33 protein-coding genes and 2 pseudogenes are annotated in these 44,431 nt (G+C 45.0%); 21 read left to right on the top strand and 14 right to left on the bottom strand.

The window, feature by feature from the left end; all coding sequences use genetic code 11:
- The first annotated feature begins 47 nt into the window (after nt 1-47).
- From QUA04_RS15225 to QUA04_RS15215, 3 genes are all read left to right on the top strand, one after another.
- Nucleotides 48-203 carry a hypothetical protein gene (locus QUA04_RS15225; protein WP_333258170.1) on the top strand — a complete coding sequence of 52 codons (156 nt, stop codon included), beginning with the start codon at nt 48-50 and terminating at the stop codon, nt 201-203.
- A 244-nt stretch (nt 204-447) separates the two neighbouring features.
- A complete protein-coding gene (locus QUA04_RS15220) occupies nt 448-573 on the top strand; it encodes a hypothetical protein (RefSeq protein ID WP_333258169.1) in 126 nt (41 codons plus the stop codon).
- Nucleotides 574-923: 350 nt separating this feature from the next.
- Nucleotides 924-1,313 carry a hypothetical protein gene (locus QUA04_RS15215; protein ID WP_333258168.1) on the top strand — a complete coding sequence of 130 codons (390 nt, stop codon included), beginning with the start codon at nt 924-926 and terminating at the stop codon, nt 1,311-1,313.
- A 123-nt stretch (nt 1,314-1,436) separates the two neighbouring features.
- Here QUA04_RS15215 and QUA04_RS15210 read toward each other — a convergent pair.
- From QUA04_RS15210 to QUA04_RS15200, 3 genes are all read right to left on the bottom strand, one after another.
- Nucleotides 1,437-2,503, bottom strand: a protein-coding gene (locus tag QUA04_RS15210) for an ISKra4 family transposase (protein WP_333258171.1) whose coding sequence is annotated in 2 segments (ribosomal slippage) — nt 1,437-2,335 and nt 2,335-2,503 — 1,068 coding nt in all. Because the reading frame shifts where the segments join, the coding sequence is not laid out codon by codon here.
- 98 nt (nt 2,504-2,601) lie between these two features.
- Nucleotides 2,602-3,888, bottom strand: a complete 1,287-nt coding sequence (locus QUA04_RS15205) for a glycoside hydrolase family protein (RefSeq protein WP_333258167.1) — start codon at nt 3,886-3,888, stop codon at nt 2,602-2,604.
- Between the two features lie 312 nt (nt 3,889-4,200).
- Complete coding sequence (locus QUA04_RS15200; RefSeq protein ID WP_333258166.1) at nt 4,201-4,860, bottom strand: NAD(P)H-binding protein; 660 nt, start codon at nt 4,858-4,860, stop codon at nt 4,201-4,203.
- A gap of 121 nt (nt 4,861-4,981) precedes the next feature.
- Here QUA04_RS15200 and QUA04_RS15195 point away from each other — a divergent pair, with 121 nt between their 5' ends.
- The 7 genes and pseudogenes from QUA04_RS15195 to QUA04_RS15165 all read left to right on the top strand — a co-directional run bounded on the left by QUA04_RS15195 (nt 4,982) and on the right by QUA04_RS15165 (nt 16,545).
- Entirely contained in the window at nt 4,982-5,695 is a 714-nt protein-coding gene (locus QUA04_RS15195; protein WP_333258165.1) for a DUF1997 domain-containing protein, read from the top strand.
- 868 nt (nt 5,696-6,563) lie between these two features.
- Nucleotides 6,564-8,777, top strand: coding sequence for an ATP-binding protein (locus tag QUA04_RS15190; protein ID WP_333258164.1), 2,214 nt, complete (start codon nt 6,564-6,566; stop codon nt 8,775-8,777).
- Between the two features lie 226 nt (nt 8,778-9,003).
- Complete coding sequence (locus QUA04_RS15185) at nt 9,004-10,461, top strand: response regulator (protein WP_333258163.1); 1,458 nt, start codon at nt 9,004-9,006, stop codon at nt 10,459-10,461.
- Nucleotides 10,462-10,682: 221 nt separating this feature from the next.
- A pseudogene (locus QUA04_RS15180) lies at nt 10,683-10,811 on the top strand (IS701 family transposase); the annotation flags it as partial.
- Nucleotides 10,812-10,994: 183 nt separating this feature from the next.
- Complete coding sequence (locus QUA04_RS15175; RefSeq protein WP_333258162.1) at nt 10,995-12,038, top strand: CHAT domain-containing protein; 1,044 nt, start codon at nt 10,995-10,997, stop codon at nt 12,036-12,038.
- Between the two features lie 31 nt (nt 12,039-12,069).
- Nucleotides 12,070-15,813 carry an nSTAND1 domain-containing NTPase gene (locus tag QUA04_RS15170; RefSeq protein ID WP_333258161.1) on the top strand — a complete coding sequence of 1,248 codons (3,744 nt, stop codon included), beginning with the start codon at nt 12,070-12,072 and terminating at the stop codon, nt 15,811-15,813.
- An 81-nt stretch (nt 15,814-15,894) separates the two neighbouring features.
- Nucleotides 15,895-16,545: a hypothetical protein gene (locus tag QUA04_RS15165; RefSeq protein ID WP_333258160.1), complete on the top strand. Its 651-nt coding sequence runs from the start codon at nt 15,895-15,897 to the stop codon at nt 16,543-16,545.
- Between the two features lie 80 nt (nt 16,546-16,625).
- On the opposite strand, the gene QUA04_RS15160 is transcribed toward QUA04_RS15165, so the two are convergent.
- Complete coding sequence (locus QUA04_RS15160; protein WP_333258159.1) at nt 16,626-19,796, bottom strand: type 2 lanthipeptide synthetase LanM family protein; 3,171 nt, start codon at nt 19,794-19,796, stop codon at nt 16,626-16,628.
- 339 nt (nt 19,797-20,135) lie between these two features.
- Complete coding sequence (gene hisG, locus QUA04_RS15155) at nt 20,136-20,780, bottom strand: ATP phosphoribosyltransferase (RefSeq protein WP_015174599.1); 645 nt, start codon at nt 20,778-20,780, stop codon at nt 20,136-20,138.
- A gap of 198 nt (nt 20,781-20,978) precedes the next feature.
- On the opposite strand from hisG, the gene QUA04_RS15150 reads away from it, so the two are divergent.
- The 3 genes from QUA04_RS15150 to rppA all read left to right on the top strand — a co-directional run bounded on the left by QUA04_RS15150 (nt 20,979) and on the right by rppA (nt 22,767).
- Nucleotides 20,979-21,155 carry a hypothetical protein gene (locus QUA04_RS15150; RefSeq protein ID WP_333258158.1) on the top strand — a complete coding sequence of 59 codons (177 nt, stop codon included), beginning with the start codon at nt 20,979-20,981 and terminating at the stop codon, nt 21,153-21,155.
- Nucleotides 21,156-21,377: 222 nt separating this feature from the next.
- Complete coding sequence (locus tag QUA04_RS15145) at nt 21,378-22,028, top strand: glutathione S-transferase family protein (protein ID WP_333258157.1); 651 nt, start codon at nt 21,378-21,380, stop codon at nt 22,026-22,028.
- A 52-nt stretch (nt 22,029-22,080) separates the two neighbouring features.
- Nucleotides 22,081-22,767, top strand: coding sequence for a two-component system response regulator RppA (gene rppA / locus QUA04_RS15140; RefSeq protein WP_333258156.1), 687 nt, complete (start codon nt 22,081-22,083; stop codon nt 22,765-22,767).
- A gap of 322 nt (nt 22,768-23,089) precedes the next feature.
- On the opposite strand, the gene QUA04_RS15135 is transcribed toward rppA, so the two are convergent.
- The 4 genes from QUA04_RS15135 to tmk form a co-directional block, all read right to left on the bottom strand.
- On the bottom strand, nt 23,090-23,917 hold the full coding sequence (locus tag QUA04_RS15135; protein ID WP_333258155.1) for a metallophosphoesterase: 828 nt from the start codon (nt 23,915-23,917) through the stop codon (nt 23,090-23,092).
- A 553-nt stretch (nt 23,918-24,470) separates the two neighbouring features.
- A complete protein-coding gene (gene msrA / locus QUA04_RS15130) occupies nt 24,471-24,944 on the bottom strand; it encodes a peptide-methionine (S)-S-oxide reductase MsrA (RefSeq protein ID WP_333258154.1) in 474 nt (157 codons plus the stop codon).
- A gap of 39 nt (nt 24,945-24,983) precedes the next feature.
- Nucleotides 24,984-25,946, bottom strand: coding sequence for a DNA polymerase III subunit delta' (locus QUA04_RS15125; RefSeq protein ID WP_333179779.1), 963 nt, complete (start codon nt 25,944-25,946; stop codon nt 24,984-24,986).
- Between the two features lie 228 nt (nt 25,947-26,174).
- Complete coding sequence (gene tmk, locus QUA04_RS15120; protein ID WP_333258153.1) at nt 26,175-26,843, bottom strand: dTMP kinase; 669 nt, start codon at nt 26,841-26,843, stop codon at nt 26,175-26,177.
- 105 nt (nt 26,844-26,948) lie between these two features.
- On the opposite strand from tmk, the gene QUA04_RS15115 reads away from it, so the two are divergent.
- A complete protein-coding gene (locus tag QUA04_RS15115; RefSeq protein WP_190659999.1) occupies nt 26,949-27,296 on the top strand; it encodes a hypothetical protein in 348 nt (115 codons plus the stop codon).
- 197 nt (nt 27,297-27,493) lie between these two features.
- Here QUA04_RS15115 and QUA04_RS15110 read toward each other — a convergent pair whose 3' ends face one another.
- Nucleotides 27,494-30,064: a heavy metal translocating P-type ATPase gene (locus QUA04_RS15110; RefSeq protein ID WP_333258152.1), complete on the bottom strand. Its 2,571-nt coding sequence runs from the start codon at nt 30,062-30,064 to the stop codon at nt 27,494-27,496.
- Nucleotides 30,065-30,364: 300 nt separating this feature from the next.
- On the opposite strand from QUA04_RS15110, the gene QUA04_RS15105 reads away from it, so the two are divergent.
- Entirely contained in the window at nt 30,365-30,550 is a 186-nt protein-coding gene (locus QUA04_RS15105) for a DDE transposase family protein (protein ID WP_333258151.1), read from the top strand.
- A gap of 382 nt (nt 30,551-30,932) precedes the next feature.
- Here the strand turns inward: QUA04_RS15105 and ctpC are convergent, their stop codons facing one another.
- Nucleotides 30,933-32,288, bottom strand: coding sequence for a carboxyl-terminal processing protease CtpC (ctpC, locus tag QUA04_RS15100; RefSeq protein WP_333258150.1), 1,356 nt, complete (start codon nt 32,286-32,288; stop codon nt 30,933-30,935).
- A gap of 256 nt (nt 32,289-32,544) precedes the next feature.
- Nucleotides 32,545-33,765 (bottom strand): (E)-4-hydroxy-3-methylbut-2-enyl-diphosphate synthase, encoded by a 1,221-nt coding sequence (ispG, locus tag QUA04_RS15095; RefSeq protein ID WP_333258149.1) that lies wholly within the window; start codon nt 33,763-33,765, stop codon nt 32,545-32,547.
- Between the two features lie 79 nt (nt 33,766-33,844).
- Between ispG and QUA04_RS15090 the strand changes: the two genes are divergently transcribed.
- From QUA04_RS15090 to QUA04_RS15075, 4 genes and pseudogenes are all read left to right on the top strand, one after another.
- The gene (locus QUA04_RS15090; RefSeq protein WP_333258148.1) at nt 33,845-33,985 is read left to right on the top strand and encodes a hypothetical protein; all 141 of its coding nucleotides are present in this window, start codon (nt 33,845-33,847) and stop codon (nt 33,983-33,985) included.
- A gap of 74 nt (nt 33,986-34,059) precedes the next feature.
- The gene (locus QUA04_RS15085; RefSeq protein ID WP_333258147.1) at nt 34,060-35,403 is read left to right on the top strand and encodes a serine/threonine-protein kinase; all 1,344 of its coding nucleotides are present in this window, start codon (nt 34,060-34,062) and stop codon (nt 35,401-35,403) included.
- 496 nt (nt 35,404-35,899) lie between these two features.
- Nucleotides 35,900-36,668: pseudogene (locus QUA04_RS15080) on the top strand (IS5 family transposase).
- A gap of 239 nt (nt 36,669-36,907) precedes the next feature.
- Nucleotides 36,908-39,079 carry a P-loop NTPase fold protein gene (locus QUA04_RS15075; RefSeq protein ID WP_333258146.1) on the top strand — a complete coding sequence of 724 codons (2,172 nt, stop codon included), beginning with the start codon at nt 36,908-36,910 and terminating at the stop codon, nt 39,077-39,079.
- A 147-nt stretch (nt 39,080-39,226) separates the two neighbouring features.
- On the opposite strand, the gene QUA04_RS15070 is transcribed toward QUA04_RS15075, so the two are convergent.
- A complete protein-coding gene (locus QUA04_RS15070; protein WP_333258145.1) occupies nt 39,227-40,705 on the bottom strand; it encodes an MFS transporter in 1,479 nt (492 codons plus the stop codon).
- A gap of 255 nt (nt 40,706-40,960) precedes the next feature.
- Nucleotides 40,961-42,493, bottom strand: a complete 1,533-nt coding sequence (locus QUA04_RS15065; RefSeq protein WP_333258144.1) for an MFS transporter — start codon at nt 42,491-42,493, stop codon at nt 40,961-40,963.
- 825 nt (nt 42,494-43,318) lie between these two features.
- Here QUA04_RS15065 and QUA04_RS15060 point away from each other — a divergent pair.
- Together QUA04_RS15060 and QUA04_RS15055 are read left to right on the top strand one after the other, a co-directional pair.
- A complete protein-coding gene (locus tag QUA04_RS15060; RefSeq protein ID WP_333258143.1) occupies nt 43,319-43,855 on the top strand; it encodes an HAD hydrolase-like protein in 537 nt (178 codons plus the stop codon).
- A gap of 13 nt (nt 43,856-43,868) precedes the next feature.
- Nucleotides 43,869-44,114 (top strand): hypothetical protein, encoded by a 246-nt coding sequence (locus QUA04_RS15055; protein ID WP_333258142.1) that lies wholly within the window; start codon nt 43,869-43,871, stop codon nt 44,112-44,114.
- Nucleotides 44,115-44,431: the final 317 nt, after the last annotated feature.

The raw sequence follows: 44,431 nt of genomic DNA, 5'->3' as shown, positions 1-44,431 counted from the left end.
TGCCGCGACGGTGACCATTTTTACAGACTTTGTTGGATTGACAGTTAATGCAGATCATCTCTCTATTATGCAACGCCGAAGAAAAAGCCAGAGAATTAATGGCTCAAGAAAGGCAGCACAACGAACATCTGCACGACTCTATGTTAAGCCGTTCCTCCCAAGAGGTAGAGGCATCGATCGCACCCGATGACACTCACAAATAAATTTTGTTAACACAAGACTTACGGACACACACAAAGAAACCGGGTTCTTATACCATTTTTCATACCATAACAAAGGGCTGTAAAAATGTTTTTGTGTAAACAACCAGGTTTCTCCGCCCCGGAAGAGTTCACTACAGCAAAACTCTACTTAAATCGAGGAAGTTTGTAAGTGCAGTCACAACAGCCGCTGCTTGGTTGGCAGCCGCTCTCACAAACCTCAACGCGCCCTATATAGCAATAGAAAATGCCAATTTCTACTGCTCGCGAAAGCTTTCGAGGGATGCCAAAAGAGCTGGCAGTCCCGCTAGCGCGGCCGACACCAGAGCCTCATCTTTGTAAACTCGCGATCGCAGAATACGGTTACTTTTAGACGCAGAGGTGAAAGAGCCTCGCCGTGGAGAATTTCCGGTTTCAACCCGCCCTAAATTTTTTGTTTCTCGCGTCACGCACAACATAGCAGTATCCTCGCAGTATAGTCAATTAATCCCTAAATATGCGGCCGTAAAATTTCTCACGGCTTCCTGTATATTTCTATTATTACTCAGATAGGTAACAGAGCTGAAACCATGAAATAATTATTCACGATAGCCAGGGATCAACTTAAACTGTATAACAACTTTTATTAATTTGTTACACTGCGGGTTTGTTTAAGCCGATCGCCCGCGACTCAGGCACCAGGCAGCAAAATCACCGATTTCACAAGAGGAACGCCGATCAATAATGCTAACTCTTAGTCCAGCCACAGTTATAAGTCAAATCCGACCGACTGTCGAAAGCTTGCGCGACGGAGACTACCGCTACCGAGACTCCTTTGCGATCGATCGACCTTTCAGAGAAATCCAATTTCGCAAACAAGACAGATACATCACCGGTAGCGATTCAGACAAACGCACGGGCAAAAGTTACTGCTTCCGGGGCATCCCCCAGCACAACAACATTATTAACATCACGGTAGCGATCGAAATTTCCTCAAAAACAGCACAGAAAACCGAGTGGAAATTAGCACCGGGAAACCCCATTAATTTCGACAGGCTTTATCCCCTGCAAGCAGGGCCAGGATTAGAATTGTACAAATGTTTGACAGCATTTTTACCCAAATATAAGGATTAGTTATTCGTTACTTATTAGTAGTTATTTCTTAATTGCTTTGGCTTGTTAATAACAATAACATTCGTTAACAGTCAACAGTCAACGGCCAACATTTAACGGGTGCATCTCACTTTGGCAGATATATCAAATTGAAAGTTGACCGTTGAGATAAGCACAGCGAAGAGCAAGGATAGAGGAAACGTTCTCAATATTCCATTGCGCTCCCGATATTTTCACCCTTAGTCCAATGCGTTTTATTGTTGATTCCACTGTTCCCGAACCAATCGAACTTATGGATTCTTCTTTGTAGTATTGGTAATTTACTATTCGGCAGCGATGGGTCTCTAAATAATTGCAAAACGTTTTAAATGCTTTACCTTTAAAGTCTTTAAATAAATCTATAACTTCATCCAGTTGGCCTTGCCATAACATATTTTCTGCTAATTTTAATCGTTTTATTGAACCCCCTACCTTGTAGAGATTTTCTTTGATATGATACCAATCTAAGATTTCTTGTCTTTGTTCATTATCTCCAATTTCTTTAAATATGTTCCAAATCCCGGCATGGCCATCTCCTATGCAATACATAGGGTGTAGTAATTTTTGGCTATTAGTCCAATCAATTAAATCTTGATTATTTTGAAAAAATGCTCCCGAATAAACATTATCTAAACACACGGCTTTATAGTCTTTCCAGTAACAGCTCTCGCCCTTGGTTTCGTTGCGTAGTCTGACTTTACCGCCATCCAATGTAATTTCTTTAACTCCTTGTTGAGATGTAGGCAATTCAAATTCTTGTCGATTGACTAATCTTTGTAATGTACTGTGAGAAATTTTGATACCCGTAAATTTTTCCAAATCTTTTTCTGCCATTTGATAAGATTCGTTAGCAGTGATTAAAAGACAGCAGTTTTCCATCAGTGGACTAAATTGACTGTAAGCTTTTAATCCAAAATATTTTGCCTGATTATCTGTAATGTCGAGCGAGCCGATTATTGATTTTATTTTTCGGGGTTTTCCTGTTTTAATTCCTGATACTGCTGAAAAAAAAAGTTACCTATTTCTGGACCAACTTCTGATAACATTTTCTGACGGACTGATTTTTCTATACTTTCAAAACTTTTTAACTCGGTTGGCTCTGTATTTCTGTAAAGAATTTTTGCTACCGCTTTTAAGTGGGCTTTTAGCTGTTGTTGGTCTGAGGGTATCATTTTATTTACCTCATCTTTATTTGACGATTTTACTAGCTTTTTCATTTTAACTCTTTTTTGACACCTTCGCAAAAGTGAGATGCACCCCATTTAACTCCCTAAGAACCAGCATTTTCCAATTCTTCCCGCAGCATTTCCCGGTATACTTTCGGCAAACGAGAACTCATAGAATTGTTCTCAATTCCATATCCCAAACTCGTCCAAGTTCCCGAAAGCATCCGCAATACCTCAGTTAATCTTTCCTGCCGCAACATCTCAGGAATATCAGCTTTCCAAAACTTGCGATCGCTCAACCAAGCATAAACCACAGCATCCTGATCTTCTGGTTCAAAACTGTAATCTTCCCAGAATAAAAAATTAGCACGACGGGCGTTATAGCGCTTAGCCTTATCCTTCCAAGTTGTAGTCAGAAATTGATACCTGCCTGCTGCCGTAGTACACTTGCCCCGATTCGGGCCATTAACAATCTTCACACACCAGTCAGGATGGCGGCTCAAATCTAATATATATTTGCCACCGTAAACAACGTGATAAGGGCGAGCAACATTCGACTCGCTAGCAGAAATAGTTCGCATCAGAGCTCGAAGGTAAGGATCGCCGGTTTTCATAGCCAGCGGTGGCACATTTCTCCCCTCACTCGCCGACGGCGACAACTGCTGATTTCCCCGCAAACTGTCAACCACAAAAACACCGCCGCCAATCACAGCGCCTATTAAAAGTAGAAATCCGAGGATTTGAATCTCTGATCGCCTCAGCAAACCTCTTTTTCGACGGCTCAATTTCTCAGCTTCTAGCCAACTCATTTCCATTTCCGAAATTTCGGCTAATTTTCGAGCCACCCGCATCCGGCGCACCCGAAAATCGTATTGATATAGGGGAGCCGCTAACAGCGTTAAACTCGATAAAATCCCCGCCAATTTAATCAGCCAGAAATCTAATTCACCGGCTATGGCAACATTTGTCAGAGTAGATATTCCTGTTAGTAACTGAGCCGGATCGATCGATCGCGCTGGCCAATAAAAAATCGCAAGTTGCACCAACAGAGACAGATTAAATGCAAAAAAAATCACTACAACAGCATTCAAGCCTTCTCGCAAGTGCGATCGAATACCCGTATGCCTGCGCTTGAACTTGCGCGCAACGCGAAAGCGCCCCGGCAGCATAATTAGTAAGGGATTTAAGATTTTGACTGCTAAAAAGTGACAAACAAAAAACACAGGCAACTGAATCAGCCAAGCCACCAGCAGTAGAGTCAGAAAGCCGATATCGTCGCTGACAAAAGGAATGCCTCTGCGAAGAACAAAACTAAAACTCTGAGCGAGAGCAAATGCCCTTAACCACGAAATCGGATAGGGGAACCAAGCTGGCCACTTGAGAGTTTTCATGCTGCGAGAACGAAATTTTAAGGGCGAATCGTAAAACTATTAAGATTTTGCCAGATTTGGCGATCGGAAAATTGGTGTAGGGTGCGTCAGCCCCAATCTTTGACCGAACTCACATCTTGCACCATTCTCGATAAGCCTTTTTTGGGCGGGCAGGATAAGCCTTTTTTGGGCGGGCAGGATGCCCACCCCACAAGAAAATGCACTTTTTGTGGAACAGGCCGGAAAGCCTGTTCTTGACAATGGTGCAACATCTCAGATCCAAATCAAAGTGTTTTTTGTCTGACGCACCGAACCCAAGCGAGGCTAATTCAATCAAATCACACTGGCAAACAACTCCTCAAAACTCTTTTGCGGAGCCTCGGACTTAGCCACAATTTCCACAACCTTGTTGCGAGAAGTCGGCTGAAACAGCGCCTCCAGGCACACTTGGGCTACCTTGGTGCGGGGAATGCTGCTCTCAAACATTTTGTCGGCACCAGTCATGACGATCGCATCTGAATTATCCTCATTTTTGAGACCGCCCGGACGGACGATCGTATAAGTCAAGCCGCTTTTTTGCAAATACTCCTCGGCTTGCTTCTTCCAAACCAGAATCAGCCAGAACAAATTCAGCGGGTGAAAAAACTGAGAGACGCACAAAGAAGTCACAAGCACAAAATGCTCAATGCCCTTAGCCTTAGCTGCATCCACCAAATTTTTAGTACCTTCAAAATCCACCTTGTAAGGCGCTGTCGGGTCAAAACCAGGGGCCGCCCCTGTCGCGCACAGCAATACCGTACTATCGCCGATGGCATCGCCCAGGGAAGTCGCATTTAATACATCCCCAGTCACTAACTCAGCCTCCGGTGGTAAAATTTGTCTAGCTGTGTCTAGATTTCGGACTAAGGCGCGCACGGGAATACCTCGCTTGACCAATTCTGCGACGATGCGGCGGCCAGTCTGACCTGTGGCTCCTGCTACAAATGCTTTCATAAGTCGAGTTATGCTGAACTAGGGTAAGTTTTGTTACTATCAATTTCTCAATTGTAGGGAGGAAACTTCCTTAACACATCCCCAACCGGATCGATTGGCGTGTATAACAGGAGAGCATACAATGAAGCAGGATTCCGCTGAATATCAAACTGTTGAAGCTTCTGACGAAAATTACTACCCAGATGCGAGTTTCCAACAGCCCGAAAGTGGCAGCGCGGATGCAGGAGAGGAAGTTGAGCCGATTTGGTTTCACACGCATTTTGAAGACAGCATGGAGATGTACGCCGATGCGGAGACGGTGGCGAAGCATTTGAACAACCACAAGACTTGGTTTTGCCACTGCGCTTCGCCCATGAAGGCCGAGCCGCTCGGCGAAAACGGCTATGATTTATTAATCGGGCGTTTTGGGGCTTTCGGCTACCGTGTTGAAGCGAGAATTGGTTTAGAGTTGCTGCCGCCTGACGCTGAAGGCTGCTATTTGATTAAGACTATTCCGGTTCCGGATTATACCTCGCCTGGGTATGAAGTGGATTTTCGATCGGCAATGAAGCTAGTGGAGATACCGTCTCAGGAGTTTGCCGCCGATTGGCCGAGCTCGGAACGTGCTAAGCTGCCGCCTGCGATTACCAGCGCTACGTGGAAGCTGGATTTGGCTGTGGGAGTTTGCTTTCCCAAGTTTATTCGATCGATGTCTCAACCTTTAATAGAAAAAACCGGCGATGCGCTTTTGGAAAAAATCATCAAACAAGTTAACCGGCGCTTGACTTATAAAACTCAGGTTGTTTTTCACGAAAGTTTGGGCATTCCTTTTCCGAAAAATCCTAAGAAACATTAAGAATACTTACGCTCTAACCTGTACTGTATTTAAATTGTATGTTAAGTGCGCGAGCTCCTCCCCACCCCACAAGAGTAAAGATTTATTTTACTTGGCAATTTAAATGCGGATTAGCTTAACTCGCATTTGTAGGGTGTGCACTGCACACCTTACTCATAAGTGCGATCGTAATAACTCATACCATTTTAGATTTTAGACTTCGGCGTGAGCGCTCAGTCGCACAATTTTAGATTAAATTATTGGGAATAACTGATTGTGTATGGGTTGGGAACACGAGCCTACAATTGCTTTTTTGAAACTGATATCACTGTCTCCTGGTGCTTAGGGCGTGCCTTATGCCTATGTTTTTGAATCCAACAGTTGCTTGAGCAGTTAATCCAAATAACCAAGTTATTGCTAATAAAATTTAAGGGTAAGGTCATGATTGCATTTTGACATATAGCAATCCTTGCAGGAGTCGTAATTTTTTTACCCCACCCCAACCCTCCCCGAACCCGCTGGGAGTCCGTAAGAAATTCACAAATGATGCCAGAATTGCTATATGCTGATTTCTTATCGCCGGAATTAGTTTTTATTATGAGTCAATTTAGCACAGGGTTGGACACAATAGTCTCAAGTCAGATGTCATCAACTTCGACAGCATTGTTATTAAAAAATTCTGCTTCTGTCATAATGCTTTCCCTCCTTATTGCCTGATGATTAAGCAATGTACCCGACGCAGTTCAAAGCAGGTTCCGATCGCCCTCAGAAACCAGCAAGTGTCTCGGATCACAAGGCCGATCGATCGCGCTCACTGCCCAAAAACCTAAAATTATGTCACATTAAGTAAGGGGTTATAAAATAACTCTTGCCATATCCCTAGAAAGTTATGACAACGAAACTAAGAGCTACACACACAGAGAAAATGGAGAGAGACTTGCACCAGTTGAGGGCAGACCAAGAACTGATTCTCAACCAAGTAGACAATGCGATCGCTCTGTTCGACTCGTCTGACTGCTTAGTTTTGTTTAACAAAAAATTGGCCGGAATCTGGCAACTGTCCCCAGAATGGCTGGAAACAAAGCCGAAGTGTCACTTGCTGTTTGCGGAAATTGTCGATCGGGGTTACTTGTCCCTTCAGCAGTGGCAAGAGTTTCAGCAAGCACTCGAAAAATCTAAGGATGAAAGTTTATCATTTTATTTCGAGCAATCCAATGCGGTTTGTTTGGAGGTGTGCGCCACGATTACCAACAGCGGCGGACGGCTGTTTACCTTTCGAGACGTTACGGTATACCAAAACTCCCAAGCTAGCTTGAACGCAGAAGTCAGGCGGCTGAGCTTTCTTTTAGGTTTAACCGAACGCCTGCAAAAGTCTGACAGTTTGCAAGAAATAGGTCAGTTTGCCCTCACCTATTTAGTAGAGGCAATGAATGCAGCTTTCGGAGATGTCAAGGTGATTAACGGCAAGGGAAACGACCGGCAAGCGTCGGGGATTTGCAACCAAGTTTCTAGTCAATTTTTGGCTACTTACGGGGAACCCGTAGTGGCAGGAATGCAAGAATTGCTCGACCAAGGCATTCCCTACGGCATCGGTTTGCTGTGGGAAGTGGTGAAAACTGGTAAACCTGTGTTTGTCGAGGATTATGCCCAACATCCCAATGCCGTGCCGGAATTTCGGCATCCGGGAATCGGACAACTGGGTATTTTTCCGATCGCAGCTACTAACGGCACAATCATCGGAGTGCTGACGCTGGAGTCCCGCAACATCAAAAAACTGCAAGCCGCCGTCCATCAACACGTACTCGAAGCTGCTTGCCGGACTCTGGGGGCGGCGATCGAGCGGGCTCAGACACAAGAGAACCTGCGCCAAGTTAATGAAGAATTAGAGTATTCTTCTCAGTTGAAATCTGAGTTTTTAGCCTCAATGTCCCACGAATTGCGGACGCCTCTCAACAGCATTCTCGGCTTTTCTGACTTGCTGCTGCGGCAAACGGCCGGACAGTTGAGCGATCGACAAATCAACTATGTAGAACTGATCGAAAAAAGCGGCCAGCACTTGTTGCAGCTAATCAACGATATTCTCGATCTTTCTAAAATTGAAGCGGGGAAAGTAGAGCTAAGTTTACAGCCGGTTCGCGTTCACGAACTCGCGACAGACTGTCTGAAAATGATTCAGCCGCGGGCAGACAAAAAGCGGATTGGTTTGTCTTTAGAACTCGACTACCGAATTACTAAAGTTTTGCTCGACGAACGGCGAGTGCGACAAATTGTGATTAATTTACTTTCCAATGCCATCAAATTTACCCCCGAACAGGGACAAGTTAAACTCAGCGGGCGTCTGGCCTACGGCAGCGAAATAGACGGCGACTACCGACCGGATTGTTCTCCTGTAAATGCCAGCACTCCTTATTTTTGTTTAGAGGTAAAAGACTCCGGTATCGGCATTCCTAAAGACCGCTGGCACTTGCTATTCCGACCTTTTCAACAGGTGGATTCTTCCCTGACTAGGCGCCACGAAGGTACAGGTTTGGGTTTGGCTTTGACTAAGCGATTGGCAGAATTGCACGGGGGAACTGTTTCTTTTCAATCTGTTTGCGATCGGGGAAGTCTTTTCCGCGTTTGGCTGCCGTTGACGGAGATGCGTCAACAGTTGGGAAACTTTGCTTCTTGTGCTTTGGATACCAAGTTAGTTCCTGCTTCTGCGATTGCTTTACCAATTGCCAGGAAGCGGATTTTGGTTGTCGAAGACCAGCCTTTTAACCAAATGTTAATTTCTGAGGTGATGGAATTAGAGGGGTACGGGGTAGAGATACTCGCGGATGGCAAGGTGATGGCCGATCGTATTCTCGCCGCCTCTGCTGCCCCGGAGTTGCTGCCGGATTTGATTTTGATGGACATTCAGTTGCCGGATGTTGACGGCTTTGAGTTGATGCGCCGAGTTAAAGCAGATCCTGTCTGGGACTCGGTACCGATGATTGCGGTGACGGCGATGGCGATGCCCGGTGACAGTGAGCGATGTTTGGAAGCTGGCGCTTCTGCTTATTTGAGCAAGCCACTGGATTTGAATTTGATGATCGCTACTGTCCGTTCTTTTCTCGGCTAACAATAATTATTTGCAGTTCCAGCACTGCCATTTATGATAATTGATAACAACAAAGGTTAAACTCAAGAGTAGATAAATATCTATATGACTTGCCCGCACTTGCATCCGAAAGCCGGTTCCTACGAAAAGTATCGAGTTTAGTAAGGAGAAATATACGAATCAACCCGTTTTCGAGCTTCCCCACGCGCAACTTCCGAGCTAAATTCAATATATTATATCATATTCCATGTCAAACAAGTCGCCCTGCATCATGTTGGTTGATGACGAGCCAGCTAATCTGACTTTACTGGAAGAGTTATTGCACCTGAAAGGATATGCTACAGTATCAGCGCTATCGGGCCATGAAGCGCTCTCGCTTGCCCGCGCATCTCGACCCGATTTAATTTTACTAGATATTATGATGCCGGAGATGAACGGTTTTGATGTGTGCGAGATCCTGCGGAAGGATACGGCATTGCAAACTGTACCGGTGATTTTTTTAACTGCCCTCGATGACGATATGTCTCGCATCAAAGGGTTAGAAATGATGGCAGATGATTATTTGACAAAGCCTTTTAACAGTCGTTTGTTGCTGGCAAAAGTGGAAAATATTTTGCAGTTGAGCCAAATGCGATCGCAAGCTGTATCTTCCCAATTCCACCAGCAGGTAAAAGAGCAAAGCAAACGCCAAATCGCCGCAGCTTGGGAAGCCAACGAATATCTTTCCGAAAAATTTCAGCTATTTGTGCCAGAGCAACTTCTCGAACGAATTGCGCCGCAAGGAATAGAATCAATTCAGTTGGGCAATGTTACAGAAGAAGAGCTGACTGTTTTATTTTGTGACATTCGCGGGTTTACTACGATCGCCGAATCTCAACAAGCTCGCGAGACTTTTGAATGGTTGAACGCTTTTTTTACTAAAATGAACGAGTGCATAACGTCTCACGGCGGGTTTATTGACAAATACCTAGGCGATGCAATCATGGCAGTATTTGACAAGCCCAATTCTCACGCTATGGATGCGATCGAAGCCGCAGTAGCAATGCAAGAAACTTTGCAAGAATTTAATGCCAGTCGCCACCAATACAATTTAGAATCTCCCGTCAATATAGGTACCGGAATTAACACCGGTATCGGCATGATCGGCACTTTAGGTTCCGATCGTCGCATGGACTCTACAGTCATCGGCGATGTGGTAAATACAGCTTCTCGGTTAGAAAATTTAACTAAAATATACGGCTGCCAAATTATTGTTAGCGAAAATGCCATTGTTCATGCGAGAGAATTTCTCAATGGCATAAGTTCCAACTGCCACTCAAAAGAAAGTTTATTATTAAAGTGCGACTTAGAAGTGGAAACACAGGAGAGTATGATTTCTACTTCTGGGGCGACTGCTGCTGACAGCCATTTGCCCAGCAACAATTATTACTATCGCTGGATCGATCGAGTAACCCCGCGCGGCAAGCAGGAAGCTATTGAAATCTACGAAATCTGGAGCGCCTCCTGTCCCGACTCTGAGGCAAAGCAGCTTACCCAGAGTTTATTTGACAAAGGAATTCAAGGATGGCAATCCGAAAGATTTGTCGCCGCCTTGGGATATTTTCAGCAACTAATCGAACAAAACCCTGCTGATACAGTCGTCCGTTTTTATATAAGTCGCTGCCAGGAAAAACTAGGTTTTCTACCTGTAAATAGCAGTTCATAAAGATTTAACTTTTAGGGCGGGCTAGAAGCCCACCCCACAATACCTTAGACCTATTGCAAAAGTAGCTAACTATCCTGCGTTGCATCTGTGCTTTCCGTATCAATGAAAGATTTATCCAATAAGTCTACTCTAATTGGAGTTAGCGGGACTTAAACAAAAAATAGGAGATAAATGAGTTAGAATGCTTACAGAGCAAGGATATAACGTTCAAAGAATGAGCGATGGAAGAGACCACCCGTGCTGCCATGCCCCCCTGCTTTGATTTATGATGTCAAAGATTTGACGAGATCTTTGGTCAGATTGCCCAAAAACGGGAGTTTAGGAACTATTTAGGCGGATTATTGGGCGAAAGGGTAGGTATTGTGTTGATTAATTTATTGCTGGGAAGTCCCTTACCCAGCAGTGGCCTGTCACCATGGCATGAACTCAGAAAAATTTTCCATAATTATTAAATTTAACTTTGAAGTAGGATTTATCCCTTGTCAATCTGGTGCAAATCTGGTAGGGTTTAATATATTCATCAAAGGTGGGAGATGGTTAAGGTACAAACTACTCAGCCACAAAAAATCTTGATTCTGGCAGCAATTCCCCACGGTTTGCGCTTGGATAAAGAAATTAGGGAAGTTGAAGAAGGTATCCGACGTGCTGTAAGGCGGGATATGTTTGAGGTTGATATTAGGACTGCTGTTAGACCCCAGGATATTCGCAGGGCGATCGCCGAAATACAACCCCAAATTGTCCATTTCTGTGGACACGGTTTAGAAGATGGAAGTTTGGTGTTAGAAGATGATGGCGGACAGAACAAAATTGTGCCACCAGAAGGGCTGGCATCGCTGTTTGAGTTACACGCAGATTATGTAAACTGTGTGATCTTAAATGCTTGTCACTCTGTCAAATCTGCTGAAGCCATTAGTGAATATATTAATTATGCCATTGGCATGAACCAGCAGATTCAGGATAAATCCGCAATCCAGTTCGCTCAAGGTTTTTATGATGGATTGGGTTACGCGACTTCAAAAATTCAAGATGTATTTCAAAGAGCCTTTCAGGAAGGTTTAGTGGCGATTAAGCTAGAAAACCTTTCCCAAGCCAAGATTCCAGTTATTAAAACAAGAATAAACATAGATAAATCACAAAAACCCAAGGAGGATTCTTTAGTGGACGCTATTTCTCTGATTATTGCTGCTTTAGGTGCTGGTGCGCTTGCTGCTACTAAAGATACTGCCGGAACAGCCGTTAAAGATGCCTATCAGGGTTTGAAAACGTTGATTAAAAAGAAGTTTGCAGAGCAAGGAAAAACAGATTCATCAACAATTTTGGATAAATATGAACAAAAACCTGAAAAGACGCAAGCTCTTTTGGAAGATGAGTTACTAGAAGCAGGGTTTGATAAACTTGAAAAAAATGACGAACTTATTAAGTTAGCTGAAGATTTACTCAATCAAGTCAAAGAACAGCCTGGTGGACAGCAGATCATTAACCAAACTATCAGTAATGTCAAATATGCTGCTACCTCTGGTTCGGGGAATGCAAATATCAGCAGCATCACTGAGCATGGCACATCTAAGGATAATTGACACAGGACTTTAATTAATTAGGGTTGTTGTTATGTCTGAGCAAAGTGAGATCAACCAGCGTGTTACAGAGGCGGAATACGCTGCTACCTCAGCGGCTGGCAATGCAACTATCACCATTACCAACTACAACTACTATCAAGAAGAAGCAAAATTAGTACGTGCTGATTTTAGGAACTCGGATAGTGAAAATCTGCCTTGCCCTTATCGCGGTTTGTTTCATTTTAGTCCCAATGATGCGGAGTTTTTCTTTGGTCGTGAGGTATTTGTAGAAGAACTTTTCGAGGCGACTAAAACCTGTAATTTTATACCCGTTTTGGGTGCTTCTGGAAGCGGCAAATCTTCGGTCGTTCTGGCGGGATTAGTGCCTAAACTTCAAAATCAAGGTCACTGGCTATTTACTCATTTTCGTCCCGATTCAAATCCTTTCCAGGCTCTGGCTTTGGCGTTAGTTCCCCTTTATACTCCCGATCTGGATCATACTGATAAGATAATCCAAGCTCGTAAATTGTCAAAGGCTCTTAGCGAGGGTGAAATTCCTCTAGCTGATGTCTTTGCCCAGATTAACCAAAATCATCCCACAGATCGGGTATTGCTAATTGCAGATCAATTTGAAGAAATTTACACTTCATGCACGGATCAGAAAATTCGCCTTAGTTTCTTGGATAGTTTATTAGATAGCTTTCCATCTTGCCCTTCTCAATCACACTATAAGCGTGTCCTAGTTGCAACAATGCGGGCAGATTTCTTGGGAAATGCGCTGTTATATCCTCGTTTTGGAGATTTATTGAAAACTGATATCAAGCTGATCAGGTCGATGAATTATGAAGAACTGGAGCAGGTTATTGTTAAGCCTAGTGAGAAGTTGGGAGTAACGTTTCAAGAAGGACTGGTAAAACGCATTTTGTATGATGTAGAGTCAGAACCGGGTAATTTACCTTTGTTGGAGTTTGCATTAACGGAATTGTGGAAATGGCGAAAGGGAAAACAGTTAACTCATGTAGCTTATGAAGAAATTGGTGAGGTAAAAGGTGCCCTAGCTCGCCATGCTAATGAAAAATATCGCAGCTTGACAGATGAGGATAAGGAAAAAGTACGGCGAATCTTCATCCAATTGGTACATCCTGGGCAAGGAACGGAAGATACGCGACGATTGGCAACGAAAGCCGAATTGGGTGAAGCAAGTTGGGGATTGGTGAAACAATTGGCGGATGCACGATTAGTAGTGACTAGCAATCCTACTGGGAATCAAGAAACAGCGGAGGTTGTCCATGAAGCATTGATTCGCAATTGGAGTCAATTACGACAATGGATGGAGACAGACCGTAGTTTTCGGGCTTGGCAAGAGGGGTTGCGGATACGAATCGAACAATGGAAAAAGACGCAGCGAGATGAATGGGAATTGTTGGGGGGTGCAGCGTTGGTGGAGGCGGAAGAGAAGCTGAAAGAACGCCGAGAGGATTTGTGCCAAGAGGAGGAAGAATTTATCCAAGCTAGTGCAGCACTGCGCGATCGCGAACAAAAGGAGCGATCGCGCAGAAGGCAACAAACTATTTCAGGGTTGGTTAGTGGTTTGGCGATAGCTTTAATATTAACCGGGCTAGCGGTTATCGGCTGGAGGAAGGCTCAAATCAGTGAAATTAATTCCTTAGCTCAAAGTTCCGATGGTTTTTTGAACTTAGATAAACCGAAAGCTCTTAAATCAAGTGTCAAAGCCGCCGTAACAATGCAACGTCAATTAGGGGGAGTAGATGCGAATACCCGGACTCAGGTAGAACTGGCGTTATTAAATACAGTTCACAACGTTGCCGTACCCAACACTTTGGGAGGACACGCAATGTCAGTTAATGGAGTCAGCTTTAGCCGCGATGGTAGAATGCTGGCTTCTGCAAGTCATGACAACACAGTGAAACTGTGGGATGTCGCCACTGGTAATGAAATTAAAACTCTTACCGGGCATACAAGCTCAGTGAATGGAGTCAGCTTCAGCCCCGATGGCAAAATGCTAGCTTCTGCCAGTAAAGACCACACAGTGAAACTGTGGGACACCGCCACTGGCAAACAAATTAAAACTCTCACTGGGCATACAAACGAAGTTAATCGGGTTAGCTTCAGTCCCGATGGCAAAATGCTGGCTTCTGCCAGTAATGACCAAACAGTGAGACTGTGGGATACCGCCACTGGCAAAGAAATTAAAACCCTCACTCGACATAATGGCTGGGTTTGGGGGGTCAGCTTCAGCCACGATGGCAAGATGCTGGCTTCTGCAAGTCATGACAAGACGGTGAAACTGTGGGATACAGCCACTGGCAAAGAAATTAAAACCCTCACTGGGCATACAAAGGAGGTTTGGGGGGTCAGCTTCAGCCCCGATGACAAAATGCTGGCTTCTGCCAGTAATGACAAGACGGTGAAGTTGTGGGATACAGCGACTGGCAAAGAAATTAAAACTCTCATTGGACATAATGACTGGGTTTTGGGGGTCAGCTTCAGCCGCGATGGCAAGATGCTGGCTTCTGCAAGTAAAGACCACAAAGTGAAACTGTGGGATACAGTCACTGGCAAAGAAATTAAAACTCTCGCTGGGCATACAGATGAAGTTTGGGCTGTTAGCTTCAGCCGTGATGGCAAAATGCTGGCTTCTGCTAGTGTTGACCACACGGTGAAACTGTGGGATACAGCGACTGGCAAAGAAATTAAAACTCTCGCTGGGCATACAGATAAAGTTTGGGCTGTTAGCTTCAGCCGTGATGGCAAAATGCTGGCTTCTGCTAGTGTTGACCACACGGTGAAACTGTGGGATACAGCGACTGGCAAAGAAATTAAAACTCTCGCTGGGCATACAGATAAAGTTTGGGCTGTTAGCTTCAGCCGCGATGGCAAAATGCTGGCTTCTGCCAGTGATGATAAGACGGTGAAACTGTGGGATACAGCCACTGGCAAACAAGTTCAAACATTGATTGGGCATACAAGAGGGGTTGGGTGGGTTAGCTTCAGCCCCGATGGCAAAATGCTGGCTTCTGCCAGTGATGATAAGACGGTGAAACTGTGGGATACCGCCACTGGCAAACAAATTCAAACCTTGATTGGGCATACAATGTCGGTTTGGCAGGTCAGCTTCAGTCCCGATGGCAAAATGCTGGCTTCTGCCAGTAATGACCATACGGTGAAATTATGGGATACCGCCACTGGCAAACAAATTCAAACCTTGATTGGGCATACAAACCAAGTTCGGGGGGTCAGCTTCAGCCCTGATGGTAAGATGCTGGCTTCTGCGAGTGCTGATAAGACGGTGAAACTGTGGGATGTCGCCACTGGCAATGAAATTAAAACTCTCACTGGGCATACAGAGGATGTTAATAAGGTCAGCTTCAATCCCGATAGCAAAATGCTGGCTTCTGCTAGTAATGACAACACAGTGAAACTATGGGATATCGCCACTGGCAAAGAAATTAAAACTCTTACCGGACATACAAGCTCGGTGAATGGAGTCAGCTTCAGCCGTGATGGCAAAATGCTGGCTTCTGCCAGTAATGATAAGACGGTGAAACTGTGGAGATGGGATTTTGAGTATTTACTTAAGCAAGGGTGCAATTTTGTTCGCGAGGATTTTAAAGTCAATCCCCCTAATAATGAAAGCGATAAGCATCTGTGCGACGGGGTAGGCATTTCTGCAAGCTTCAACACCCAGGTAGGGTTCGATACTTACGCAAATTCAGTGAAGTTAGAAACCTCAGACCATCGTATAGAGAATTTTGGACAAAGTTTTTTTCTTTAGATTTTCTTTATGACTAAACTTTTAGCGCTCATGTAGTATTGCAATAGAAACACTGTAAATCAATATCAATCAGGGAAAATCATGCTAGACATCTTTATCCTTATCTCTACTTCCTCATCTTCTCATGCCCCTATCTCTCCATCGATTATGCAAGTGCAACCAAGCCAACCAAGCCAATCAAGCCCACCAAGCCAATCAAGCCAATCAAGAAAACCAAGCCCACCAAGCCCAGACGACTACTCTAAATGTAAAGAAAATCATGCTGGCATTCAACCGAAGATGATATTAGTGGCTATGTCTAATGTTGAGGGATTTACACAGAATCAGTTATTGCAGCAGTTGGATGGAACGACGGTTTTAGATGAGGATTTAGAATTAAGTGATGAGGAATTAGAATTAGCACAGGGTGGGGCAACGACTGCCACCAGCAAATGTTCAGATGTCTTTGTAGGTGGCAAACAAATAATCTCTTTTCCCGATATTCAGCAATTCGTGGAGAGACCTGAAAGACAACAAGAACTAATTAATTACATCAGACATCAATTTGAGAGAAATCATATTCCTGTTGGTAACCAAGGACATCCTGCTGAGCAAATATACGCTTTAATAGCGCTAAACATTGGATACACAGCTCCTATAAATATAAAACGTGTAAGTAACGGCTTCAGACTCGCACTTACTGGTACTTGGGCTGGGCAGGTATGTTATACCAATCAAGGATGCCAGTATTAATAGCGATCACCCAATAGCAGCTAGTGCCGGAATAATTCGGGCTATTGGTATTACTAAAGCTAATGATCCAAAAACATCTGTCATTGATGGAATTGAGTACGACTAATACAAAAGGATAATACTGAAGGAAGCAAATCTTCAACCAACCGCAATAACTCATAACCTATCCCCGCAGTTCCTTGAAATAAACCAGGATTAAATACAGAACTTGGCAATTTCAAAAACTGATAACCTCCAGTAAGTTGACCGCGATTTACTATAGAAGAAGCTCGGATAAGTGCCTTTTCTCGTAATTCTGGGCGGATAAGCTTTTGTCCAGCTAATAACAACATTTCTGTCTTACCGAAATTACCGCACTCAATAGAATCTACATCAATCAAATCACTTGTGGGTGTAGTTCTTAAAACTATTTCTAATTCTTGCGTAAAATCATTTGTATTTAAAATCGATAAGCTAGCTAAACGCGCTAAAAAAATTTCCCCTGCAATATGAAACCTACTGGATTGAATATTTTCTTCTGTTTGTTGTAGAAAGACACTCCACTGATAAGTCATTGCTACCTTTGCTGCTGCTAAATAGGCTGAATCTGCGGTAACTTCATAGAGTCTGAGTAGAGCATAAGCAATTCCCCCTGCACCATGAAAAAAACCTATATATTGACCTTGCTGTAAAATATTCCAAGCTTGGGGTACTCCTGCCACCTGAACTTGATGGTTTAATAAATGCTGACCGCAGTTAATAGCGCATTCTAAAATTTTTGGATTTTGAGTGTGGTGATAGAGCGATAACAGCCCCAAAATAGCCCCAGATGCCCCATAAATAATATCAAAGTGCTGGTCAGCCGCAATCAATTCGGGGGTAATGAAATTGGCAATCTTAGCTGCATCTTCTATGAGTGCTGGTTCCCTGAGAAACTGGCTAATTGTCACCAAACCGTAGATAAGGGAACCTAAACCCATACCACCCCCAATTCCCTGTCTAACAAACCTGCGCTGGGATTGATAATCAAATGTTTGCAAAAACTTGCGAAGTGAAAACAACGCTCCCATCGCCAATTCTCGAAACTGATTCGTTCCCTTCACATAATCCAAAGCGGCTAAAAATAGTGCAATACCGCTATTACCGTTGTAGAGATTATCCCCCAATGCTGCAAACTGAAAGCACTTAGCATTCGGAATATAGTTAAAACCAATCCATTGCACACTACCATCACTTCCCAAAATTGCCCGTGCTTGAATTTCCTCTGCCAGTCGCGTTGCTTCTTGAAGTAACTGTTCTTTTGTCAAAGGAATTAAGTGATCGCTCTGGGTTTTCACTGAATCAGGAGTTCTTGATTCTACTTGTAAATTTACTGTTTTACCTTCGGCATAAAAACATCCTTTAATAATCTCCACTTGTCGCGCCAAATCTTCTTCGTTTAAGTTTTCTAGCTGAGTCTGCACAGTTTTGTAACTTGGTTCATGGAAATACTCTGCAATCGATTCCCCTGGTGCTAATACCAGTTCATCACTACCAGGGCAAGCACTAAAATAAGGAATATCTAACTGCTCCATTGCCTGGAGTTCCTTTGATAAAATCTGCCAATAATGGGGTTTTTCATTAACAGTCAGAAATGCTCGACTCAGGTGATCGATTTCTATACTTTTATCAATTCCATTACGCAGCCATTTTGGGTGTTGAGTGTGTTCTAAAATTTTTGCATAAACCTGCGACATCCTAAACATAAATCGTACCTGCACACTTTGAAATGCCACCAAAGGACTATCCTCAGCGAGTAAAACCTGCTGATGGGACATTAAAAAACGATACATTTGTTCAAATCCCCACACAATTTCATCAAGATAGTCCCCACCTTCGAGAGGAATACCATCTAACATGGGTAGGTTCGTTAGTGCAGGAGAGGGATGATTCTGGCATCGGCTTAGGGCATTATTTTGATAAGCAATGCAGCCATTTTCGAGAAAATTCCAACGAGGAAGAAGTCCGGTACGAACTACAGAATCCCAGAATTGTTTATCTACTATTTTCTCCACTTCCTTTGCTTGGGGAAAATCAGCCATCAGTTTCGCTTCGGGCTGCATTAGAGTTTCCATATCGACCAGGACAAAATGTTCCCCATGGGCGACTAAATTTTGATGGTGACAGTCAGTTACTCTTAAGATATGCAGTAAACACAATAGCATTCCCGCTCGCTGGTAAAACCGTTGTGCTGCTGCTTGGTCTTGACAGGGTAGATGCTCAACATATTCTACCCAACCATAATCAGAGCGATCGCAAATTTTTAGAACTTTGAAATGTAAGAAAATATCCTGCTGATTGCACCAATCTAATAACTGAGTAAAAGCTACTTCTGCCCCTAAACCTTTTGGTTTATATATTAGTTTTAGTCCCGAATCGAAGGTAAGGGCTATTACCGTTCTTCCTTGATGATGGGGATCGGAAAGAGAAGGTTTAATATCAATGACTTTTCCTAAATGAGGCTGGGATCGAGAGAAGATTTGCTGAATTGCTGGAATATCGGCTTGCAGGCGTTGGAGAAAATATGCTATTTCTTCCACCCAAAAATCAATAGCAGTTGCCATTAGGCGTCCTAAAACTGGATATTCCAGGAAAAACCCTAACATTCCATCCGCTAAGAGTTTTTCCACAAAAGTATTGTATTCCTCTTGAGGATTAGTCTGGTTTTGTAATTGTATTTCCATCAGGGCAACAAAACGGGAATATTCTGCTGTCAAAGTTTTGGCACTAAGATTGAGTAGTTTTTCAAACAAGCTACATTCAAAAGTCAGGTAAGAGGACTCAGAGAGGATTTTTAAAGGTAGATGTTGACTAGATAGGGAATTAGTACCCAAACGAATTAATAACTGCTGTCGCGCCACAGAGATTGCTGGTAGCAATAGTTCTTGAAATGCTAAGGTTTGAGGATTAATCGGAGTCAATGATGGCGGATAAAAATTAGAAGCGGTTTCAATCATCGCCCTCAAAGTCTTTGCCCAAAATGGTAAACTTTGGCTATCTATCACAGGGAGCGATCGCAAAACCTGCTGTACTTGCTCAATATCTAACCCGTCCCAAAGTAGCCGCTTCTGGAATTTTTCCCAGTTTCCGTGAGAGCTTACTTTACACCAGCGTTGAAGACGTGATGTTAGCTGTTGTTCGCTCTCGGTAACTTGTAACTGTTTGCCGAGACGTTCAGATAAACAGCTAGCTTGAGCAATAATTTGCGTTAAGTCAGATGTTTTAACTTTCATGTTTTATAAAATATTCCTTGGGAGTGTAATCATGGAAGAAGCAAGTTACATAAAAGGGAATTATAGACCTCGATCTGTTTCTCTGGGCAAAGAAGAAGTGCAAGAGTTTTTGCGATCGCGCAAATCAATTTCCACTCAATGACTAACATAGCGGGACTTAAACAAAAAACCTGCTAAAAAGGGCTGCAAACCTTTTCTAGTATGGGTTTTACCTAGAAAATATTTAAATCTTTGATAGGTATGGGTTTCTGGTGATTTTACCCCCTTTGACGTATTTTGCTTGCCTAGCAAGGGTTTTAACCATATTAACCGCGAAAATTTGTTTAAGTCCCGTTAGCATCAAACAGCCGTCAAAACTTGCTCTCTCAACTTCCCGATCAACTCATTCACCCCCCCTGCATTCAAACGATAACTCAGAGGATGACCGATCAAATAAGCCGAACTTTCAAACAAAACATCAATTTCCACCAAACCATTTTCTCGCAAAGTTTTGCCAGTCGAAACCAAATCCACAATTGCCTCCGACATACCCGTAATCGGCCCTAACTCCACAGAACCGTAAAGCGGCACAATTTCCACCGGCAAATTCAAATTGTGAAAATATTCCCTTGCACAGTGTACGAACTTAGAAGCAACTCTACCGTGAGGAGGCAAATCCACAGTTCGTCGATAAGAACTAGATTCCTTCACCGCCACCGACAGCCGACACTTGCCAAATTTTAAATCAATTAAATTGGCAACTTTCGGCTTTTTTTCCCGCAAAACATCATAGCCAGCAATCCCCAAATCCGCTTGACCGTATTCCACATAAACCGGTACGTCGTGCGTCCTTACTAGCAAAGCTTTGGCAGTGCCTGTCGGGTCATAAATTTGAAGTTGTCGGTTAGAGGAATCGAGAAAAGCACTGAAGTCTAATCCAACCGATTTAAACAGCCGAATGCTATCTCCTAACAGTCCGCCTTTGGGAAGTGCAACAGTAATCATGTCAATTTTTAGAGTGTAAATTTCTCAAGTTGGGAAGGGGGCGATCGCGGTATAAGCAGAAACAGCTTTTACCAAACTCAGAATAACACATAGAGTTCATAGCGAAAAATAAATTTCGGGTATTGCTCGATCCTTTGTTTGGGTATATATTATATTTAGTAAGTTTTTATTTCGTCAGGTTTTTCAAGGGCGGTCAGTATGGAAAAAAATCAAGAGTTTGAGACTCAAGACTTTAACGGAAAATTTCACTGTGTAGGCTTGGATTCCCTAAAAAAAATTACAGTAGATGAAATCCTCTCAGGGGGCGGTGTAGAGGCAGAGGAAATGCACTATACAGTGGCCGTACCTACCGCTAACGATGCCAAAATCCACTGAGACAGATCATTCAATGCCAAATCAAGTGTGTTCGATGCAGCCCCCAGATTAAAGTTTGCAGAAAAACACGGAACGCTGGGAGGCTGTTAATGTAAAATGCTTGCAGAGGCTGGTGCATAAAACAGACTGATCGCGCGCTCGTCATTCAGTCTCACGCTGTTGTGTATTCAACTCTAAAACTTAAAATTTAACTGGCGATCGCAAATAGCTGACAGCTAAACTATGACCGAATTGACACTTGTTATTGGTAACAAAAATTATTCCTCTTGGTCGCTGCGTGCTTGGCTGGCGATGAAACAAGCTGGACTGGAATTTGCCGAGGTGAGAATCCCCTTAGACTGGCCGACAACCAATGAAGAAATTCGGCGCTATTCTCCCTCGGGAAAAGTGCCAGTTTTAATCGACGGTGATCTGAAAGTGTGGGAATCTTTAGCAATTTGCGAATACGTTGCAGAACGCTTTGCAAATGATTTGTGGCCGGCGGATGTAGCGGAACGGGCGATCGCCCGTTCCATCTGCGCCGAAATGCACGCGGGGTTCCAAAATTTGCGCGACAATATGCCGATGGACTGCCGCAACCGCTATCCGGGAGAAGGGATGACTCCCGGTGTAGAAGCAGAGATCCATCGCATCTTTGCCATTTGGCGCGAATGCCGCCAAAAATTCGGAACAGGCGGGAATATGCTATTCGGAAAATTCACAATTGTTGACGCTATGTTTGCCCCAGTTGTCATGCGTTTTGTCACCTACGGAGTCAAATTAGATTCAGTAGCAAAAGCTTATGCGGATGCGATTTTGGCCTTGCCTGCAATCCAGGAATGGGTAGCAGCAGCTTGCAGCGAAACGGAAAGTATTCCACACATTAAAATCTAGGAAAAATCAGTTTACTTAACCTAAAATCTCAAATCTCAAATTTGAAATCAGGATGCGGATTCTTTTAGTTGATGATGAAGTTGAGTTAACTGACCCTTTGAGTCGAGTCTTAACGCGCGAAGGTTATACAGTTGATGTGGCATTTGACGGAGCAAGTGGCAGCAATTTAGCAATGCAGGGCAATTACGATTTGCTAATTTTGGATTGGATGCTGCCGAGACAAACCGGACTGGCAATTTGCCAGAAGTTGCGATCGCAAGGAAGGAATACGCCAGTGCTATTTCTCACCGCCAAAGATACCGTAGACGATCGCGTACAAGGACTCGACGCCGGTGCAGACGACTATTTAGTCAAACCTTTTGAACTGCGAGAATTGTTAGCCAGAGTCCGCGCATTACTGCGGCGGCTTCCTACTTTTGATGCCGAGGTTGCTGTCGGCAGGTTGCAAGTTGCAGATTTACAGCTAGACTACGACAATCAATTAGCTTATCGGGGCGATCGCACAATTGACTTATCAGAAAAAGAATGTCAGTTATTAGAATACTTAATGCGCCATACCGGTCAATTGCTAACACACGAACAAATCCACCAGTATTTGTGGAGTGAAGCACAAAAACCCAGCAGCAATGTATTAGCCGCTCAAATTCGCCTGCTGCGCCGCAAAATAGAAGCCCCAGGCGAATCGGTGCTAATTCACACAGTCTACGGCAGAGGCTATCGTTTTGGAGAAGCAAATTAAAAATAATATAAATTGTACAAAAATCATTTTTACTTCTTCCCTCTTCTTTCTTCCTTTTTCCCTCTTCCTTCTTCCTGACATCCGTTACATCCGCCCTTGCGAATCCGTTGCCGAACTTCCCTCTTCCTTTTTCCTTCTGCTATATGGGAGCATCTCATATTTGTAAAAACACTTCTTCTGGCTCCTTCCTTCTTCCTTCTTCCTCTTTTCTCCTGACTCCTGACTCCTAACTCCTATTTCTAGCTTGGGCAAAAGTGAGATGCTCCCTGCTATATTATCTATTATCGGGAAAGTGTGCACCCTAAACCAGCATTTACGTATCTTAACAAACCAAAGTAATTACTGTCACCTCCGGCGGACAAAATAGCCTCCCCGGCGCATAAGTCCCCAAACCGCGATTCACGTACAGTAAATTACTCCCAACCCGATGCAAACCGCTAGCCCATTCCCAGTGAGTAACTACTCGATCGCAAGCCGACAGAAAAGGAATGAACTTTCGGATTCGTTTAGGAATCAAATAGCCAATCTTTCTGACCCAAGCATACAAAGGGCCGATACCGGGAATAACGATTTGACCGCCATGAGTGTGTCCAGACAACTGCAAATCAATCCGCCAATTTTGCAGCTTTTCAGCAGTATCAGGATTGTGAGACAATACAATCCGAGGAATCGCGGGATTTATTGATGCCATTACAGGTTTAGGCGCAAAATCGCCAGACCAAAAATCTGCTAACCCAACTAAAGCCAATTCTGACCCCAAAGGATAGATTGCTTCGTTGTACAAAACCCGAATGCCCGCGCTATTTAAAGCATTAGCAACCTCTCTCTTTGCCCCCGGCCAATAGTGGTCGTGATTGCCCAAAACCGCGTAAATTCCCACTCGACTTTGCAAGTTTTTCAATCGCTGCACTAAGCCGTAAATAGGTGCGGGATCGTAGGTAATAAAGTCACCGGTTAAAAAAACCATGTCTGGTTCAGCTTCATTGGCCGCAGCAATCGCCTCTTCTAGCAACCATTCCGATAGCCGCACCCCGTCATAGTGAAAGTCCGTAAGCTGTACAATTTTAGTACCCGATAGATTTGCTGGAAGATTAGCGATGGGTATTGTTAAATACTCTATTCGCAGTTTCCCAGTTAATAACCTGTGCATAAATCTAAAGTTTATTGATGACAGAGCGCCACATCTAGCTTAGCAAATAAACAAGCAAGACTGCCAAACTAGATATTCTTCCCTTTTCCTTCTGTCATCTGACTAATAACTACAGTCCGGGACGCAAAAAGTGGGATTTGCTCAATAAAATTGAAACAGAAATGCCCAATCTTCATTTAGGCTTTCTTTCAAAATTGTTTGGGTCTTACGCGCCCAACTACTACAGCATTTTTATAATATTATGACTTGCGTAACAAGCTGTTTAAAACGTGATCGATCTTCTTCAGAGTAGCATTCCCCGCCCCGCATCTATATTCTTTTGCTAATTTTCAAAGCTGAGACTTGTGCCACATCCCCATCGAATCGGGATACCACAGGGAGATTGCCACTACCAAACACTATCTCATGACTAATTATTTATTAGTAAGTAAAGGGAAATAAACATAGCGTGGGGGAGGCAGAGTTTTGCATTAATAATGAACTGGCGGCTAGTAGAGAGCATTGCCTTACCTGCTCCTACGATCTCTTATTTTTTGTCGAGTCTGCCTACTTTTTAACTAATAACTTCTGACGAATGCCGCTTCTTCTCAATATATTGCTGGTGGTAATCCTCTGCCATATAAAATTCAGCAGCAGGTTTGATTTCGGTGGCAATATCTTTGTCGTATTTACCGGAAATTTGCAATTTTTGTTTGGAGAGGCGAGCGGCTTTTTCTTGTTCGGAATTATGATAAAAAATCACCGACCTGTACTGTTCGCCTCTGTCAGGGCCTTGGCGATTGATTTGGGTAGGATCGTGACAGTTCCAGAATACATCTAGCAGTGCTTCGTAACTCACCTGCGATCGATCGTACTCTAGTAGCACGGCTTCAGCGTGACCAGTGACTCTGGCACAAACATCGAGGTAGCAAGGATTCGGCCAGTGACCTCCTGTGTAGCCCGCAGCAGTCGAGACTACACCCGCAACCGCGCGAAACTTGTGTTCAACTCCCCAAAAACAACCGGCGGCAAATGTGGCTTTTTCCATCGTGTTACTCATCGTATTGGGATAAAACTTGGCAATAAATTATGCTTGACATATTCCCATTAGTGTGCATTCCCAAACTAATCGCGGCTGTACGTAGTTTAGCAAATATTGCCGCGCTTTTTCTAAGGGCTCTAATGGCGATCGACTAATTCCCCCTGCCAAAAATTGCTGCCAGTAACAGTGTTGTAAATAATCGATTAACCACAACTGAGATTCAGTATCTAAAGTTTTATCAATTTCCTTGGCCAATTCCAAAGCAGACCGCAGATTTTGAGGCAACTGCTTCACCTTTTGCAGTAAATCATCGGGTATTGATTGCAGTTGCTGCCAAATAGAAATTGCCTCCCCAGGACTGCCTTGAGCCATCCCCAGTACCTCGGAATGATCCAAAATCTCTGCGAATCCGGCTTGCTGCAAAACTTGTGCCATTGCTTCGGGATTCAGCCTAGAAAACTGGATTTTTTGGCAACGGGAAATCAAAGTGGGCAACAAAACTTCCACAGTCGGAGCAATTAAGATTAGCGCTGCTTTTCCAGGTTCTTCCAATGTTTTCAACAAGCCGTTAGCGGCTCCCTCGCCCATTGTTTCTGCTTGTTCCAAAACTACGACTGAACGCCCAGCTTCCAACGGCGGTCGGCTGAGAAATTCACCGATTTCTCGAACTTGTTCTAAGCGAATTTGTGGCGGTGCTTTCCGCTTTAAACCGGCTTCCTCTGCTTCCTTTGGCGACAGCCGTTTGCCTTGGTTCATGTAAGTTGGTTCTACCCAAAGTAAGTCTGGATGATTTCGCTGCCGCACGCGATTTTGCACGGAGGCTATTAATCGGGTTTCCGGAAGATTGGCTGAGAATAAAAGCTCGATGAAAGACTGAGCAGCTAAACTTTTGCCGATGCCGTTAGATCCGACAAATAAATAACCAGGAGCAATTCGGTTGCGCTCGACTGCTTGTGTTAGCAATTCTACTGGTCGCTCTTGTCCGATTAATGATGTGAAATAATCCATATTTTGTCAGGCAGAAGGAAGAAGGAAAAAGGCAGAAGGAAGAAGGAAGAAAATCTAGGGTTTCAGCAGTAATTAAGAATATTCTAACTGTCGGGCGCGGTTGCTATAATACCAAAAAGTTATTGTGGTTTAAGGGACTTCTAAATAAGTGTTTTGAGCTAATAATGTTAAATTATAAGTTGCCGGAGCCGGACAGGAAATTGCCGTGTCTCTACACATTATCTAGCGCTATTTTTGAGAATTGGTATTATTTAAATATCCCCAAGCTTCTAATCGGCGAGTTACAATAGCTTGAATTTCCTGAGCGACTTCATATTCAGGCCGATCGGCATTTATCCGGACAATTCGAGATTTATTTTCCTCGGCTAACTCCGCAAAACCTTGCTGCACAAGGTGGTGAAACTTCAAATCAGCTTGCTCGATCCGATCGCACCCTCCCCGGGCCCTTACCCTCGCTAAACCCGCTTCCACATTAATATCCAGCCACAAAGTCAGATCGCTTTCCAAGCCGCCGGTGGCAATGTCATTCAACTGCTTAATTAAATTTAAGTTAAGACCGCGGCCGTAGCCCTGATAAGCAATCGTAGAGTCAGTAAAGCGATCGCATAAAACAATCGTTCCCTTAGATAACTCGGGTTTGAGAAAAGTTTCGACGTGCTGAGCGCGATCGGCCGCGTACATGAGTAATTCTGCTCGATCGGATACAGATTCGCCCCCATCTTGTTTCAGCAACAAATGTCGTAGTCCCCTTCCCAGCTCAGTACCCCCCGGTTCGCGAGTAGCCACCAAGCGGACACTCAGAAAGCAACTTGCTTGCAGAAACTGTATCAAGCGCTGCATTTGCGTAGTTTTACCCGCACCTTCAACCCCCTCAAACACGATAAGTTTGCCCTTCATTGCCCTAAATTCCCATCTCAATAAAATAAATCTATATTGTTCTGTGGATCTGTTCTAGGTTCGGTATGATAATAAAGTCTAAATGCCTCACGGCTGGAGTTGTCTATGGCTCGCTATACTGGTTTTTTTATCGTTGCCGTTCCGATCGACCGTCTCCGTCAATCCCTGATTGAAATTTTAGAGTCATGCAATCTTGATATTATCTACAATACAGGAGATTCCGTCATGGCTCGCGAGCTCCCAGGTCAAGTTTCGATTGCCAAACTTGTCACAGCAGAAGTCCTAATTGAGAAAAACACGGCTAGCGACTCAGAGGTTCGCATGAACTTCGTGATTAAAAACGAAGAACTGCCCCTGCAAACCAACAACCACTGCCGTCAAATGTTCGAGCTAGTGAGTCGTTCAATTATGAACAACAATAACTGGCGACTTTTGGAAAGTATGGCACTGTAGCCATCAGTCAGTTGATTTTACATTTTAGATTTTAGAGTGACTCCACAGATAAATCTGGGGCCTCGAACTAACATCGAAACTTCTTTGCTCTCGACTCCTGGTGTGGGGGGCTTGTATCCGTCTTGGGATGAGGTCATTAGTCATTAGTTTCTAGCTAATGACCGATGGCCTCCGACTTTTATATGCAATCCCTAAATTTAAGCTCGAAATCCCCGGCGCAAAAACAAAGAATTTGTAACCACGCTAACAGAACTAAACGCCATAAATGCTCCGGCCGCCGCAGGACTGAGTAGAATTCCGGTTGCCGGCAGCAAGATACCCGCGGCTACCGGAATTCCCAGAGTATTGTAACCAAAAGCCCAAAATAAATTTTGGCGAATCTTATTAAAAGTAGCGCGCCCCAGCTCGATCGACTCAACAACATCCATCAAAGCATTTCGCATCAGCACAATTTGAGCAGTTTCAACTGCTACATCAGTACCGCAGTGCAAACCGATACCGACATCAGCTTGAGCCAAAGCCGGGGCGTCATTGATACCATCCCCCACCACAGCCACTTTACAGCCTTGGGCTTGCAAAGTCGCGATCGCCCGAGCCTTCCCCTCCGGCCGCACCCCGGCCAAAACATCAGCCGCCGTCAAATCTAGCTGCTGCGCCGTCGCCGCCGCCGCAGACGGCGTATCCCCCGTCAGCATCATCACCCGCAATCCCATGCCCCGCAAACGTTCCACCGCCGCCTTAGCATCCGGCCTCAGAGTATCTTTTAGCCCGATTACCCCCAGCAAAACGCCCTCAGAAGCCACGTAAACCGCCGTTTTGCCTTGCAAAGACCCCGACAATTGCGTCGCCACAGCGACCCCCTGATCCTTCATCCACTCAGCATTCCCCGCGAACACCCGCCGGCCCTCCACCAAAGCAGAAACCCCCAAGCCCGGTTCTGTGTAGAAATCCTCAGCAGCTAGCAGCGGCAAACCTTGTTGTTGAGCTTCCAGCAAAATCGCTGCGGCGATGGGATGACAAGCGCCCCTTTCCACCGCCGCCGCAATTTGCAGCAGTTTTGAGTCAATTGTGGAACAGGCATCTTGCCTGTTGCCAGAAACTCCATCAATTGTGGAACAAACATCTTGTTTGTTGCCAGAAACCCCATCAATTGTGGAACAAACATCTTGTTTGTTGCCAACATTAATATCTGAGTTCAAATCCCACTCCGAATTCTGGAAAATCGGCAAATAATCTGTGAGTGTGAGATTTCCCGTTGTCAGAGTGCCAGTCTTGTCAAAAACCACCGTATCTAATTGATGCACCCGTTCTAAAACATCACCACCGCGAATTAAAAGCCCGCGCTCCGCCCCGATGCCAGAACCGACTAAAATTGCAGTGGGGGTAGCCAGTCCCAAAGCGCAAGGACAAGCGATGACTAAAACTGCGATCGCCAATTTCAAACTTAAGAGCAAAGGCGATTGATAATGGATAATTGGCAATTCATTTCCCATATTCATTGCCCCGTGTCCCATATTCATTGCCCCGTGTCCTAAAAGCACAGAAGGCCAAATATGAGTGCCGGCAAAATACCAAAATAGGAAAGTTAAAACCGATATCGCCATCACCCCATATACAAAATATCCCGCGACAGTATCAGCTAAATTTTGAATCGGCGCTTTGCGAGTTTGGGCTGCCTGCACCAAAGCCACCATTTGAGCTACAGTTGTTTCCTTACCGGTGCGAGTTGCGCGCATCACAACTGCCCCGGATTTATTGATAGTTCCCGCCGCAACTGTATCTCCTGGTTGCTTCAAAACCGGCATTGATTCGCCAGTCAGCATCGACTCATCTATCGTTGTTTTGCCTTCGCAAATTTCGCCGTCTACCGGTATCTTTTCCCCTGGCAAAACTTGCAGCCATTCTCCGACTCGGACGCGATCGGCTGGAATTTCAATGTATTGTGGATTGTATACCTCTGATGTCGAATTTAAAGGCAATTCTTCCGATCGCCAATCTAAACTCGAAAGTTTAAAATCAACTAAGCGGGCTTTCGCCGGTTGCAATGCAATTAAAGCTTGTAAAGCTGATGCAGCGCGTCGTCTGGCTTGCTGTTCGAGAGTTTTGCCCAACAAAATAAAGCCCAGCAGCATCACCGGTTCGTCAAAAAAGCACTCCCATCCCATCCGTGGAAACAGCAGCGCCGCGTTGCTAGCGGTGTAAGCTGTAACAGCGCCTAAAGCTACCAAAGTATTCATGTTGGGTGCATTTCGCCACAAACTGCGGCACCCATCAACGATAATCGGGCGACCCGGTAGCAGCAAAGCTAGGGTGGCGAGTCCCCAGTGAAACCAAATATTGCTGAGAATTGGGGCTTTTGTGCCGAGTACGTGACCTAAACCGGATAGAATAATTAGGATAAGGGCGATCGTCAATTGCTTGATTTGCTGTCGAATTTCTTGCCCCCGCCGTTCAATTGTTGCCGCTTCTGCTTCCTGCTGATTCTCACCAGAACGAGACTGAGAGGGAAATCCATTATCAGTCAACTTTTTCGCTAAAGCTTCTGCATCGACAGCCCCCGGTTGACACTCAACCGTCGCGACTTCTACGGCCAAATTAACGCAAGCTGAAATTACGCCTGAATACTGCATGAGTTGGCGTTCCACAGCTTTCGCGCAGCCGGCACATTTCATCCCGCCGACATCGAAAGTAACAAGTTCTGGCGGTGATTCGTTAACTGGTAGGATTTCTGATTGAATTTCGGGGATTGTTTTGGGCAAAAATTGCATGGTTTTTTTGGTATTGATTAGAATATTTCGCCACTTCTGAAATGGTTTAATGCCCTGTTTAGACAAATGTCTATATTTTGATAATAGATAAATATTGTGGCATCTTCCGAAAGTGTTAGTTTTTTTTAATTCTTATTAATTCCATGCGGTTAAATCCGCAGTCCGGCAGGGTTTTCAACTATTGTCGGACTGCGAGTTTAACGCTAAGACACGCCTTGGGCAGGGTAGTGCTGTTTGCCTATTTGATATAATGAGCCAATTGCCTAGTTAGTATCCAGCTTTTATTTGACGAATTTAGCTATGACAGAAACACCCAAATTTTATATTGTCAAACGTCCTGCGGGTAATTGCGAAATTTTGCCGTTGGCGCAACTCGAAGAACAAAACCCTAGTATTATTGAAAAGTGGGGTCCTTACGATTCGCCTGAAGATGCCATCGCACGCCGCATCGGATTAATTCGCGCCGGCAAATGCCAGCCACAATGACGGATTGCGATTGCTTTCCTCTGAATCGCGAAAGCTAACGTGATATCAAATCTTTTAGCATCGGAATTATTCATATTTCTTCTCTTCATCTGCGTGAATCAGTGTCAATCGATTGTCATCTGCAGCGAATAAATTATCTTTTTTTTACCGCCGATACAGGCAGATAAACACAGATTAACGCAGATGAATTAGATCCATTCCGATTGCACCGTCCGTGGTTGACTGCTGACTGGATTTTACGCCCGACGATGCTACCAGATTTGAGATGACTCGCAATGCCACAGTGCAAAAAATAACGAAGCATTCGAGTTTAAAATTTTGGCTTTTAGCCGTAAATCTTCCCCCGAATGCTTTTTTTTAACTGAAACCCTACACAGGTTTTCTACTTAGATTTAGAAGGTGCTGCACTCGGTTTCGCTTGCGCTGCATGCGGCTTAGGTGGCGCAGCATTTGGTTTCGACTCCGCCTTATTGTTCCCTGTTTTACCAGTAACTTGCTGTGTCAAAACTTCCATAGCTTTCGCGTACTGCGGATCGGCCTTCGTAGCAATTTTATCGCGATCGCGCCTCAATTCCTGTTTTTGAGCGTCGGTGAGTTCTACCTTAAAATCCGGTTCAATCCCGGCGTGGTTGATATCAGTGCCGTTGGGAGTAAAATACTTGGCAATTGTCACCGCCAAACCGGCACCATTTCCCACGCCGCGTACTGACTGAACTAAACCTTTACCAAACGTCTTTGTTCCCACCAAAACCGCGCGTTTGTTGTCTTGCAAAGCACCGGATAGAATCTCGCTAGCACTTGCTGAACCGCCGTCTACCAGTACAACTAACGGTTTGTCTGTGAGCTCTGCCTTATTTGCCGTTTGTTTATCGGCCTCACCGACTCGATCGACCGTGGAGACGATCGTACCTTCTTTGAGCCACATCCGAGCAATTTCAATACTTCCGTACAGCAACCCGCCGGGATTGGAACGCAAGTCTAAAATATAGCCCGTCACCTTTTTCTGTTCCAAATCCTTAATTGCCGATCGCATTTCCGATGCAGCATTCGCACTGAACTGATTTAAGCGAATATAGCCGACTTCTCCGATCGGGGTTTTCTGCACTGACTTCCGCACTGGATGAATTTCTATTTTAGCGCGTTTGAGCTTAAAGTCTAATTCCTTGGTTCCCCGCAAAATCGTCAGCGTCACCTCAGTATTCGCCTGGCCGCGAATCAAACTTACCGCTTGATTCGTATCCATGCCTTCTGTGCTCTTGCCATCAATCTTAGTAATGATATCTTTTGCTAGAATACCAGCAGTAAAAGCAGGGGTATCTTCGATCGGCGAAATCACCACCAACTTTTTGGTTTGCTCATCTTGAGTCAACTGAATCCCAACTCCTGTCAGTTCCCCAGAAGTTTCAACCTGCATATTTCTGAACTCTTGAGGGTCCATAAACCGCGTATAAGGATCGTCCAGCTTCTTCAGCATTTCCCGAATTGCTTTGTAAGCTTCCTCGTCGCTGGTATAAGTCCGGTTCAAATAATCATTCCGCACCGCTTTCCAGTCAACCTGGTTAAAAGTGCCATCCACATAACTTTTGTCAATAATCTGCCAAACTTCATCAACTAACTCTTTAGGGCTTCCCCGAAAAGAAGCCAGAGATTTAGAACTGCAACCAGTGTTCGCAAGAGTTACAGCAGTGAGTACCACTGCTGCTGCACTTAGAACAAGCCCTCGTTTTGTTATAACCATTTGTCTGACGCGCGGGAGGAAAAGAGTTCAGAATAATTACGCTCAATCTAACACAGGCAAGGCCGGCTCGCGTTTGGCGTACATATATTATTCCACTTTGCCGACTTCTATTCAGGGCGGGCTAGGAGCAACGGCCCACAAGAAACTTGATATTTTGTGGAACAGGCCGGAAAGCCTGTTCCTGACGGGCTAGAAGCCAACCCCACAATAAACTTGATGTTTTGTGGAACAGGCCGGAAAGCCTGTTCTTCAGGGGCTAAGGATCGACCCAGCGATCGTCCGATTTAATCAAGTCAATCAATTCTGCCACGCCTCGGTCTTCTGGCACTTTCTTAATTTCTTCCCGGCCCCGGTACAGCGAGATATAACCCGGTTGCTTCCCGACGTAGCCGTAATCAGCATCAGCCATTTCTCCCGGGCCATTGACAATACAGCCCATTACTGCTATATCCAAACCCGTGAGATGCTTCGTCGCCTCTCTCACTTGGTGTAACACTTCCTCTAAATTAAACAAAGTGCGACCGCAGGAAGGACAAGCGACATACTCAACCATCGTTTTCCGCAGTCCCAAGGCTTGCAGAATGCTGTAGCAAACGGGAATCTCCTTTTCTGGGGCCTCTGTCAGCGAGACGCGGATGGTGTCACCGATACCGTCAGCTAACAAAGGTGCCAGGCCTGCGGTGGATTTGATGCGGCCGTATTCGCCGTCTCCTGCTTCCGTGACGCCGAGATGCAGCGGGTAATCCATGCCGAGTTCGTCCATCCGGTGCACCATCAAGCGGTAAGCAGCAACCATCACGGGTGCACGGGAGGCTTTCAGCGAAAGTACGATATTTCGGAAGTCGAGGGATTCGCAAATTTTGATGAATTCCAGGGCCGATTCTACCATGCCTTCGGGGGTGTCGCCGTAGGTAAACAGCATCCGTTCGGCGAGGGAACCGTGATTAACGCCGATTCGCAAAGCTTTGCCTTGGTCGCGCAGGGAAATCACCAGAGGTTCCAGGGTTTCGCGGATTTTTTCGCCAATTTCCGCGAATTCGGCGTCGGTGTATTCGGTTCTGTCGGCTTTCGGCTTCTCGAACACGTAAAGTCCCGGATTAATTCTCACTTTGTCTACGTGTTTCGCCACTTCGAGGGCAATTTTCATGCCGTTGTGGTGGACATCGGCCACGAGGGGTACGGGTTGGTAGGTGGCGTGCAGTTTTTGCTTGATTTCGGCTAATGCTTTGGCGTGGGCCATGCTGGGCACGGTGACGCGGACGATTTCGCAGCCAATCTCGTGCAAGCGCCGAATTCCTGCGACTGAACCGTCGATGTCGAGGGTGTCTTCGTTAATCATCGACTGAACTACGACGGGGTAGCCGCCGCCGATGGTGACGCTACCGACTTTGACGGGACGGGTTTTGCGGCGTTTGATGGTGGTGTCGAAGGTTGGTTCGGTAGTGAGGGTTTTAGTGGGGTTCGGCAGAGTTTGCATAACTGGTTGCGAGTGTTCTGTAATTAGAGTTTATAAAATTGTGTCTGCTGTTTTTTAGGTTTGCACAGAAAGGGTCTGTTTGGACAAAGAGGTTTTGGGATTTAGGATTCTTAATGAAATTGTGGCGAATTTGTCGATCGAATTATGTCGGAAAAGGGCGATCGAACTAAAAGCCAACCATCACCGGGAAGGCGAACTGAAGTTGGGCCCGTGGAACTAAACCGAACTTAGAAAATACAGTTAAAATACAGGCTAGACCGAGATAAAAATTAATATTGGTTGGCGGTGAGGAGAATGGTTTGGACACCGGGGCAGCGGTTAAATGGCGATCGGTATATCATTGAAGACAAGTTAGGTGAGGGCGGCTTTGGGGTCACGTACCTAGCGCAGAAAGCGCAAAACAGGCAGCGGGTTGTCATCAAAACGCTGAAAGACGACTTATTGAGCGATCCAGATTTGGCCCGGTATCGGGACAAATTTCGCGATGAGGCGCTACTACTAGCTGTGTGCAGGCATCCCAATATTGTGGAAATAGACACCTACTTCATTCACGATAATTTGCCTTGCATTGCGATGGAATATGTGCCAGGAGAAGATTTGTGTAAATGCGTGGTAAAGCGCGGTCTTCTGTCAGAAACAGAAGCTTTAAACTACATCCGTCAAGTAGGAAAAGCCGTAATAGTAGTTCACGAAAAAGGTTTGCTCCATCGCGATATCAAGCCACAAAACATTATGGTGCGTGACAATCAAGATGCAGTTTTGATTGATTTTGGTTTGGCGCGGGGTTTTATTCCAGATCGCACTCAACAAATGACTTTTGGATTAACACATGGTTTTGCGCCTCCCGAACAGTACGGGGAAATGGGCAGATTTGCTGAGTACACAGATGTTTATGCTCTGGCGGCAACGCTATACTATCTGTTAACGAGAACACCACCAACTGCTGCATTCTTGAGGGCTTTAAATAATCCTTTAAGGCCGCCGTTTCAGATTAATCCTAATATTAGCGATGCGGTGCATCGGGCAATTATGGAAGGGATGGAAATGGATCAGACAAAGCGGCCTCAGTCGGTGGAAAAATGGTTGGATATGCTTCCTCAACCTACCCTTGGTAATTGGGGACAAATAGGGGGTGTTTTGCCAACGATTCCTAACCCGCAGCCACCGCCACAACCTGTAAAATTGATTTCAGCAAAAGGAGTTGATTATCGTCAACTTGATCTGCTGTTGGCTAGCGAAAAATGGAAAGAAGCAGATCAGGAAACGATAAAAAAAATGCTGGAAGTAGCGGATAGAACAAGTGAAGGCTGGCTGAGGGAGGAAGATATCGATCTATTTCTCTGTGAGGACTTGCGAACGATAGACCAACTTTGGGTAAAATACAGTAATGGACTTTTCGGCTTTTCGGTGCAGAAGCGCATTCATCAAAGTCTGGGGGGAACCAGGGAATTTGATAGTAAAATATGGGAAGCATTCTTAGATAGGTTAGGTTGGCGTGTGAATAGTAACGGGTTGGATTATAGAGATCTCAAATTCAACACCAAAGCACCAGAAGGTCACCTCCCAGGCCGAGGACGTAAGGGGTTAGCTTGTGGCTTGTTAAGTCTCTTCTCTCGCGTCGAGACTTGTAGAGTGTAACATCTAAAGGTTACAGAGTTTCGTGAAGATTTATAACAGAGGCTTTAACCACGAAACCGCGCCAGTTCTACGTTTCCGATACCTGGCACTGCGAGTCATCTTCTGTTTTGTAGCAGTCTTCCCGTAGTTTGTTGTAGTATTTGCCCCGCCACTTGTGGGTTGTAACAATTAGCGAAGATAAAGTTTAATATTTGATGTGCAATCAACTTTGAAATTATCGGAAACATTAATAATATAGGCTGTTCACCATTTAAATCTCAGAGGCTATCTAAGCCAGTAAAGAGTTTCAGCCTCTGAAATACGCAGTTTAAATGCTAAACAGCTTAGTCATGGACGCATGGGTGGTCAGAAACCGGGTTTTTTGCCCAGAAGACGCGTTACAGCCCACAGACTCGGTAAAAAACCCGGTTTCTAGGGTGTGTCATCAATGAAAAGAGTTGACAAAAGCTGGGGAATGTGGGTAGGGTTCGGATCGCTTACTCAAGAGGAAAACCCCATGACACGGCGCTACGCTCCTTGTGATGACCAATGGGAACCTATCGAACACCTGCTCCCGGCTCGCCCCGACACAGTTGGACTCACCGAAGACAGATCACCGTTTCTTCCTCGAAGCGTTACTGTATCGCTTTCGAGCTGGAATTCCCTCCAGAAACCTCCCCGAACGCTTTGGAGATTTTCGGGTCATTCACACTCGTTTTAGCCGCTGGTCGAAGACTTGGGTGTGGGAGCGGCTGTTCCCAGGGCTCTGCTGTTAGGCAGACACCGAGTATGCAGCTATCGATGCCACGATGGTGCGCGCTCACCAACATAGTGCCGGAGCCAAAGCTAGCTGTGCCGCAGACGAAGATATCGGTCGTAGCCGACGAGGACTCAGTAGGAAAATCCCTGCCGTGGTAGAGATGCGCCGGGTAATCCCATCTCTTTTTTTGACGGAGGGTCAGACCACGGCACTTGTGGGAGCCTCGGAGTTACTGCCCCTGCTGCCGAAGCTGAGGCGATTGTCGCGCGAGCGAAGCTGACGATGCTGACTTTGAGAGTAAGAATTCCCTTGACCGAGCTGGGCATCTTCAGTGGTGATTCCCTCGAAAAACAATCGAAAGCACCCTTATGACTATGATCGACTTCTCTACCAAGCGCGGCATCTAGTCGAAAACTTTTTTGCCAAACTTAAGCAATATCGAGCCATTGCCACCCGCTACTACAAGCGGTCGCAGAACTTTCTGGGTGGGATTTACCTGGCAGCATCAGTCATTTGGCTAGCTTAACCCTCTGACTGTTTTGTCAACCTATCTAATTAATGACAGGCCCTAGCTTAACGTTAATATCCATCTAACAGTAGACAAGAACAGAGCTTCATTGATGCTACTCTATTACCATCTATAAAGATAAGCAATCGCATGATTAGGACGTAATTCAACACCCCAAACTCAGCACGCCAGTGGGGTGTTAATTAAAACGAACGTTGAACGGCAAGAGCACCTTAGCTAACAAAGAGAGAGGCTGTATGGCTCAAACAAAGAACGATTCAGAAATCTTGCCCGAGGATTTTAGTGACCCATCCGCAGATAACGCCTTAATCGAGCCGAAACAAGACCGATTAGGATATGCACCCTTCGCCAAACATCTTGCAGACAGTATTTGCCAAATGAACTTTCCTGAAGGGTTCGTTATTGCAGTTTACGGTTCCTCAGGTTTTGGCAAATCGACACTATTGAACTTTTTAACGTACTATCTCAAGCAAAAGCCAGAGAGCGAGCAACCTATTATTGTCTCTTTTAATCCCTGGTTATTTTCTGGGGGCGAAGACATTACAAGGCGCTTTATTGGTCAATTACAGGCTGTTTTGAGCCAATTTAAAGCTGTCCCCAAAGGGTTCTTAGGTCGAATAACCAATCTGGCTAAAGCAGTTTCTGAAATTCCTATTCCTTACGCTCAAGCTAGCAAGGCACTTGTAAAATTATTTGACGATAAAGAAAAGGAAACTTCTGACTTAAAAGAAGAAGTCGAAGATACACTAGGAGACCAGCATCCGCGAATTGTAGTAACGATTGACGATATTGACAGGCTCAGCGCTGAGGAGATTACTCAATTATTTCATCTTATTAAAGCAATTCCGAATTTTACTAACGTTGTCTATTTGCTAGTTTTCGATCAAGAAGTTGTCATCAAAACCCTCGCCGATAAACAACCTTTACCCGGAGAAACCTACCTTAATCAGATTGTTCAAGCTTCTTTTGAGTTACCTCTCCCAGATAAAACCTCACTCCGCAAGCTACTTTTTGAAAAACTCAATGGCATACTGGCTGACGCACCAAAGCCACTACTCAATCAAAATCGCTGGGGCAATGTTTATTTACAAGGGATAGATCACTTTATTACCAACCCTCGTGACATTACTCGTCTGACCAATATGTTAACCGTGACATACCCAGCGGTGAAAGGTGAAGTGAACCCAGTTGATTTAATTGCTATTGAGTCCCTGCGAGCCTTTCGCCCAATGATATATGACATAATCCGCAAAAATCCTAAATTCTTTGCGGGAAATGTGGATGCGGAAGGTTCTCTAATTCCGACATTGGACGAAATCAAAGATTTTCATTCTTCGTGGCTGGCTCAGTTTAAATATGAGGATAAAGAACCAATAAAACGGCTGCTATTGCACCTTTTCCCTAAATTAGAAGGTGTTTGGTATAATACCTATGCCCCTGCCCGAGACGAGTCAATATGGGGCAAGCAATTACGTATTTGCAGCTTAGATATATTTCCCAACTACTTCCGTTTAGTCTTAACACAAGATGAATTCTCGGAGGCTGAGATTAAAGCAATTTTTGCCCTGGCAAAAGATGCAAAGGCATTTGGGGAAAATCTTGTAGAACTTGCTCATCAAAAACGCTCTGATGGCACGACGCAAGTTCGGGCATTTCTCGAACGGCTTGAGGATTACCCTGAAAAAGAAATTCCTACCGATTGCATTCCTTCAATTGTGAAAGCTTTGTTTGATGTTGGCGACCAGCTTTTGCCTCCGGAAGACGAACCGCATGGAATGTTTGATTTTGGTAATGACATTAGAATTGAACGCCTGATCTCACAACTGTTGCGTCGGATTGACGAACAAGCACGGTTTGAAACCTTGAAAGACGCAATATCAAACGGTAACGCCTTATCCATAATTGTGCGCGAAGTAGCAGCCTTGGGTCAGGAACAAGGTAAGTATCGAGCAGAGGAATTTATCCCCACAGAGGAATGGCTCCAGAGTGTAGAACACCTTAAAGAACTTGAAGGAATAGCCTTGAAGCGGCTGCGAGATGCTGCACAACAAAACTCCCTACTGCAATCCCCAAAGCTATCTGAAAATTTACACTATTGGCAAAGTTGGGCAGGAGAAGAGGAAGTCAAGCAATGGGTTGAAAAGATTATTGACGATGACGAAGGGCTAGTTGATTTCTTGGAGAAGTTGCTGCAAAAAGATGTGACTGAGGATGGGTCGAACGAAACTCAAAAAATCGGCTACAAACTTGACATTAACTGGCTCGAACCCTATGTCGAACCATCCGCGATTGTTGAGCGAATGAGTAGTCTCGGTGAAACGATCGAGTTAACAGAAGATCGGAAAAATGCGATCGCCCAATTTATCCGAGAATATGAGATGCAGCAGCAGGGAGAAAGTCCGGATTAGGCAAGGATTTAGGCGATCGAATAGCAGTGCTAGAGGGTCGATCGGGTAATCCAAATAATGTAGCAGGGTATGAGGCAACTGGCTGGCGACGAACCTTTGAAACTCATCGTTCAGGGAAGCAACCAGGGCTAGTTCATAAATTTATTCCTATTCCTTTGCTTCAATCAATTCCGTTGGTTGCCTGGCTGGGAATAGGGCGCGTATTAGCTGACCCACAGGCACAGAACGCTGCTCGTGAACAAACACCAAGGGCAGGAGGGCAAACAGCCGCAGGACGGCTGAGAGAGCAAACGCCGTTGGCAAACCACCAAAATCAGTCAGACTCGCGACAAAGCCACCAAGAGTGATTCCGATCGCCCCAGTGATTCCAGGAACCGCCGCCGCAATAGCAAAATAAATCGACTGATTGCGTAGCGGTGTCACCGACATCATCAGATTGCCACTGCACAGGTCGATCGCTGCCCAAGTCGCACCGCCGAGTATGTGCAACAAGGGGAACCAAGCCCAAAGGAAAATAGAAGAAGTTCCAGCTTCTAACCACAGTAGAGGCGTCAGAGCCACCAAGACACCCACAATTATCATCACGGGGCGATTACCAATCCGGTCAGCCAGTCTGCCCCAGAACATCAGCATCAGTAAGTTAGCACCAGCTCCCAAGCTGTTATAGAGCGTTACAACACTGACATCGAGGTGGAGATCCCCCAGCAAGTAGAGGTTAAAGAAGGGAGCGCTAATGTTAACCGCAAAGCTCCAGAAGCCTCCGTAAACAAGAAACCTCAAAAAATTGGCATCCTGGAAGAAGCTAAAAACAGTCTCCCAAGGCGACAGGTGGTCTGTATCCGAATCGTTGCCCTGTAAAAGCTTTGGATTCACATCAGTCATCCAGAAGTGAACGACCAGACTGATTATCCCCAGCACGATTCCCAGAACCAAGACCGCACCGAAGCCAGAGAGCGAGCCACCGGGCCACTTCGATACTGCTAGGCCCAGAAGCGGCACAGCGATAAGATTGGTTAACGTAACAACACTATTGCGAAACCCAAAATACCGCCCCCGCAATCGCTCTGGTACTAACACAGCCATCCAGCTAAAAAAGGAAGCACGCCCCAAAGCTTCCATGATATTAGTCACCCAGATAATTGCCAGTGTCAACACTACCAACTGGTGTCCAGCCATACGAGATGAGCTGACCAACCAAATCCCTGGCACAACCAACAACCACAGCAGCCGCGACGATCCGAAAATCAACAGGGAATACCAATTTCGGCTGTTCGTGCGGTCTCCTAGATAGGCTCCCAGCGGTTGCAGTAAATTGGTTAGCTGAGGAATTGAGGCAAGCAAACCAATTTCTACTGTACTGGCACCGAGATCCAGTAAGAAATTACTCAGCAACGCGCCGCCAATGATACTGGAAAAGACTGTAGCGAAGCCTCCTTCGGTAGTTAATGCCTTGAGGCTTGTCCGAATTTCTCGCTTGGAAATTTTTTGAGGCGGCTTGGGAGAAAATACCGTCTCTGATAATGCCCTATTCTCTGGTTCGACTTTTAATACTAAATCTTTCTCAGTTGGTTGAAAATCTTCAACTACTACTTGCAAGTTTAGTAATCCTGTCAGTAGAGGATTCATGAGCGTTTTTTGTAATATTCGCTACATTAACATAGGATAAGCCGAAAAATTAACCTTATTTCGTTTATTCCCACATCCTCACTAGGATAGATATGTAAAAAAGTTGTTTGATAAGCAATTATACTTAAAATTTTACTTAAATTTTCGGAAATTGCACAAGGCGGTTCTTGTCCCCGCAGTAGTTCATTGCAATGAACTATGAATAAAAATCCCTCCCCGTTTACGGGGAGGGTTCGTCAATTCGCCATCTCAAGACTAAGTGGATGAGCTTGCTGGTGGACTTTCATCCTCAAGTTCTTCAATTAATGGTAATGGTTTCAAACTGGTGCGTCCTGCTTGAATAGCCCCTGCTTGACGCTTGAGTGTTGGGATCAGGACTCGCATTAGCTCACTAACACGCACAGAGCGCTGCTCGTGAACAAACACCAAGGGCAGGAGGGCAAACAGCCGCAGGACGGCTGAGAGAGCAAACACCGTTGGCAAGCCACCAAAATCAGTCAGAGTCGCGACAAAGCCACCAACACTAATTCCGATCGCCCCAGTGATTCCAGGAACCGCTGCAGCAACAGCAAAATAAATCGACTGATTGCGTAGCGGTGTCACCGACATCATCAGATTGCCACTGCACAAGTCGATCGCTGCCCAAGTCGCACCGCCGAGTATGTGCAACAAGGGGAACCAAGCCCAAAGGAAAATGGGAGAAGTTCCAGATTCTAGCCACAGTAGAGGCGTCAGAGCCACCAAGATGCCTACCATTATCATCAGTGGACGATTGCCAATCCGGTCAGCCAGTCTGCCCCAGAACATCAGCATCAGCAAGTTAGCACCAGCTCCCAAGCTGTTATAGAGCGTTACCACGCTGACATCTAGCTTGAGATCCCCCAGTAAGTAGAGGTTAAAGAAGGGAGCGCTGACGTTAACCGCAAAGCTCCACAAGCCAGAGTAAAGCAGAAACCTCAAAAAATTGGCATTTTTAAAGAAGCTAAAAACTTTCTTCAAGGGCGACCCGTGGTCTGTATCCGAATCGGCGGCGTGTACTAGCTGCGGGTTGACATCGGTTATCCAGAACTGAAAGATCAGACTGAGTATTGCGAACACAACTCCCACAACCAAGACCACACCGAAGCCAGAGAGCGAACCACCCGGCCACTTCGATACTGCTAGACCCAGCAGCGGCACGCCGATGAGATTGGTTAAGGTCACAACACTATTGCGAAAGCCAAAATACCGCCCCCGCAATCGCTCTGGTACTAACACAGCCATCCAGCTAAGAAAGGAAGCACGGCCCAAAGCTTCCATGAAATTACTCAGGCAGATAATTGCCAATGTCAACAGCACCAACTGGCGCGGCTGCATACGAGATGAGCCCACCAACCAAATCCCAGGCACAATCAGCAACCACGGCAGCCGCGACGAGCCGAAAATCAACAGGGAATACCAGTGGCGGCTCTTGAGGCGGTCTCCCAGATAGGCTCCCAGCGGTTGCAGCAAATTGGTTAGCTGAGGAATTGAGGCGAGCAGACCAATTTCTACTGTACTGGCACCGAGATCCAGCAAGAAATTACTAAGCAACGCGCCGCCAATAATACTGTAAAAGATGGTAGCAAAGGCACCTTCGGTAGTTAATGCCTTGAGGCTTTTCCGAATATCTCGCTTAGCAATTTTAAGATGCGGGTTTGTAGTAAGTACCGGCTCTGATAATGCCTTATTGTCTGGGATTTCCTGAATGGCCAGAGGAGCCAGAGGACTCGTTTCTACTAAAATTTTATCTTCTTGTGGATGCAGCATATTATCTAGGCACTATTTAAACACTCGCTCGGAACTACATTACTCCTTTGCTCTGAGTGCATTTCTAAAGACAAATGTCCTAAAAAATGCTTTATTTAAATCCTGTAATGGCAACCCCTTACCTGCTGAGCGTTAATTAGTAGACGCCATAAAGTATTTCAGAAATATAACCACAACCTGTCTCAAATAGTCAGGCTTTTTTTACAGAATTCATATAAAAATACTCTCTATTCTAGTATAGTAGAACTTTGATAATTTGACAAAAAGGTTTATAAAAAATAATTGTTGTTTGTAAACAAATTTTAAGTTGTTAGTTACAATATTTACTTAAATTAGTTTAGAGTTAATCATTAGAGGTTATTTCTCAAGATAGATTTATTTCTAAACTCTGAGGAGGATGCAGATATGCCACCTCTAAGGTATATGCAGTTAGAAGTTGAACTCGTAGATTTCAACTCGACCAAACTTTCCTAGAGTGACTTCATCTTCAAGCGGAAGAATTTTTAATGAGGATTTTAAGGAGTAAGCTCGATTGAAGCCAATAAATTACAGGTGGTTGCCGTTGTTGGGCTTCTAGGGGCATCGGACTTGAGGTAATCATCCACTTGGTTTTAGGAAGGAGGGGCCAAAGGAAGGGGTTGTCTCTGCTAGCACTGAGGTGAGGCTAAATTCTTTGGTGGGCGAGATTTGTATCTCTGGCGGTGAGGCAACCCCTTTCGTTTTAAGATAGGTCGATCGCCCTAGCAGTACATTCCATTAGCTAGAGGAGAGGAAATCGATCGCAGCTTAGGATGTTTAATAAAACAGGAAATTTTCTAGGGAACGATGAGCTTATTACTAATAGATATGGATGGTACGCTCCGTGAACCGCTCAGCGGACAACAATACTTCCAACATCCCAAAGATCAACGCATTATTGAAGGTGCCCAGATTGCCCTTGGCGCCTACAAAGACGATTGGATAATTGTCGGCATCACCAACCAAGGTGGAGTTGCCGCCGGTCATAAGTCTATGCAAGAGTGCATCAAGGAACAGCAATACACGCTTGAGTTATTCCCAGAGTTGAGAGAAATCTACTTCTGCCCCGACTTTGAGGGTAAAAAGTGTTTCCGCGTCACTGGTCACAATGTTTATAACCACAGTCAAACTAAGTGGTCTGGACATTACCGCAAACCCCGATCGGGTATGTTGCAACTAGCAATGGTCAGACACAAACACACCCCGCAAAATTCGCTGTATGTGGGCGATCGCCCCGAAGATGAACAAGCGGCGCAAGGAGCAGGTATACCCTTTCAATGGGCCTGGGACTGGATCGAGCAACATCAAGAGGCGATCGTCCCCGACCTTACAGAAGTAAAGTAATTCACAGGATGTCATGGAACGAGAGATTACAAATAGCAACGGCATTACCTGGGTATGTATTCAAGCCTATTCTGGGATTTCCCACAATGCAGAAAACCAGGATGCGGCTCAGGTTAAAGGACAAGAAGATACGTACTGGGTAGTCTGTACGCCCAGTGGGGGGGCAAAGTCGGTGCGGCTCAAGCTTGAGGGCGAATGGGAAACGTCCTACTCTGACGAGATGTTGCTCAACGAAATTGAAGCACAGCAGGGGGTATGACCACACCCAAACCAAGTAGTCTGGACATTACCGTAAAGTGCGATCGGGTATGTTGCAACTAGCACTGGTCAGACACAAACACACTCCGTAAAATTCGATGTATGTAGGCGCAAAAAAAGTAGTCTTACAAAGACTACTTTTGCATCCTAGAATAAGTGCCCAGGAGCGCAGAGGAAATAATTTCCAGCGGTAAGCATGAGGACCCTTTCTCTACTTCGATAAACTATTCTAGTTAGACGCTATAGCATTTCTTACAAAGGTGAGGTACAATAACAGCAGTGAGTAAACCAATTCCAAATATTTGCTGATGTAACTTC

The sequence above is a fragment of the Microcoleus sp. S13_C5 genome (assembly GCF_036700845.1).
In the GTDB taxonomy this organism is placed as follows: Bacteria; Cyanobacteriota; Cyanobacteriia; order Cyanobacteriales; family Microcoleaceae; genus Microcoleus.
This window is presented reverse-complemented; position numbering and strand designations above follow the sequence as displayed.

Bases quoted from the DNA above. Each gene is read 5' to 3' on its own strand.
- QUA04_RS15225 (WP_333258170.1), top strand. From the start codon at position 48: ATGCAGATCATCTCTCTATTATGCAACGCCGAAGAAAAAGCCAGAGAA.
- QUA04_RS15220 (WP_333258169.1), top strand. From the start codon at position 448: ATGCCAATTTCTACTGCTCGCGAAAGCTTTCGAGGGATGCCAAAAGAG.
- QUA04_RS15215 (WP_333258168.1), top strand. From the start codon at position 924: ATGCTAACTCTTAGTCCAGCCACAGTTATAAGTCAAATCCGACCGACT.
- QUA04_RS15205 (WP_333258167.1), bottom strand. From the start codon at position 3,888: ATGAAAACTCTCAAGTGGCCAGCTTGGTTCCCCTATCCGATTTCGTGG.
- QUA04_RS15200 (WP_333258166.1), bottom strand. From the start codon at position 4,860: ATGAAAGCATTTGTAGCAGGAGCCACAGGTCAGACTGGCCGCCGCATC.
- QUA04_RS15195 (WP_333258165.1), top strand. From the start codon at position 4,982: ATGAAGCAGGATTCCGCTGAATATCAAACTGTTGAAGCTTCTGACGAA.
- QUA04_RS15190 (WP_333258164.1), top strand. From the start codon at position 6,564: ATGACAACGAAACTAAGAGCTACACACACAGAGAAAATGGAGAGAGAC.
- QUA04_RS15185 (WP_333258163.1), top strand. From the start codon at position 9,004: ATGTCAAACAAGTCGCCCTGCATCATGTTGGTTGATGACGAGCCAGCT.
- QUA04_RS15175 (WP_333258162.1), top strand. From the start codon at position 10,995: ATGGTTAAGGTACAAACTACTCAGCCACAAAAAATCTTGATTCTGGCA.
- QUA04_RS15170 (WP_333258161.1), top strand. From the start codon at position 12,070: ATGTCTGAGCAAAGTGAGATCAACCAGCGTGTTACAGAGGCGGAATAC.
- QUA04_RS15165 (WP_333258160.1), top strand. From the start codon at position 15,895: ATGCTAGACATCTTTATCCTTATCTCTACTTCCTCATCTTCTCATGCC.
- QUA04_RS15160 (WP_333258159.1), bottom strand. From the start codon at position 19,796: ATGAAAGTTAAAACATCTGACTTAACGCAAATTATTGCTCAAGCTAGC.
- hisG (WP_015174599.1), bottom strand. From the start codon at position 20,780: ATGATTACTGTTGCACTTCCCAAAGGCGGACTGTTAGGAGATAGCATT.
- QUA04_RS15150 (WP_333258158.1), top strand. From the start codon at position 20,979: ATGGAAAAAAATCAAGAGTTTGAGACTCAAGACTTTAACGGAAAATTT.
- QUA04_RS15145 (WP_333258157.1), top strand. From the start codon at position 21,378: ATGACCGAATTGACACTTGTTATTGGTAACAAAAATTATTCCTCTTGG.
- rppA (WP_333258156.1), top strand. From the start codon at position 22,081: ATGCGGATTCTTTTAGTTGATGATGAAGTTGAGTTAACTGACCCTTTG.
- QUA04_RS15135 (WP_333258155.1), bottom strand. From the start codon at position 23,917: ATGCACAGGTTATTAACTGGGAAACTGCGAATAGAGTATTTAACAATA.
- msrA (WP_333258154.1), bottom strand. From the start codon at position 24,944: ATGGAAAAAGCCACATTTGCCGCCGGTTGTTTTTGGGGAGTTGAACAC.
- QUA04_RS15125 (WP_333179779.1), bottom strand. From the start codon at position 25,946: ATGGATTATTTCACATCATTAATCGGACAAGAGCGACCAGTAGAATTG.
- tmk (WP_333258153.1), bottom strand. From the start codon at position 26,843: ATGAAGGGCAAACTTATCGTGTTTGAGGGGGTTGAAGGTGCGGGTAAA.
- QUA04_RS15115 (WP_190659999.1), top strand. From the start codon at position 26,949: ATGGCTCGCTATACTGGTTTTTTTATCGTTGCCGTTCCGATCGACCGT.
- QUA04_RS15110 (WP_333258152.1), bottom strand. From the start codon at position 30,064: ATGCAATTTTTGCCCAAAACAATCCCCGAAATTCAATCAGAAATCCTA.
- QUA04_RS15105 (WP_333258151.1), top strand. From the start codon at position 30,365: ATGACAGAAACACCCAAATTTTATATTGTCAAACGTCCTGCGGGTAAT.
- ctpC (WP_333258150.1), bottom strand. From the start codon at position 32,288: ATGGTTATAACAAAACGAGGGCTTGTTCTAAGTGCAGCAGCAGTGGTA.
- ispG (WP_333258149.1), bottom strand. From the start codon at position 33,765: ATGCAAACTCTGCCGAACCCCACTAAAACCCTCACTACCGAACCAACC.
- QUA04_RS15085 (WP_333258147.1), top strand. From the start codon at position 34,060: ATGGTTTGGACACCGGGGCAGCGGTTAAATGGCGATCGGTATATCATT.
- QUA04_RS15075 (WP_333258146.1), top strand. From the start codon at position 36,908: ATGGCTCAAACAAAGAACGATTCAGAAATCTTGCCCGAGGATTTTAGT.
- QUA04_RS15070 (WP_333258145.1), bottom strand. From the start codon at position 40,705: ATGAATCCTCTACTGACAGGATTACTAAACTTGCAAGTAGTAGTTGAA.
- QUA04_RS15065 (WP_333258144.1), bottom strand. From the start codon at position 42,493: ATGCTGCATCCACAAGAAGATAAAATTTTAGTAGAAACGAGTCCTCTG.
- QUA04_RS15060 (WP_333258143.1), top strand. From the start codon at position 43,319: ATGAGCTTATTACTAATAGATATGGATGGTACGCTCCGTGAACCGCTC.
- QUA04_RS15055 (WP_333258142.1), top strand. From the start codon at position 43,869: ATGGAACGAGAGATTACAAATAGCAACGGCATTACCTGGGTATGTATT.